This is a genomic window from Mycobacterium palustre, assembly GCF_002101785.1.
In the GTDB taxonomy this organism is placed as follows: Bacteria; Actinomycetota; Actinomycetes; order Mycobacteriales; family Mycobacteriaceae; genus Mycobacterium; species Mycobacterium palustre.
In genome coordinates, this window is the sequence record NZ_LQPJ01000135.1 from 1 (window position 1) to 56988 (window position 56988).

The window sequence follows — 56988 nt, forward strand, 5'->3', positions numbered from 1 at the left end:
GATCGACAACCAGGCCAAGGTGGTGTCCTGGTACGACAACGAATGGGGCTACTCCAACCGCCTCGTCGACCTCGTCGCACTAGTCGGTGAATCACTACACCACCGGTGACGCCCGTGGCATCCCTGGCGGCGCGGCACGACTGCTCGCTACTCGACCCCGACGGCACGCTGTTTCGCGGAGCACGCGCCATCGACGGCGCCACCGAAGCGCCTTCCCTGGCCACCACACGCAAGGCCTTTCTGACAAACAACGCCTCGCGCAGCGCAGCCGAGGTCGCACAACACCGTGCGAGATGGGATTTGAAGCGAACCCGCATGACGTCATCACCAGCGGTCGATGCACGGCGGCCCTGCTGGGTTCCGAATAGCCGCCGGGTTCCCCCGTGCTGGTCATGGGCTCCGACGCATTGATCGCCGAGGTCTACGACGCAGGCCTACAACCGGTCCGGCGATGGGCCGACGACCCGGTTGCGGTGGTACAGGGGTTCTCGCCGCACCTCGGCTGGCGCGATCTGGCCGAGGCGGCGCTCGCGATTGGCGCCGGAACGCCCTGGACGGCAACGAACCCCGACCTCACCCTGCCGTCCGAGCGCGCTCTGCTGCCCGGAAACGGTTCCCTGGTATCGGCGCTGCGCGCGGCGACCGGCGCCCGGCCTCGTGTGGTCGGCAAGCCGCACGGTTTCATGTTTCAAGAAGCGCTGGCCCGCGACAACTTTCAGCGACCGCTGGTGATCGGTGATCGGTTGGGCACCGACATCGCCGGGGCGAACTACGCGAGGCTACCCAGCCTCTTGGTGCTCAGCGGAGTGACTACCGCCGTCCATGCGATCCGCGCCCGGCCGGCGCACCGACCCAGGTATGTCGCTGCGGACCTGCGCGGAATCCATCACCCCGACCACGCAGATCTCAGCTATCACCGGCCACCCCCAGCCGACCACCCAATCGGGGGATGAACCGACACCGACCGGATCAGACGATGTCGGTAGGTATTTCGCTGCCCGCCGGAGGCCCCGCATGCTCACTCGCCACACCACGCTCGTCAAATTTCTCATCGAGGAACGTCGTCGCCACCCAGATGCCAGTGGGGAACTGAACAAGCTGATTCTCGACGTCGCGCTGGCGTGCAAGGCGATCTCGACGCGGGTGGCCCAGGGCGAACTTGGCGGAGTTTTAGGCGCCGCCGATGTGCTCAACGTGCAGGGCGAGGTGCAACAGAAACTCGACGTCTTGGCCAACGATTACTTCCTCCGCGCCAACGAATGGGGGGGTCAGGTGGCGGGGATGGCCTCCGAGGAACTCGCCGAGCCCTATCTGCTACCGACAAATTATCCACGCGGCAAGTACCTGTTGGTCTTCGATCCGCTCGACGGCTCGTCGAACATTGACGTCAATGTGTCTGTGGGAAGCATCTTTTCGATTCTTCGTGCGGCCCGCCCGGGTGAGGACCCCACGCCCGAAGACTTCCTGCAACCCGGTTCGCAGCAGGTGTGTGCCGGTTACGCGATCTATGGCCCGTCCACCATGCTGGTACTCACGGTGGGCACCGGTGTGCATGCCTTCACCCTGGACCCCGCGCTCGGCGAATTTGTGCTCACCCGCCCGTCGATCCGAATCCCCAGATCGACCAGCGAATTCGCCATCAACGCCTCCAATCGACGGTTCTGGGAACCCGCGGTCCAGCGCTACATCGACGAATGCCTGGCCGGCCGGACGGGTCCGCGCGGCAAGGACTTCAACATGCGCTGGGTTGCCTCACTGGTCGCCGAGACCCATCGCATCCTCAGCCGCGGCGGCGTGTTCCTTTACCCCCGCGGCGGCAAGGACCCGGAAAAGCCGGGGCGATTGCGGCTGTTGTACGAGGCCAGTCCGATCGCATTCTTGATCGAGCAGGCCGGCGGCGCGGCCAGCACCGGTCGCGGACGCCTGCTGGACGCCGTCCCGACCAGCCTCCATCAGCGGGTGCCGCTGATCTTCGGGGCGATCGATGAGGTCAAGCTCATCGAGGATTACCACTGCAAAGACTACGTAAGACCGTCCAAGTTACCGCTGTACGGCGTGCGAGGCCTGTACCGCATCGGTACCGGCTGACTCATCCGCCCGATCGTCGTTGGAGTGAACACATGTCGCGCTTGCACCCGATCATCTCGGTCACCGGCTCCTCCGGGGCGGGGACGACCTCCGTCATGCGGACGTTCGAGCAGATCTTCCGTCGTGAGGGCATCGATGTCGCGTTCGTCGAAGGCGACAGCTTCCACCGCTACGACCGAATCGCAATGAAAGCGGCGATCGCCGACGCCCACGCGCGCGGCGACCACTTTTTCAGCCATTTCGGTCCGGAGGCCAACCTGTTCCACGACCTGCAAAACCTCTTCGAGACATACGGCGAGACCGGTACTGGCAAGGTACGGCGCTACCTGCATGACGAAAAAGAGGCCGAGCCCTACGGGCAGGAACCAGGCACCTTCACGCCGTGGGAGGAGATCCCCGAGAACACGGACATGCTGTTCTACGAAGGGTTGCACGGCGCAATCGTCACAGACGAGGTGAACGTCGCGGCACATGCCGACCTGCGCATCGGCGTGGTGCCGGTGATCAACCTGGAATGGATTCAAAAGCTGCACCGCGACAAGGCAACTCGCGGATACACCTCCGAAGCCGTTACCGACACCATTCTGCGGCGTATGCCCGACTACGTGAACTACATGTGTACCCAGTTCTCGCACACCGACGTCAATTTCCAACGCGTGCCGGTCGTCGACACGTCCAACCCCTTCATCGCCAGGTCGATACCCACCGCAGATGAGTCGATGCTGGTCATCCGATTCCGTGATCCGCACGGAATCGACTTTCCCTATCTGCTTGCCATGCTGCACGATTCGTTTATGTCCCGTCCCAACACGATCGTGTGTCCTGGCGGCAAGATGGATCTGGCCATGCAGTTGATCTTCACCCCGATGGTCCTGCGGTTGTGGGAGCGCCGCAAGGTCGAGCTGGCGGCAAGGCGCTAATCTTTCGTGCCCCGGGCCAATTCGCTGACGCCATGTCCGGTGGCCGGATCGATCACGTCGAGCAGCGGTTTCGGGTACACCCCCACCGCGACGAGCATCGCCAATAACGGTACGACAACCGCCAGTTCGCGTGGTCGCAGGTCATGGAGTGTGGCGTCGTCCGCCTTGGCGGGTCCCGTCATCAGCCGTTGGTACAGCCACAGGACGTAGATAGCGGACAGAACCAGCGCACTGGCCGCGAGTACGGCCGCCGCCGGATATCGGACGAATGTTCCGATCAGCACCAAGAATTCGCTGATGAATGGGGCCAGTCCGGGTAGCGCCAGTGTGCCCAGGCCGGCGATCAAAAAGGTTCCGGCCAGGACCGGAGCGACCTGCTGGATTCCGCCGTAGTCCGCGATGACCCGGGAGCCCTTTCGCGACACCAGAAACCCGGCGAGCAAGAACAGTGCGGCGGTCGCCAGACCGTGATTGACCATGTACAGCGTGGCGCCCGACTGTCCCTCACCCGTCATCGCGAAAATCCCGAGGACGATGAGGCCGAAATGGCTGATGGACGTATAGGCGATTACCCGCATGATGTCCGTCTGCCCGATGGCGACCAGAGCGCCGTAGACGATCGCGATCACCGCCAGGGCGATGACCAATGGCCGGAACAGAATTGCACTGGTCGGGAACAACTGCAGGCAATAGCGAAGCATGCCGAAGGTTCCGATCTTGTCGACCACGGCCATCATCAACACCGCTACCACCGGTGTCGCCTCGGCGGCCACGCCGGGCAGCCAGGTGTGTAGCGGCCACAGCGGTGCCTTGATCGCGAAAGCCAGCATGAACCCGAGGAACAACACGTGCGGCACCGCCGGATTCACGCCGGCGGCGCCGGTAGACACGGTGGACACGGTGGCGGCAATGGCACGAAAGTCGAATGTTCCCCCCGCCGCCAGGTGGAGTCCGATCAGTGCGGCCAGCATGATCAGCCCGCCAAAAAGGCTGTACAGCAGGAACTTCAGCGCTGCCCGGGCAGCTCCCGGGCCACCGTATCGGCCGACGAGGAAAAACATCGGAATCAACATGGCTTCGAAGAACACGAAGAACAGCAGGACGTCCAGCGCCATCAGGGAGATCAGCATCATCGACTCGACGGCGAGCATCGACGACATGTACCCGCGGGGTCGTTCGGCGTCATTCCACCCGGCGAGCAGCAACAGCGGCATCAGTACCGCTGTGAGAGCTATGAGGACGAGAGCCACCCGGTCGACTCCAACAACATATCCCGCACCGAATGACCTGATCCAGCAATGGCTTTCGACGAACTGGTATTGTGGACCCGTTGGATCGAAGTGGAACAGCAACAGGGCGGCAAGCGCCAGAACGAGCAGCGAGATACCGACTGCGGTGTATTTCGCCGCGGGTCTGCGGGAGGCAGGCATCGCCACAACGAGGCACGCCCCCGCCAGTGGGGTCAGCCACAACACGCTGAGCAGCGGCAGTTGTGTCATGACAACCCTGCCACGAAGAGACCAGCCAGCAAGCCGGTGGTGCCGACAAAGAGGGTCAGCGCGTAGGACCGCGCGAAGCCGGTTTGCAGCCGTCGGGCATGCGTTGAGCCAGCGCCGATCAACCGGGCCACGCCTTCGACCGCGCCGTCGATCCGGCGCCGTTCGACGTTGACGAGCATGCGCGACAGTCGTCGGCCGGGCCGCATGAACGCCGCTTCGTTGAGGCTGTCGCCGAATAGATCGCGTCGAGCGGCGACGGCCGCGGTCGACACCCATTCGGAGGCAATCGTTTTCACTGGGCGGCGCGCGTACCTGTGATATCCGATCGCCACGCCGAGCGCGACGACCGTCAGGATCATGACCGTCAACACCCAGCCGGGCCAGCCAAGATGCGGCTCGGGCGAATCGGCCGGGTTGGTTACCGGTCGCAGCCAGTCCGCGAGGGTGTCGCCGATGGCAAGCACGGCGCCGGCACCCAGCGATCCGCACGCCAGCACGATCATCGGTGCCGTCATGACCCCGGGTGATTCGTGTGGGCGGGTGCCGGGCCTCCAGCGCGGTGCGCCGAAGAAGGTCATCACCATGACACGGGTCATGTAGAACGCGGTGATCCCGGCGCCCAGCAGTGTCACCGTGCCCAGTACCACTCCGCCCAAACCCCCTGTCGCGTAGGCGACTTCGATGATCGCATCCTTCGAGAAGAACCCCGCCAGCGGCGGAACCCCGATGATCGCCAGATAGCCCATCCCGAAGGTGGCGAAGGTGATCGGCATTGCGGTGCGCAGTCCGCCATAGCGCCGCATGTCGGTCTCGTCGTTCATGCCGTGCATCACCGATCCCGCACCCAGGAACAGGCCGGCTTTGAAGAAGCCGTGGGTGAGCAGATGCAGGATCGCCACCGAGTAGCCCGCCGGACCCAGGCCCGCGGCCAACACCATGTAACCGATCTGCGACATCGTGGATGCGGCCAAGGCTTTCTTGATGTCGTCCTTGGCGCAGCCGATGATCGCCCCGAACAACAGCGTGACGGCCCCGACGAGCAGCACCGCGGTGCGCGCGGCCGGGGCCGCATCAAAGACCGCGCCCGAACGCACAATCAAATACACCCCGGCCGTCACCATCGTCGCGGCGTGGATGAGTGCGCTGACCGGTGTCGGCCCTTCCATTGCGTCACCGAGCCACGACTGCAATGGCACCTGTGCGGACTTGCCGCAGGCGGCCAGCAACAACATTAAACCGATCAGGGTCAGCGTGTCCCGCGGGGCGGTCGGCGCCTTGGCGAACACCCCGGCGTAGGAGATGGTCCCGAAATGAACGAACATCAGCGCCAGCGCCAGCGCGAGGCCCACATCGCCGACGCGGTTGACGATGAACGCTTTTTTGGCCGCGGTAGCGGCGGCCGGCTTGTGCGACCAGAACCCGATGAGCAGGTAGGACGCCAAACCGACTCCCTCCCAGCCGAAGTACAGGCCGAGATAGTTGTCGGCCAATATCAACAACAGCATCGCCGCGACGAACAGATTGAGGTAACCGAAGAACCGCCGGCGTGCGGGATCGTCGCGCATATATCCGATCGAGTACAGGTGGATCAGCGCACCGACGCCGGTGATCAGCAGCACGAAGCACACACTCAGGGCGTCCAGTTGCAACCCGAAGTCGACCTTCAGCGAAGCCACCTTCACCCAGGTGCCCAGCGTTTCGTGCAGTACGCGCTCGGGCGCCGCGCGCGGTAGGAGGCCGGCGAACAACCAAACGCCGTAGCCAAACGAGACCAGCACCGTGGCGCATCCAACGAGGTGGCCCCACGAGTCGGCGCGCCTGCCGGCCAGCAGCAACACCACCGCCCCGGCCAACGGCAGCGCAATCAGGAGCCACAGCATCGGCGCCATGCCTCAGCGCCTGAGGTGGGTGCGGTCGAAAAACACGGTGATGGCCAACTCGACCAGGACCTCGCAGCCGGCCGCCAGTCCGACGACCGCCGCGACCATGAGCAGAAGGTGGGCATCCACGCCACTAGCCTGGTTGTGGACGTCACCCGGCTGAACCCCGAATCGGGGGAAAGGTCAGGTGATTCCGACCAGGCCCGGGTCGAAGGTCGCCCGGGCCGCCACCGATGCGGCGGCCGCCCTGACGATCACGCCGGCGTCGGCTTCATTGCCCTTGGGAAAGACGATCTCGGCGCTGTCGTCCCCGTCGCGGTGCGCCATCAACCAGTCGTAGAGCAACCAGTCCAGGGCGCACGTGACGGTGAGCGGGTCCGCATCGGCGCTGCGCGATCCCGCCATCACGGAGTTGAGCGCATCCAGGTGTTCGCGGCGAGCAGCATCCTTGTTGACACCGGAACTGTCGAACAACAACATCGACAGTGTCAGCGGAAACCGTCGCCCCGTCTCCGTGCGCACCACCCAGCGGCCGCCCATCCAGGGCCGCGCCGGATCCACTTGCTGCATCTCTCCGAAGCCGCCCACGACACCGAGGGTGGGTTGGTCGAGTTGACCGTCCAATGGCGCCGGGCCCAGCAACCCCAGCGGCCGGCGAGCGCAGATCGAGAACAATGCCGCCGTGCCGATGATCTTGCCGGCGCGCAGGTCCGGTGTGATCCCAACCGACGCGGCGGATTCGGCGTACTCGAGGCACAGCCGGTCCAGCACGCGATGCAGATCCAGCAGGTCGTCGCGCTCGGCCGCATCGGCGGGTCCGCGTCCACCGCCCAGTATTTCGCCGAATCGCCCGGCGGCAGCGATCAACGCGTCGTCGAGAGCTTCCAGGTGCGTGGCCACCAGGCGATCCGCCTCGTCGTCGTCGATCACCAATCGCTGCAGCGACGTCGGCACCCCGGCCGCGGTGGCCCAATAGAACCCGATCTGCCCATCGGCCTGGACGATCCGCGGCCTCATCGCCGCCGCCAGATGACGACGCGATTGTTCCCCGAGTCCGCAACGGCCAGGCGGTCCCCGCACAGCGACAGCCCGTAGGGCCAGCACAGGGTGTCGCGCTGCACCGACGTCCAGCGATTCTCCCCGTTGGCACCGAAATGCGGCTGGGCCAGCACATAGTCGGCCGGACGGCCCTGCGTCGGGACATTGTCCCACAACAGAATCCGGTTGTTTGCGGTATCGGCCACCGCCAGCCGATCGCCCGCCAGGCCGAGCGCATAGGGGAACCGGAATCGATCACCGGTGTGCGGACCGTACGGCCATTCCTGCGAACTACCGAAATCCGGCTGGCCGATCAACACGTCGGCGGGACCGTCGCCATCCGGAGGAGGCGACCAGCCCAGGATGCGATGGTTGCCCGCATCGGCGACCAACAGCAGGCCGTCGTGGCCGGCGATGTCGTGTGGCCAGCGAAAGCTCGCCGGCCCGGCGCTCTCGCCGCGGTTCTCCTCGCGGTGTGTGGCACTCGGTTGGCCGAGCACGATGTCCGCGGGTTGGCCGGGGCTGGGAATTCCATTGCGCCAGCCCAGGACACGGCGATTGCCGGTGTCGGCCACCCAGAACGCGTCACCGATCACCGCGATGCCGAACGGCCAGTAGAAGGATCCGGCCCAGCAGCCGGCGCCGCCGTTGGGCTCAACCGAGGACGCGTCCGGTTGTCCAAGGACGACGTCCGGTGCGACGTCGCTGTGCCGCGGGACGGTGTCCCAGATCAGAATGCGGTGATGCCACGCGTCGGCGACGACGAGCCGACCGTCATGCACCAGCACCCCGGTCGGCAGGTTCATTCCCCGTTCCGGTCCCCGACCACCGGCCGCGCGTCCTTCCGTCGCTCCGTGCGGTTGCCCCAGCACCACGTCGGCCGGTTGCTCGTCGGCCGTTGGGATGCCGTGCCACAGCAAGACTCGATGGTTGCCGGAGTCCGCGACGATCAGGTGCTCGGCGCCCAGGAACACGCCCCGCGGCGAATACATCCACGCCATCGTGGGTTTGGCCGGGGGCAGTGCGAGCCCACCCGGAGCCGGTGCGCCCAGCCAGACCTCCGGTGACCATCCGCCGGTGAGGTCGAGGTCGGCGACCGGGTCGACCCGTGGCGGCAGGGCGGCGATGTTGCGCCGGACGGTGTAGCGGCTCATCCGGCCACTCGGACCCAAACGTCTCCGTTGTCGACGCGCAGCGGCAACTGTTCGAGTTGCGCCCCGGGCGCACTCAGGCATTCCCCCGACGATGCGTCGTAGCAAAAACCGTGCCACGGGCAGATCAGGGTGCCGTTTTCGACGTCGAGTATCGCGTTGTCCAACGGCATTGCCTCGTGCGCACATTCGTTGCGGTAGGCGGACAACCGATGGTCGATGCTGACGATGATCACCTCGGCGCACTCTCCGGAGTCCGCGGTCAGGCTACGCGCGGTCACGTCGCCGTCAACCAGCCCCGCGGCGGGGCCGAGCTTGGCCCAACCGTCGCGGCTGGCGGCCGGACCGATGCGAAGGGCTTCGACGGGTATCAGGGTCGGCGACGGCTCGTTGGGCAGTACTTCGACGGCCGAGATCGCCGGCACGCCCTGCACCAACGCCTCTTCGACGAGATTGCGCAGGGTCACCGACGACATCGAACAACCGTTGCAGGACCCCTCCAGGCGCACGTAAGCGGTGCCGTCCTCGACGCGGACCAGGGCGACATCGCCGCCGTGGCTCTGCAATTGGGGCCGAACCGATTCCAGCACCCGGCCGGCGTGGGTGAGCGGGTCCGGCCGGATGATTCCGTGCAACGACAGCAGCAGATGCACCACCGGGTCGTCGACCAGCTCGAAGAGCACCGCGCGTGCGGCATCGTCCGCGCGCATGCGGCGCACCATGGTGGTCAGTCCGGCGCGGTGCACGGCCTCGAGGGCGTCCTTGAGTTCTTCGGCCACGGCGCGGGCCTTCGGGTCGAGCTCGGCCAACGCCGCGACCGCGTCGTCGACTCGCTTGGCCAGCTGGTCGAGGTGCGGCTCGGAAACCTTGGACACCGCCGTCATGTGGCGTCCTCGGACCGCAAAAGCGTCAGCTGCCTGGCGATCTCGTCCAGCACGCCGCGCACCGCCCGCACCGAGTCGTGGTCTTGTTGTTCCTCGAACAGGAAGCGCGCCTCGTAGAGCTTCGCCTTGGCCTGATCGAACATCCCGAGGTGGGCCAGGGCATTGCCCTGATTGGCCAGCACCCTGGCCCTGCCCAGCGGGTCGGTCGCGCGGTCGCGGACGGCGAGCACGGCCTCGTAGAGTTCGACCGCCTCGACCAGGTTGTCGGCCTGGTGTTTGGACGGCGTGTACACCAACGAATTCGCCAGGTTCAGCTGCACGCTCGCCCACTGTTCGGGGTAGCTCTCGGCGGTGTACACCTTCAGCGCGGAACGCAGCGACTGCGCCGCCACTCCGAGGCGCAGCTGCCCGGACGCCTCCACCATCGGCATCGTCAGGTAGGCGGTCGCCAGGTTCGCGTGCGCCGAGGCCCACAGCAGCGGCGCTTCGTCCCGTAACACCAGCTGCAGCGCGGAGTGATAATGCGGTATCGCCTGAGCCAGCAACCCCGGATTGTCTTGGGCGCGTTCGTGTATGAGCCCGGCGACGGTGAGGTGCAGTTCCGCCCGGGCGATGCGGAGCCCGTCGGCGCCGTCCAGTAGGCGCAACGCCCGTTCCAGGTACGGCTGAGCCGACGGCTCATCGATGTCGCGGCAGATCGATCCGGCGGCCCCGATCAGCATGCCTTCCAGACAGGGCGACACTTCGGCGCCGTGCCGGGCAGCGCGCTCGAGCAACGCGACCGCCCCCGCCGAATCCCCTTGCGCAAGCGCATGACTGGCCTGTGCGGACAGTGCGACAGCGGCGAGCTCGCCGGTGCTGGATCCGGCCTCGGGCGGAGTGTCGCGCCGCCCGGTCGTGAACAGCACGAGGTCGACCAGCACGCCGAATTCACCCAGTTCGGCGCGCAGCGTGTCGGTGTCGACGCCCTCGGGCGCCAGCACGAACCGGTTATAGCGGGTCACCGGATCATCGGCGGTCAACTGCTGCAATGCCGCCTCGACGTCGCCGCAATGAGCCAGCTGCAGTGCCCGCAGGCCGTCCGGCCAGACGGTGGGTTCGTTGCCGTCCAACAAGGCCGCGCGCACCGCGTCGTGGCCGGTGCCCGAGGGGATCAGCAGATAACCCAACGGCAACGGGAAAGCGCCGAGTGCCTGCGGTCTGGCAGCCAGGGCGGCGGGCGGGGCGACTTCAGCGGTGGTGGTCATGGCGTTCATCCATTGAGCGGTCCTCGGATATTGCGTTCGGCGGCACGCTTGATCAGGCCGGCCGACAACTCGGCTCGGCGTTTGGTGGGGTGTCCATCGATCCGCTTTCGCACCACACCGTCGGCGAACACGACGATGATCTCGACGAACCAGCGGCCGCATTCCTCGACGACGACGGTCTGCACGTCCAGTGCTTCGTCGGCGGAGCTGCCGGTGCGGACCTCCGTCGGCGGGCGTTTTGGCTCTCCGCCGTCCGTCGGCCGCTCAGCCATCAGGATCACCCCGGCGGCTCCCGCCGGCCCGGTAGCGGGATGCGCAGCGACTTGGTTGCATCGTCCCAGAATGCACCAGCAACGCCCGATATCGCGCGGTCGGCGATCACTTCACGGATAAGCAGCGATCGGTCACCCGCGGGGTTGCGTTGCTTGAGTAGCAGTCCCCCGCTGCGCGGACCGCGCAACGGGATCAGCCACAGGTCGTCGTCGCGAACCAGCGCCGTCACCGCGTCGGACGGAAATCGACTGGCCGCCAACGCGGCATCCAGCCGCAAGTAACCGTCGGCGGTGAATTCGACGGTGACCTCGGGAGCGGCGGCCGGCCGAAGGGCGGCCAGGTGGTCGGCCTCGATGCGGTCGATGACCAGCTCCATCGCCGCCTGCACCGGCGCGGACAGGCCCGCGCCGAGCTCCACACCTTGCACCTCGACGAGATAGACGGTGATGTCGGTGGGGCAGTCCTCGCCAAGTGCCCAGCGGGCGAATGCGACGGCATGGTCCCAGCGGAAGGAGTGGGTGTGCAGACCCTGCAGCGGCGGCAGGTCCACCAGCTCCGTGGCCGGCACCTTGAAGATGGTGCCCGGCGCCGAGCCCGTGGCCGCCGCATCGATGATCACCACCCGTTCGGCGCCGCGCATCTGAAACGCGACGTCCATGCCAGCGGTACCGCCGTCGACCAGGCGGGCCCCGCGGGGGACCCCGCGTTCCCAAAGGTGACGGACCAGAACCGGTCCGACACCGTCGTCACCGCGCAACAGATTGCCGCAACCCACCACCAACACCGCACACCCGGGGGCTTCCAAGTGTTGCGCGTCGCCGGTGGCGGCGGTGCCCATGCCGCAATCCGAAGCAGTCAGATCACACCATCCCGTTGATCACGAACTGGGACAACTCTTTACCCGTCTTGCCGTCGTAGGCGTGCACCGTGCACACCAGGCAGGAGTCGAAGCTGCGGGCCACGTGACCCAGCTCGACCGGGTCTTCGGCGTCCACGATGGGCGAACCGACCAGCGCGCTCTCGATCGGGCCGAGCACCGCTCCGCTGTCCCGCGGGCCGATGTTCCACGCAGTGGGCGTGACCACCTGATAGTTCTTGATCTTGTTGTCCTCGATCACAATCCAGTCCGACAGCGCGCCGCGGGCCGCCTCGGTGGACCCGAATCCCATGCCTTCGGCGTGTTCGGTCGGCTTGGAATAGAAGCTCTCCTTGAGGTCGAGCTGGTCCAGCCATTGGCGGGTCCACTTGTAGTACTTCGGCCCCTCGTGCATGCGGGCCAGCTGGCGGACCATCACGCTGGGCCCGATCTCGTTCATGATGTCCACGAACAGCGGGTCGTTGTCCTGATGCGCGGCGGCGTTGGGACCGCCCGCGGCCATCCGGCGGGCCAGCGGGCCGGCTTCCAGCGGGATGTTACCCAGGTCGCCCACGGCGTACCGCGGCGATTTGGCCCAGCTGTACTTGCCCTCTTTGCGCCCCTGCTCGGGATCGATCGGGATCGTCTCGCCCTCGAACGGGTGCAGCGGGCGGCTGCCCTCGTAGAACGAATGGGTGACGTCCTCGCGGACGTTGGCCTGGTCGAACTCGTACCACTGGCCCTTGGCGTAGACCCCGGAGCGTCCGATCAGCGCGGCGTTGCGCCCGGCGATGGTCGGGTTCTCATACAACGTCGGGTCGAAGTAGGTGCCGGTCGAGATGTAGTTGCCGACGCCGGCGCCGTACTTGTCCAGGCCGACGTCCAGGCAGTAGCGGATGAAAAAGCCGCAGTCGCTGTTGTATTGGGATTCGTTCTCGTCCACCCAGGCGAGCACGTCTGCCCAGCTCTTGTTCTCCAGCCAGCGGTCGATGGTGCACCCCAGCCAGCGCGCTTCCAGCCAGTTGTCCTTCCAGTGCTCGAGGATCGCGATCGAACGCGTGACGTCCGACAGCGTCGGTGCGCACATCACCCCGCCGGGCACCATGAAACTCGAGTGCGGCCACTGCCCGCCGAAGATCGCGTAAACCTCGACCGGCTTCGCCGAAAGCACCACGCCCGGTTGATAACTCGTGCCGACGTAGGGGGCGAACCGGCGCACCGCTTCGTCATAGAGCTTGGACTTCGCGTAGTTCTTGTTGGTCAGGTCGATCGCGAACAGCGCATAAAAGTAGCGCGGGATCGACTGCAACGTCTCGCAGGCCTGGCAGATGTTACGCACCAGGGTGGCGTTGGGCGGCATGTGCGTTCGCCACGCGGTATCCAAGGCGTACGCCGACTTGTAGAGGTGACTGCCCCCGCAGATGCCGCAGATCCGCGGGCACACGATGAGGCCGGCCTGAGGATCTTTACCCCGCAGGATGATTTCGAAGCCCCGGAACATCGCGGCCTCGGTCCAGGCCGACGTGACGACGCCGTCCTCAACGGTGACGCGAACGTCGAGGTCTCCCTCGACGCGTCCCAATGGGCTGACATAGAGGTCGAGCGCGGTCATGGATAGTCCTCCTGAAAGTTGTTGCAATACCTGGGCTGTGGGTGTGCGGAGTCGTCAGACCACGAACATGTCTTCCTTGGACCATTGCGGGGCGGCGATCCGGGCCGCCGCGGCGTGGGCCATGTAGGTCAGGTGATCCGAGCCCTCCGGAACCTCCCTTGGGATCATGCCGCTGACCTTCTGCGTCTTGAACACGGTTCCCGGCGCCAGGTCGAAGTGCGGAAACTCCGGTTCGGTGCAGCCCAGGCACGGCATGCCGGCGCGGGTCTTCGACGACTGGCGGTTCCACAAGATCCGGTTGCACGGGGAGTGGGTCATCGGCCCCCGACAGCCGAATTCGTAGAACAGGCAGCCGGTGCGGGTGCCCTCACCGAAAGACATCGTCGACTGCTTGTATTCGAAGAATTGCACTCGGGTACAACCGGTTTGGGTAAACGTCTTGAAGAACGTCTCCGGCCGGTGCAACTCGTCGAGGGTGATGTCGCCGGCCCGCCCGGTAGCCAAGGCGACAAGGATTTGGGTGATCCAGTCGGGGTGTGCCGGACAACCGGGGATGTTGATCACCGGCAGGCCCATCTTGGACCGGAAGTCGGGGCCCAAAAACCCGCCCTTGTCGCGTTTGTGGAATTGCAGGCCGGTCGACGCCGACGGGTTGGGCTCCATGGCCGGGATGCCGCCGAAGCACGCACAGTCGCCGATGGCTACCACGATCTGCGCCGCGGCCGCGAGGTCGGTGACCCAGTCCTTCATCGCGCGGTCGGCGAACATGTCCATGCGGCCGGTGCCGTTGGGCGCCTCGATCACCGTGCCCTCGAATACGAAGATATCCAGCGGCCGATCGCCGTTGGCGCAATCCCAGAAAACCTTTTGCGCATTTTTCCCGAGCTCCAGCCCCAATGACGGATGCCACAATAAATCGAGCCCGAAGTCGACAATCAGATCGACGACATTTGGCTCCTCGGCATTGAGAAATGACATGGTATTTCCGCTGCATGCCCCGCCTTGAAACCATAAAACGGAAGCCATAGGAACTCCTCTCGGAATAACGGTCGAGGGCGCGACCGCGCGTGATAATCGTGGGCGAAAAGTTGGTTACTGCGGGAGACGCTTGCCGAACGCACGGGCAACCTGCACCAGGTAGCCTAGGCCGCGGTTGACGTCCTTGTCCCTGGTCACCCGCCAGAGTCCGAACAGCCCCTTGGGGCCACCGGGGTCCGCCGCGGCGGCGGCCTTGCCTTCGACGAGGGCCTGACCCAGCTCGGCCACCACGTCGGCCGCCCGCGGATCGACCAGAGGCGACTGCAGGATCTCGGTCAACGCCGGCGTCGCCGTCACGAGCGCCGCCGCCAGCGACGCCAGGCTCGCGGCGAGCGCCTGCATGTCCACCGACCGCAGCTCGGACGCCACACCGTCGAAACTGGGCAGGTTGGCGCTCGACGCCTCGCGTGCTCCCGTCCGCAGCTCGTCGACCGTGGACGCCAGTGTGTCGGTGATCTCGTCACCGCGGCGGACGAAGCCGTCTAGGCCGGTCAGCAGGATCGCCAGCAGATCGGCGTGGTCGAGCAAGTCGTTCAGCGACGCGGCGACGGCGGGGTCGTCGAGTCGGTCGCGCAGTTGGTCGGCCGGCGATATCGCGACGTGACCGTTTGCCGACATGGCACCTCCTTGAGGGATCGGGCGGGCTGTCCCGATTCCGAGTGAACCGCAGCGGGCTGTGGCCTCAATCACAAGCTAGCGGCCAGTCTGCCCCGTGCCTATCGTTTTCACGCAGCTGCTGTCAGGATTGCGAAGAGTTAGGCGCGTTGGCGCGCGCTGGGCCAACAGGAGACTTGCATGATCGCCACAGATTATTTAAGGAACGCCTCATCTTTCGATGACGCGTCCGCACGCCCCCGAGCAGGTGATTCGCGGTGTCGCGGCTGACGCGTCTGGGCTACATCGACATCCGCCGGACGGCGAATCCGGTGCGGCGCAAGGTGCGCTCGCGCGGGGTCCCGCCCGCCCTGGCCGACAACGAGATCTTCTACACCGAGAACCCGACCGAGGCCGGGCGGTTGATGGCCAAGGCGTTGGCGCCGTTGTCGTTGCAGGTCGGACCCGAAGACGCTGCGGGGTTTGCTGCGACGATGAACGGCGTACGGCTGCGCAACGTGAGCATGCTCTACCTCGACGTGCACGTCGCGGCCACCATCGACATTCCGGTACTCGGCCAGTACTTCGGCGTGCACATGCCGATGAACGGGCGCGCGCTGGTCGAGCACCGCGGCCGCAGCTTCGAAGCCAACACGATCCGGGCACTGGTGACGAGCCCCGGCGAGGCGCTGCAGATCCAGTTCGACCACGACTCCCCGCAACTGTTGATCAGGATCGAACAGCGCGCCATGGCGGCCCACCTGACCCGACTGCTGGGCAAAAGCCTGTCCAAGCCGCTGGTATTCGAGCCGGAGTTCGACCTGGCCACCGAGGCCGCGATGCGGTGGCACACCGCCGTGCAACTCATCCACACCGAGGTGTTCCACCCGGGATCGCTGATCCAGCGGGGCCAGGGCATCGGCGCAATCGAGGAATTGGTCATGAGCACGCTGCTGCAGCTGCAACCGTCCAATTACCACGCGGAGTTTCTGCAGCCGGCCCAGCCGGACCCGCGCCGGGCCGTGGTCCATGACGCGATGAACTACATCGACGATCACCTCGCCGAGCGCATCACCATGGACGATCTCGCCAAGGCGGTGCACATGAGTGTCCGCTCGGTCCAGCAGGGTTTCCGCGAGGAGTTGAACATGACACCGATGACCTACGTTCGCGAGCGCCGGCTGGAACGGGTGCACGAGGAACTCATGGACGCCATGCCCACCGATGGGATCACCGTCACCGCCGTCGCCGAGCGTTGGGGTTTCCACCACCTCGGCAGTTTCGCGGTGGAGTACCGCAAGCGGTGGGGTGAGGCGCCGTCCGACACGCTGCGGCGCTAGCGCCGCCGCTACACCGCCTACGACGCGCGGCGCACGGCGCCGACCTGCCGCCAGCCGAGTTCGGGGTGCGAGACCAGATGCCGGATCAGCAGCTCGGTGGCCATCGGCGGGGTGCGCTGGCTGACGACGTACCAGGGCCGCTTGATCGGGGTGCCCGCGACGGGCAGCTCGACCAGCGCGCCGGCCTCGAGCTCGCGCTGCACCGCCTGGCGCGAGACCAGCGTGACGCCTAGCCCCGCGACCGCCGCCGCCACCACGGCGCCGTGTGACCCCAGGACCAGCTGCGGGGGCGCCACGTCGAGCTCCTCGAGCAACGTCATCAGCGTCGAGCGGGTCCCCGAACCCTGCTCGCGCAACAACCAGGTGGCCGTCGCCGGCGCAAAGCCCTCGGCGAGGTCCGGCCGGCCGACGACGATCAGCGTGTTCGGGCTGGTCGCGCGCACCCGGACCTTCGAACGCAGCTCCTCGGGCGGGCGACCGGCGAAGACCAGGTCGACTTCGTGTCGCGACAGCATCGGCCACAGCGCGCCGCGTGCGGCCACCTCGACGTGCAGCACCACGCGGGGGTGTTGCTCACGAAACGACGCCAGCGCCGCGGGGATCAACAGCTCCCCCGCCGATGTCACCGCGGCCAGCCGAATCGAACCGGTTTCCGGATCTGCTTCGCCGCGCGCGGCCAGGATCGCTTCGTCGTGCAGGCCGAGGATCCGGCGTGCGTACTCCACGTAGCGCAGCCCCGCCGGCGTCAGGCGCACGCCCCGACCGTGGCGGTCGACCAGGGTGATCCCGATGTCGCTGCTGAGTGCCCGCAGCGCCGACGAGATCGAGGACTCGGTGACGACCAGACGTTCGGCGGCGCCGCGCACCGAACCGGTATCGGCCACCTCGACCAGCGCCCGCAGCCGCGCGTTTGTCGTCATACCGCGACTGTCCTCCGCCCTGCGTCGGCGTCGAACACCCGACTGGCCAGCAGATCCACCGCTTCGATCGTGGTCAGTTCGGGCAGCCCCACCGGCGTGTCGGTTTGTTCCAGCAATCGCCGCGCGTGCCGCAGCCGGGCGCGCTCCAGGGCGTTGCGCACGCTGCGGGCGTTGGCGAACCATGGCTGGTCGCGGCGGCGATGCAGGTATTGCCGCAGCACGGCGCGCGCGTCGTCGGAAAACCGGTAACCCAGGCCGGTGATCATCAACCCGGCGATGTCCTCGAGCTCGCCGACCGTGTAGTCCGGGAAGGTGATGTGGTGGGCGATGCGGCTCTGCATGCCCGGGTTGGCGGAGAAGAACTGGTCCATTTTGTCTGCGTAGCCGGCCAATATCACCACCAGGTCGTCGCGGTTGTTCTCCATCACCTGCAGCAGGATTTCGATGGCTTCGCCGCCGTAGTCCCGCTCGTTCTCGATCTTGTAGAGGTAATAGGCCTCGTCGATGAACAACACTCCACCCATCGCCCGCTTGATGACGTCCTTGGTTTTGGGAGCGGTGTGTCCGACGTACTCGCCGACCAGATCGTCGCGGGTGACGCTGACCAGATGGCCGCGGCGCAGATAGCCCAGTCTGTGCAACAGGTCGGCCATCCGCATCGCCACCGTGGTCTTGCCGGTGCCGGGATTGCCGGTGAAGGACATGTGCAGCGTGGGCTGCGGGGCGCTGACGCCGAAGCGCTCCCGCATCCGGTCGACCAGCAGCAGCGCCGCGATCTCGGCGATGCGTGTTTTCACCGGTTCCAGACCCACCAGCTCGCGGTCCAGCGCGGACAGCACCTCGTCGACGCCCGAGACCGCCCGCGCCGCCGCCAGGTCGACGACGGCGTCCGGGCCGAGCACCTCCGGTTCGCTGGCATTGATCGGGTCCGGGCCAGCGTCGCCGGGCCGGAAACCAAACGCGGTCATGGCGATTCGTACCGCTGCCCGACCGGCCGGGCCGTCGCGTATGCGTAGGTCGTGTAACCGATCTGCCGGTTGGCCCGCTCGGCGCGCTCCAGCCGGAACCCGGGCTCTTCGGCGGGCCGGTTGACGATGAACGAGAACGCCGTGGTCTGCCGGCCCAGGCTGGCGTCGTAGGCGTTGAGGCGGACGTAGCTGTTTGGGTTCGCCGCCCGGCAGGCGTTCACCTCGAGCAGCACCCCGGCCGCGTCTTTGAGATCGAACATCGGCAGCCCCCACATCTCCCAGTAGGTGTTGCGTGGATGAGGGTCGTCGGTGAACTCCACCGACAACGGCCAGCCGTGTTCGAGCGCATAGGTGATTTGTGCGGTGATTTCCTGGTCGGTGAAGTCGGGCAAATAGGAGAACGTGCCCTGTGTGATTCGCATGTGGTGAACCTTTCGGATGAGTCAGACCCGGGTTGGCGTCGCAGTGACGTCGGGGGTGTCGGTGGATTCGTAGTTGAAGGTGATGTCGCCCCAGGTGGCCAGCGCGGTGTCGAGCGCGCGGTTGCGCGCCGCCGCCTTCTTGAGGATCTCGGGGCCTTCCTTGTAGTAGTCGCGGCCCTCGTTGCGGGCCTTGATCATGGCCTCCAACGCGACGCGGTTGGCCTCGGCGCCCGCGGCGATGCCCATCGGGTGCCCGATGGTGCCGCCGCCGAACTGCAGCACCACGTCCTCACCCAGGTAGTGGATGAGCTGGTGCATCTGGCCGGCGTGGATGCCGCCCGACGCGACGGGCATGACGCCCGGCATCGACGCCCACTCCTGGTCGAAATACAGTCCTTTGACCGGATCGGCGGCGACGCTGTCCAGTCGCAACGTGTCGTAGAAGCCGGCGATCGTGTTGGGATCGCCTTCGAGCTTGCCGACCACGGTTCCGGCGTGAATGTGGTCGACGCCCGCGAGCCGCATCCACTTCGAGATGACTCGGAAGCTCACGCCATGGCTTTTCTGCCGGGTGTAGGTCCCGTGCCCGGCGCGATGCAGGTGCAGGATGACGCTGTTGTCGCGGGCCCACTTGGCCATCGACTGGATGGCGGTGTAGCCGATCGTCAGGTCGATCATGACGATCACCGAGCCCAACTCGGCGGCAAACTCGGCCCGCTCGTACATCTCCTCCATCGTTCCGGCGGTGACGTTGAGGTAGTGGCCCTTGATCTCGCCGGTGGCGGCCTGAGCCCGGTTCACCGCCTCCATGCAGAACAGGAAGCGGTCCCGCCACCGCATGAACGGCTGAGAGTTGATGTTCTCGTCGTCCTTGGTGAAATCCAGTCCGCCGCGCAGCGCCTCGTACACGACGCGGCCGTAGTTGCGCGCGGAAAGCCCGAGCTTTGGCTTTGTGGTCGCACCCAACAGGGGTCGCCCGAACTTGTTGAGGTGTTCGCGCTCGGTGACGATCCCGTGGGCGGGGCCCTGGAACGTCTTCACGTAGTGGGTCGGGATCCGCATATCTTCCAGGCGCAGCGCCTTGAGCGGTTTGAACCCGAACACGTTGCCGATGATCGAACTGGTCAGGTTGGCGACGGAGCCCTCCTCGAACAGGTCGAGATCGTAGGCGATCCAAGCGATCCACTGTCCGGGCACGTTAGGTACCGCGTCGACTCGATAGCACTTGGCCTGGTAGTGCTCGAAGGCGGTCAGCCGGTCGGTCCAGACCACCGTCCATGTCGCGGTGCTCGACTCCCCTGCGACGGCGGCGCCCGCCTCCTCCGGCGGCACCCCCTCCTGCGGGGTGATCCGGAAGGCGCACAGGACGTCGGTGTCCTTCGGTTCGTAATCCGGCTGCCAGTAACCCATCTCCGCGTACGGGATCACTCCCGCGTTCCATCTATCAGTCATGGCTCGAATCGTGTCAGCGCAACAATCAACCTGTCTATCGATAATAGAGCGCTAACACTTAGGCAAATAGTTAAGTAACGCCTTCACCCCCATCGCTTCCACCATTCGGGTGACGCCGTGTCATCGCTGCTGCTCTTACCGTGTGCGCACGCCGAGAGACAGGAGCTTCGATGAGCACATGCGCACAGACCGCCCAGGCCATGCTGGCGCCAGGCAAGGGCATCCTCGCCGCCGACGAGAGCATCGCGACAATGTCCGCGCGGCTGGAACAGGCGGGCGTTACCGCGACCGCGGACAGCCGGCGCACCTACCGCGAGATCCTGGCCACCACACCGGGCCTGGCCGACGGGGTTTCCGGGATCATCTTCTGCGAGGAAACCCTGGGGCAAGTGCTCAGCGACGGGCGCCCGTTCCCTCAGGCCGTCCGCGACCTCGGCATGCTGCCCGGCATCAAGGTGGACACCGGTGCCAAGCCCGGTCCGGGCCTGCCCGGTGAAACGGTGACCGAGGGGTTGGACGGGTTACCCGACCGCCTGGCCCGCTACGCCGAGATGGGCGCGGCGTTCGCCAAGTGGCGTGCGGTGTTCGTCATCGACGCCGCGACGCCCAGCCGGGGGGCCGTGGTCAGCAACGCCAACGCGCTGGCGCGCTACGCGGCCGCTTGCCAGGAGGCGGGCCTCGTGCCGATCGTCGAACCCGAGGTGCTGATGACCGGATCGCACAGCATCGAGCGCTGCGCCGAGGTGACCGGCAGCGTGCACGCCGCCGTGCGCCAGCAATTGAACCTGTTGCGCGTGGACCTGTCCGGCATCGTGCTCAAGCCCAACATGGTCATCGAGGGCGAAGAGAACCCGGTGCAGGCGACGCCGGAACAGGTCGCCGAGGCAACGATCTCGGTCCTGCGCGGCTGGCCGGCGAAATTGGCTGGCGTCGCGTTTCTCTCGGGAGGGCAGCCGCCGAGCCGTGCGACCGCGAACCTGGCAGCGATGCAAGCACACCGCACGCCATGGCCGCTGACGTTCTCCTTCGGCCGAGCGCTGGTGTCGCCGGCACTGGCGGCCTGGGGTGGCGACGAGACGAGGGTGGCCGCGGCGCAGCAGGCGCTCTCCGAGCACGTGGCGGCGAACTCTTCCGCGCTGCGCCTGCGCGCGTCGCTTCAGTCGGCCTGATCGGCGCGCCGGGCGTCGCCCAACGGAACGGTCACCGTCACCGTTGTGCCGGATCGGGGGCCGGAACTCACCGACCGCACGGTCAACCGGCCGCCGACCAGCTCCGCGCGCTCGGTCATGGACAACATGCCGTAACTGGTCAAGGCCCGGGTGGGTGCGGAATCGAGCGCGTCCAAGCCGCGGATGCCTATGCCGTCGTCGGCGACTTCCAGTCGAGCAACTCCCGCCTCGACCGCGAAGCGCACGCGCGCCGTCAGCGCGCGGGAATGCTTGACGACGTTCTGCAGGCACTCCTGCGCGATGCGGTACAGCGCCACCTCGACGTGTTCGGGCAAGCGTTCGTCGGCCAGCTGCAGGTCGAGGTCCACCTCGGGGATGGTCGACGCGAGGCTGGCCAACCCACCGGCCAGACCCAGGTCGTCCAGCACCGGCGGACGCAGCCCGCCGATCGCCGACCGCGCTTCGGCCAGCGTGAGATCGACCAAGTCGCGGGCCTTTTCGAGTTGTTTAGAAGCCTCGGCGGTGTCGTCGGTCTCGACCGCATGCGCCGCGGCGTCGAGTCGGTAGCTCAGGCTCACCAGCCGTTGCGAGATCCCGTCATGGATGTCGCCGGCCAATCGCCTGCGCTCGGACTCTTGCGCGGCGATCACCTGTTCGGCGAAGCTGCCGTGCACGCGTTCCCGGGCGGCCAGCTGCCGGTGCATGCGCGCTTGATCCAGCGCGCCGGCGGTCAGCCGGCCGATCGCCAGCAACAGCTGGATGTCGCGGTCGGTGAACTCGCGCCGCGCAACAGTGTGCACATTGAGCACACCGACGAGTCCGCCCAACCCGGTTTCCATCGGGACCGACGCCATCGAAGTGAAGTCCGACCCCCGCAATGCCGGGATCGGGACGTAGCGCGGGTCTTCTTCCTTTCCGCTGGTGATGACGACGGGGTCGCGGTTTTGAGCCACCCAACCGGAGACGCCTTCGCCCAAGCGCAGCTGAACCTGGCCGATGCATTCGTCGAACGGCGGCGTGGCGCCGGCCAGCGTGAGCGACTCCCCCGAGTCGTCGAGCACGTGCACGAAGCACACATCGGATGCGGTGGCCGCGGTGATCAGCCGGGCGACGGCCGCGGCCACCGGCTCGACCGCCGGGCCGCTACCCGTGGCGGCCACGATGTCGAGCAGCAGCGCCACCTCGCGGTCCGCGTCCACCAGGCCCCGAACCGATCCGGTCACTGGTAGATGCCTTCCCGCAGGGCCACCGCCACCGCCGCGGTGCGATCGCCGACGCCCAGCTTTCGGTAGATGGAGCGCAGGTGGCTCTTGACCGTTTCGTCGCCGATGACGAGTTTGCTGGCGATGCCCCGGTTGGACAGGCCGGCCACGACGAACGACAGGATCTCGCTCTCCCGCTGGCTCAGGCCGTGGCGGGCGCCCGGCCAGAATTCGTCGCGCTGCAGTCGCGCGGCCGTGTCGGCGGCGCGGGCGGCCAGGCCGGCGTCGATGGCGGTCGAACCGCCCTGGACATATTCCAGCTGGCGCACCAACTCGTCGCTGCTGATGCCCTTGAGCAGATAGCCGGACGCCCCCACCCGCAGCGCCTGGAACAGATACTGCTCGTCCTCGTAGACCGATAGCAGGATCACCTTGCTGGCAGGGGTGCGCTCTCGGATGTCGCGGCACAGGTCCAGTCCGCTGGCGCCCTGCATCCTGACGTCGCACAGCACGATGTCGGGTTGCAGGCTCGCGATCACCTGGAGCGCGTTGTCGGCGCCGACCGACTCCCCGACGACCCGCACCCGGTTTTTGAAAGCGGCCAGCATTGCCTTGAGCCCCTCGATGACCATTTCGTGGTCATCGACCAATACCACCCGAACGGGCGCCGTAATCGGCGCTGCGGTAATCGGCATCATTCGAACACGATAAGGGCGAAAGCCAATACCGTCATCCGCTTTTCAGATCGGCCCGTCACCCCCCGGATTTCCCCGCGTTGGGGGATCCGGAATTTGGACCCGTCGCCCTAACCTGTCGGCAACGACTTGGGAGGGAGGAGCCGCATGACGACCCCGGTTTTGGTGGCGTCGGTGCTGCCGGCCGACTTCGCCGAGCTCGGCCGCGACGTCACGGCCATCGAGCAGGCGACCGTCGATCGCGTTCAGTGGGATGTCATGGACGGCCGGTTCGTCCCGAATCTGACCTTCGGACCCGACGTGATCGCCGCCTGCCGCGACCGGGTCACGATCGGCTTCGAGGCGCACCTGATGGTCGAGGATCCGGACCCGATGCTGCCGCGGTGGGTTGAGGCCGGCTGCGAGATCGTCATAGTTCATGCCGAGGCGTGCCGACACCTGCACCGCACCCTGTCGAGGATTCGCGAACTCGGTGCCCGCGCCGGTGTGGCACTCAATCCGGCCACTCCGCTGGACGAGGTCGTCAACGTGCTCGACATCACCGACCTGCTCCTGATCATGACGGTCAACCCCGGATTCGGCGGTCAGGACTATCTGGCCAGTATGGAGTTCAAGATCGCGGCCGCCCGGGCCGAAATCGACAGGCGCGGACTGGAAATCGAACTCGAAGTGGACGGCGGCATCGGACCGCACACCATCGCCGGCGCCGCGGCGGCCGGAGCCGACGTGTTCTGCGCCGGTTCGGCGTTGTTCGCCGGACCGAACATGACCGACCGGGCGAACGCATTGCGCGCGGCCGCCCGTCAGACCAACGGAAGGCTGGTACCGCGGTGAGCACGGCACCGAAAGCGACCCTCGTGCCCGAGGCGTCCGAAACACCCCATCGCACAGACGATTTAGACCAGCTGGCGATCAACACGCTGCGGTTCCTGGCGGCCGACGGGGTGCAGGCCGCCAACAGCGGACACCCCGGCCTGCCGTTGGGCACCAGCGCCATCGCCTGGACGTTGTGGTCACGGCACCTGCGTCACGACCCCGCCGACCCACACTGGCCGGACCGCGACCGCTTCGTGCTGTCGGCCGGCCACGGTTCGATGTTGCTGTATGGCCTGCTGCACATCTTCGGTTACGACCTCCCGATCAACGAGCTGCGACGGTTCCGTCAACTCGGATCGCTGACGCCCGGACATCCCGAGCACGGTCACACCCCCGGCGTCGAAACCACTACGGGCCCCTTGGGACAAGGCCTCGCCAATGCGGTCGGGATGGCACTTGCCGAGCGCATGTTGGCCGCACGATGCAATACCGGCGAGCACACCGTCGTCGACCACCACACCTGGGTTCTGGCCGGCGACGGCGACCTGATGGAGGGCATCAGCCACGAGGCCGCGTCGCTGGCCGGCCGGCTGCGGCTCGGCAAGTTGATCGTGATCTTCGACGACAACGACATCACCATCGACGGGCCGGCATCCCAGAGTTGCGCCGACGACGTCGAGGCGCGGTTCGCCGCGTACGGCTGGCGAGTGCTCAGCGTGGCCGACGGCAACGACGTGCCCGCCCTCGATCACGCCTTCACCGAAGCGGCCCGCGGCGACGGGCGGCCGACGTTCATCCGGGTGAGCACCACCATCGGCTTCGGGGCGCCCGGTATCGAAGGCACGCCGAAAGCCCATGGCAGCCCGCTGGGTTCGGCGGTGCTTGCCGCCATGCGCGCCCGTCTGGACTGGCCCGACGAGCACTTCCACGTCCCCCTCGCGGTCCGCGCCAGCGCCGCCGCCGCGGCCGCACGCGGGGCCGCCGCCCATGCGCTCTGGGCCCAGACGCACGCCGCGTGGCAGGTTGACAATCCGCGCTTGGCGGCGAGCTTCCCGCTCGACACGGTGCCCGCTCCCGATGACCTGTCGGTGCTGGCATCGCTGGCCGACGGTCTGGCATCGGGGGGAAAGTCTGCCACCCGCAAGGCATCCGGCGCGGCGCTTGCAGCGCTGGCAGCGGTGTATCCGGGACTGGTCGGCGGATCCGCCGACCTGGCCGCATCGACCAACACCGCGATTCCCGGTGGCGACGTGACACCGGACGACTATGCCGGCCGCACAATCCATTTCGGTATCCGCGAGCACGCGATGGCCGCGGTGATGAACGGCATCGCCCTGCACGGCGGGTTACGTCCGTTCGGCAGCACCTTCCTGGCCTTCGCCGACTACCTGCGCCCGGCGCTACGGCTGTCGGCACTGATGAAATTGCCGGTGGTGTATGTCTTCACGCATGACTCGATCCATGTCGGTGAGGACGGCCCCACGCATCAACCGGTCGAACAACTGGAATCGCTGCGACTGATTCCGGGCCTGACCGTGCTGCGTCCGGGCGATGCCGCCGAGACCGCGTTGGCCTGGCAGCTGGCCGCGGAGAACACCGAAGGCCCAACGGCTTTGGTGCTCAGCCGGCAGGACCTGCCGGTACTGGGCGGTGCCGGGCTGGACGACGTCCGCCATTACGGCATGCGGGTGGTGCGACCGGTCGCCGACACCGCCCATGTGATGCTGGCGGCCAGCGGCTCGGAGGTTGCCTTGGCCCTCGAGGCCGCCGATCTGTTGAGCGAACACGGGATCTCGGCAATCGTCATCTCGGTGATGTGGCGCGAACGCATCTCGGCCGCGCTACAGGCCGACGGAACCGCCTTACCCGACCTGCCGGTGGTGTGGATCGAAGCCGGCGTGACTACCGGCTGGCGAGCACTGGCCCGCCCCGGCGACACGGTCATCGGCATCGAACGCTTCGGCGAGAGCGGCCCCGGGCCCGAGGTGGCAGCGCACCTGGGCCTGACCGCGACGGCCGTCTTCGACGCCGCGCTGCGCAGCATTGCCGCGCGATCCGGATGACTCATCGCGCCGCGTCGAGCCCTCGGTCCGCCACATGGTCGGGCGGGGATAGCACGGGCCGCTGGTGGGCCGTTCCTAACAGATGCGCGGAAGTTGTTCGCCCAGTTGCCGTTCGATGACCTGTGTGGTGCCAAAGGGGGTCCTGCCCACCACCATCCCGGGGTGCTCATCAACCACCCGGCCGATGATCGCCGCGTTCGCGCCCTCGGGACGGCCCCGGATCGCGGCCAGCACCGCTTCGCTGTGACCCGGGTCGACGAACGCCACCATCTTGCCCTCGTTGGCCACCTGCAGGGGGTCCAGCCCGAGGAACGAGCAGGCCGACGAGACCGTCTCGGGAATCGGGATCTTCGCCTGATCGAGTTCGATACCCACCGCTGCCGCGCGGGCGATCTCGACGACCGCGGCGACAAGACCGCCCCGGGTGGGATCGCGCAGGGCGTGCACGTGGTTGCCGGCGGCGTCGAGCATGGCCGCGACCAGCAGGTGCAGTGCGGCGCTGTCGGTGGTGACGACGGTGCCGAAATCGATTCCCTCCCGCACGCTCATGATGGCGACGCCGTGCTCACCCAGGTTTCCCGACACGATGATGTGGTCACCGGCGCGGACCCGCTCGGGCCCGACGTGGATACCGGCCGGCACGACCCCGATTCCCGCGGTATTGACGAAGAGCTGGTCCGCAGCACCGCGCGCGACCACCTTGGTGTCACCGGTGACGATGCCGACGCCGGCGTCGGCGGCCGTCTTGCCCATCGTCTGGGCGACCGCGCCGAGCACATCCAGCTCGAGTCCCTCCTCCAAGATGAACCCGGCGGTCAACGCGACCGGTTGCGCTCCGCTGCAAGCCAAGTCGTTGATCGTCCCGTTGACCGCTAGGTCGCCGATGTTCCCGCCCGGAAAGAACAGCGGTTGCACCACATAGGAGTCGGTGGTCAGCGCGACCCGCCCGCCCGCCCCGCCCAATTTCAGGTCCAGCAACGCCGAATCGCGGGCGGGGCCCGCCGCGCCACCGAACGCCGGCAGGAACAGGTTTTCGATGAGTTCCTCGGAAAGCACGCCTCCGCCACCGTGGCCCAGCACGATGCGCTTCGTCTCGCGCAGCGGCAGCGGGCACACCCAGTCGGCCGGGTCGATGGCGACCCGAGACTCAGGCATGAGCGGCCGCCTCCAAACGCCGGAATTGGTAGTAGGCGGCGCACGCGCCCTCGCTGGACACCATGGTGGCGCCCAGCGGTGTGCGCGGCGTGCAGGATTTCCCGAATGCCGGGCACTCGTTCGGTTTCAGCAGACCCTGCAGCACTTCCCCACTGCGGCATTCCGTCGATTCGGACACCCGTAGCTCTGCGACCCCGAACTTCAATTCGGCGTCGAACTGCGCGTAGCGCGGCGACAGCGTCCATCCCGACTTCGGGATCATGCCGATGCCCCGCCACTGCCGATCGGTCGGCACGAATACGTCCGCCAGGGTCTGCTGCGCGACTGCGTTGCCCGCGGCGGTCACCGCCCGCGGATAGGCGTTGCGCAGCTGCGGTGTGCCCGCCTCCAGCAGATCGACGGCCTGACGGACGCCCTCGAGCAGGTCTAGTGGTTCGAAGCCGGTGACCACGATCGGAACCCCGAATTGGTCGACCAGCGGCCCGTATTCACCGGTGCCCATCACCGTGCAGACGTGCCCGGCGGCCAGAAACGCCTCGACCCGGTTGGTCGGCGAGCTCAGGATCGCCGTGATGGCCGGCGGCACCAGCACATGGGACACCAGCATGGAGAAATTCGTGAGCCCGAGCCGCTGCGCGTGCACCACGGCCATCGCGTTGGCCGGCGCCGTGGTCTCGAAGCCCACCCCGAAGAACACCACCTGCTTGTCGGGGTTGTCGGCGGCCACCCGCGTGGCGTCCAACGGCGAGTAGACGATTCGGACGTCGCCGCCCCGGGCACGCACACTGAACAGGTCCTGGCTGCTGCCCGGCACCCGGAGCATGTCGCCGAAGGAACAGAAGATCACGTCGTCGCGCGCCGCGATCTGGAGCGCCCGGTCGATGGTTTCGAGCGGTGTCACACAGACCGGGCAACCCGGGCCGTGAATGAATTCGACCGCGCCGTCCAGCAATTGGTCGATCCCGTTACGGATGATCGAATGCGTCTGCCCGCCACAGACTTCCATGATGGTCCAGGTCTTGGTCACGCGACGCTTGATGTCGCTGACCAAGGCGTGGGCGGCGACCGGATCGCGAAACTCGTCCAGATACTTCATGCCGGTTCCCTCCTGCCCTGGCCCTCGTCGCCGGCCAATTCTTCATCCAGCACGCCGAGGTCGTTGAACATCTGCAACGTTTCCCGTGCCGACGCCTCATCCAGCCGGGTGATCGCGAAACCGGCATGCACGATGGTGTATTCGCCGACCTGCATGTCCGGTAGGTAAGCCAGGCACACGGACTTGGTGGTGCCGCCGAAGTCGACGGTGCACATCCGCGTCCCCGCCTCATCCCAGGTATCGACGACCTTGCCGGGAATTCCGAGACACATGCGCTATGCCCCCCTTTCGTGCCGGCGTGCTGCGATCACTGCCTGGCCCAGCGCCAGACCACCGTCGTTGCACGGCAATACAGCATGAGTAAGCACCTCGAAGCCGTTACTCACCAACTCTTTACGGAGCCCGTCGCGCAGCAGCCGATTCACGAACACTCCGCCGGTCAGCCCGATGGTGCCGATGCCCGACGCCAGCCGGCACACCGCCTGTGCGGTGGCCCTGACGACCGCGTCGTGAAAGCCCGCGGCCAGGTCGGCCCTTGCCGTGCCGGCCCGCAGGCCACGCACCAGATCGGTGATCAACGGCGTCGGATCCAGTACGCCTGCGGTCACCTCGAAATCCATCGGTGCGGGTGCGCCACGGCGGGCCAGGTGCTCGAGTTCGACGGCCGCCTGCCCCTCGTAGGTCACCTCCTGGCACACGCCGAGCAGGCTGGCCACCGCATCGAACAGGCGACCCATGCTGGTCGTCTCGACGCATCCGATGCCGCGCGGAATCTGCTGTTCGAGAACGTGTCTCGCGTTCGCACTGAGGCTCCCGACCGCCGGGATGTCCGGTGTCCATTCGATTTCCGCGCGGTGCAGCAGGTCCAGGGCGATCCGGCCGGGGTGGCGTACCGCGCCGTCACCGCCGGGCAACGCGAACGCCTTGAGGTGTGCCACCCGGGTGAAGCTGGCCGGGTCGGTGACCATCAGAAGCTCGCCGCCCCAGATGGTGCCGTCGGTGCCGTAGCCGGTGCCATCGAACGCAACGGCGAGCATTGGCGAGCCGAGCCGGCCATGCTCGGCCATCAGCGACACCGCGTGGGCGTGGTGGTGCTGCACCTGCAGCACCGGCAGGTCTTGCCGCCTTGCCCAGTGGGTTGTGGCGTAGGCCGGGTGCAGATCGCAGACGACGAGCCGCGGCCGGCAGTCGGTCATGAAAGCCAGGTGATGTTCTGCCGATTCGAAGCAACTCTGGGTGCGCGGGTCGGCCATGTCACCGAGGTGCGGCGACATGTGGGCCCGCCCGTCGGACGACAGCAGGCAGAACGTGGTCTTGAGGTCGCCGCCGGTCGCCAGGATCACGCTCGCGTCCGACGGTGCAGGTGTTGCTACCGGAAGCGGCGCATAGCCTCGGGAACGCCGAATCGGCACCACGGCGCCCGCGCCGTCAACGGTCAAGACGGAGTCCTCACATGGCACATGGATGGGCCGGTCGTGGGTGAGCACCCCGTCCGCCAAGCCGTCGATCCAATTCAAGTCGCAATCGCGGAAGACGATCGGGGAACCCTTGTCGTTGGCGGAGGTCATTACCAGAGGCATCGCGCCCAGACGGTCGAAGAGCAGATGGTGCACGGGCGAATACGCCAGCATCACACCGATTTCCGACAGGGCCGGTGCCACGCCGGTCAACCCGGAGTCGTCACGGGCCGGCAGCAAGACGATCGGTGCGGCCGGTGACCGCAGCAGTTGCGCGCCGGCCGCGTCGACATGACACAGGTTTTGAGCCGCAGCAAGGTCGGCGACCATCACGGCGAAAGGTTTGGCGGGCCTGCCCTTTCGCAGGCGCAGTTCGGCAACGGTCGCGGGATTGTCAGCGCGGCAGGCGAGGTGGAATCCTCCGATGCCCTTGATCGCGACGATGTGGCCGTCCTCGATCGCCCGCGCGGCGGCCCCGAGCGGATCGCGGCCGCCGCCGGGGCCACGCCAGGACAGGGTCGGCCCGCAATCGTTGCAGGCGATCGTTTGGGCGTGGAAGCGACGGTCGGCGGGATCGTGGTATTCGGCTGAGCACGCCGCGCACATTGGAAACTGGGCCATCGTGGTCGAGGGCCGGTCGTACGGTAGGTCGGTGATCACCGTGTAGCGCGGGCCGCAGTTGGTGCAGGTGATGAACGGGTGCCCGTAGCGACGGTCGCGGGGGTCGCGCATCTCGCGTAAGCAGTCGGCACAGCTGGCGACGTCGGGCGGCACCAGGGTGCGGCGGTCGTCGTCTGTTCGACTAGCGACGATGCGGAATCCGGATTCGCCGTTGGGCCGCAGCCGGCGGGCTTCGATGGCATCGATGCGCGCCATCGGCGGGTGGTCGGCGCTCAGCGCCGATACCGCCGCTGCGACGGCGTCGGGAGCACCCTCGAACTCGCAGTGCACAGCCCCGGAGTCGTTGTACACGCAGCCGGCAAGCCCATGACGTGCAGCGATGCGTGCGACAGCGGGCCGAAATCCCACGCCCTGGACGACGCCCGCGATGTCGAGCCGCAACCGCACACTGGCAACCGCGCTACGCCGACTGCCCATCACGAACCTCCTGAGCAGCAAGGACCCCCGGTGCCGGGTGGGCTGTGGCACGGACGGTCGAGCTCAGGTTAGACCGCACCCCATGTGCCGACAATCACAATTTCGCAGACAAAGTCTGCGTTTTTCCGCACTTTGTTTTCGCGACACCGTTGAGTCCCGCGAGGCAGCATGGTGTAGTGCACGAGCTGTCGCTATGCCATGCCATCGCCGGCGTGGTGAAGCCCCACGCGCGGGGGCGCCACGTCGACGTGGTCCGGGTCCAGGTCGGCGTCCTGCGCCAGGTGGTTCCAGAATCCCTGGAATTCTGCTGGTCGTTGGTGTGTCAGCAGTTGGACGAGAACATGGTCGACACCGTGCTGGATCTCGAACTCGTGCCCGCCGAAGTGTTCTGCCGCGCCTGTGCACAGCGGGCGCAGATCACGTCCCGGTGGTCGGTGTGCTGCCCGGCGTGCCAGAGCACGGACGTTGACCTGTTGCGCGGCAACGAGTTTCTGGTCACGTCCGTCGATGTGTCCGAGGGCGTTACGCACGAAGCCGGCTCACGAAAGGTCAAATGAATGGGACGCTTTCACCGTCACGACGACGGCACCGTGCACAGCCACGATCACGACCACGACCTTCACGAGCACGGCGACCACAGCGGCTATGCCACCAGCTCGCAGCGCATCGACGTACTGGAGGCGATCTTCGCCGAGAACGACTCTCGCGCTGACATCAACCGGCGCGCGTTCGAGGACCACGGCGTGCGTGCCATGAACCTGATGAGCTCGCCGGGATCCGGCAAGACCACCATCCTGGCGGCAACACTGGACGCGCTGGCCGGCGAACTGGCCGTCGGCGTGATCGAGGGCGACATCGCCACCGACCTCGACGCCGCCAAACTCGCCGGGCGCGGCGCCCAGGTGTCACTGCTGAACACCAGCAACGGGTTCGGCGGCGAATGCCACCTGGACGCCCCGATGGTCAACCGCGCGCTGCAGGGACTGCGCCTGCCCGACCTGGACCTGGTCATCATCGAAAACGTCGGCAACCTGGTCTGTCCGGCTGAATTCGACGTCGGCGAGCACGCCAAGGCGATGGTCTACTCGGTCACCGAGGGCGAAGACAAGCCGCTGAAGTATCCGGTCATGTTCCGCTCGGTCGACGTCGTGCTGCTCAACAAGATCGACCTGGTCCCGCACCTCGACGCCGACATCGACAGCTACATCGACCATGTCCGACAGGTGAATTCGACGGCCACCATTCTTCCGCTGAGCGCGCGCACCGGCGACGGCATGTCGCGATGGTTTGATTGGCTGCGCCAGTTCGCCGCTGCCGGACGCGGGCCCCTGCCCTACAGCACGCCGGGGTGGCGAGTGGAATAGATTGAAAGCCAACGTCTCTCAACTTTCATCACCCGCCGGTGCTCGAGCACGAGCCAGACCAAACCAGCAACGATTGTCGGCAGTCCGATGACAACCAGCGTCAGTGTCCAGTCCTGGACGCGGTACGCCGCCGCGGTCACGCCGCCAACCAGGGCGGCCACGCCCAGGACTATCGCGATCAGTCCCGGCCAGCAAAGGCGATCTATGAAGAACTCGCCGGTATGCGGACACGTCGTACGGAAATGATCGGTCGGATCCGCGGTGTCGCCCATGGCTTCTCCTCAGTAGAGCTGAGCCGAAGCTACTTTCGACGACCCGATCAGCCATCCCCCTAATGGGTGATCCGCGATGGGATTCCGGCGTTAAGGCCACTGTGGCGGCGAGCTTTCCGGGTCGCCGCCCCCCTCAGTGTCCGCTCAGCGTCAGCGTGCCCTTCGTTTCAAGCACCCTGCTGGCAGTGATTTTCTCCGTCTTACGAGCCTCACGCTCCAGGTAGCGCTGCTTGGATTCGTCGAACTTGTCGGAGGCTTCCTCGAGCTCCTTGACCAACAGGGCGAGGTCGTCGCGCATCCTTGCGCCCTCGCCGGAAAAGTCTTCGCGTTCGAAGATGCGCCACTTCTTGAGCACGGGCATGACCACATCGTCGAGATGGATTCGCGGGTCGTAGATGCCGCCGACGGCGATGATCACCGCCTTGCGGCGAAACTCCGGCACCGTGAAGCCGGGCATCTTGAAGTTGCGCAGGATTCGATGCACCGACTTGATCGCTTGATTGGGCGCGATGTCCAGGCCTGCGGCGCTGACATCCCGGTAAAAAATCATGTGCAGGTTCTCGTCGTGCGACACCCTCGCCATCAATTGCTCTGCGATAGTGTCGTTGCTGGCTTTGCCCGTATTGCGGTGCGAAACGCGGGTAGCCAGTTCTTGAAACGAGACATACATGACCGAGTCGAAGAGGCTTTCAGCAAACAAATTTCCCTGCCGGTTCTGGCCGGGGCTGAAGCCGCGCGTAATTTGCTCGAGTCGGAGCTTTTCCAGCTGCACCGGATCGACGGAGCGGGTGACCACCAGGTAGTCGCGCAGCGCGACGCTGTGCCGGGTCTCTTCCGCGGTCCACCGATTCACCCATTGGCCCCACGGGCCGTCCATGCTGAAGTTCATCGCGATCTCACGGTGATAGGACGGTAAGTTGTCCTCGGTCAGCAGATTTTGGACCATCGCCACTCGGGCGACATCCGGAAGCTGGGTCTGCCCGGGCTCCCAATCTTGGCCGTCCAGCGCATAAAAGTTCCTACCGTCCGACCATGGCACGTAGTCGTGCGGGTTCCACTCCTTGAACATCGCGAGGTGCCGGTTGAGCAGCCGTTCGACTTCCGGTTCGAGTTCAGTGAGTAGCTGCACGTTGGTCAGTTCCTTGGACACGTAACCCTCCCAGTTACCTGCGGCGGTCGCCTTTCACCACGTATATGTGTCACGCGGTTACATTAAGATGACACGCGCGTGCACGGAGGAAATAGGGTCCAAAGTCCTCGCGCCCGCCGGGTGGATGAGCCCACCGGAATGCAACACCGCTGGATCGGCGTTCGCCGCTGCCGCTGCCGCTGCCGCACAGTGCATTTCGCCGTGAGTGGTGGTGTGACCGTCCAAAGCTACTCGAGCAGCGGGATCAACCACTAGCTGTCACCCCGACGTTCTGCACGACTTGTTGGCCACGTTCATCCACACCCTGATGGGGGGCGGAAGCTGACGCCCGGTGCGGGGTCGGTTACGGCAGCGCAGCGGCGAACGGACCCACTTTTGACTGGTCGATACGGTCGGAAACTTGCCACTGACCTGCGTCGGGCTGACCTGCTGTCGGGCTGACAGGATTTGAACCTGCGACCACTTGACCCCCAGTCAAGTGCGCTACCAAACTGCGCCACAGCCCGGTGCCGCCGGATCATCGGCAGCAGGTCGACAGCCTACCGCAGGCGAACGATCACCCGGTCATGGGCCACGCCGGGCGCGCCGCGGGTGCACACAAGCCCTCAGCGGCGCTTGGACCCCCGCTTTTCGCGCACCCGCACGTTGATCCGGATCGGGCTGCCCTCGAAACCGAAGGTCTCGCGCAGCCGCCGCTCCAGGAACCGCCGGTAGCCGGCCTCCAAAAAACCCGTGGTGAACAGCACAAACGTCGGTGGCCGGGCGGTGGCCTGGGTCGCGAACAGGATGCGCGGCTGCTTGCCGCCGCGCACCGGCGGCGGTGTGGCCGCCACCACCTCCTTGATCCAGGCGTTCAGGGGGCCGGTGGCGATCCGCGCGTCCCACGACTCGAGGGCTGTCTCCATCGCCGGCACCAGCTTCTGCACCGCGCGGCCGGTCTTGGCCGAGATGTTGACCCGCTGCGCCCAGCGCAGCTGCGCCAGCTCGCGGTCGATCTCGCGCTCGAGCAGCTCGCGGCGGTCCTCGTCGACCAGGTCCCACTTGTTGAAGGCCAGCACCAGCGCCCGGCCGGCCTCGACGACCATCGACAGCACCCGCTGGTCCTGTTCGGTCAGCGGCTGCGACGCGTCGATCAGCACGATCACCACCTCGGCTGCGTCGATGGCCGAATGGGTGCGCACCGAGGCGTAGAACTCGTGGCCGCTGGCCTGACCGACCTTGCGCCGCAGCCCCGCGGTGTCGACGAACCGCCACACCTTCCCGCCCAGCTCGATAAGTGAGTCGACGGGGTCCACGGTGGTCCCGGCGACCTCGTGCACCACCGAACGCTGGTCTCCGGCAAGCTTGTTCAGCAACGAGCTCTTGCCCACGTTCGGCTTGCCGACCAGCGCCACGCGCCGCGGACCGCCGGGCGCGGGCGCCGTTTCGGACACCTCGGGCAGCACGGCGAGCACCTCGTCGAGCAGGTCGGCGACGCCCCGGCCGTGCATCGCGCTGATCGCGTACGGCTCACCGAGGCCCAGCGACCACAGCTCGGCGGCGTCCGCCTCGCCCTTTTCGCTGTCAACCTTGTTGGCGGCCAAGAACACTGGCTTACCCGAGCGCAGCAGGATGCGGGCCGCGGCTTCGTCGGCCGCCGTGGCGCCGACGGTGGCGTCGACGACGAGGATCACCGCGTCGGCGGTGCGCATGGCCACCGACGCCTGCTCGGCCACCAGCTGTTGCAGACCCTTGGCGTCGGGCTCCCATCCCCCGGTGTCCTGCACGACGAACCGGCGCCCGGTCCACAGCGCGTCGTAAGAGACCCGGTCGCGCGTCACGCCCGGAACGTCCTGCACCACCGCCTCGCGCCGGCCCAGGATCCGGTTGACCAGCGTCGACTTGCCGACGTTGGGCCGCCCGACGATGGCCACCACGGGCGCCGGGCCGGGCGCCTCGACGTCGTCCAGGCCGGAATCGCCCAGTTCCCAATCGCTTTCGTCGCTCCAGGTGCCGTCCTGGCTCACCGCACCGCCCCGCTTCGCTGCCTGACAAGCTCCAGTAGCCGGGCGATCACCTGCGACTCGGTCATGTCGCTGGTGTCGATGACCACCGCGTCGTCGGCCGCGCGCAGCGGCGACACCTGCCTGGTGGAGTCGAGGTGGTCGCGGCGGCGCACGTCGGCAAGCACCCCGTCGTAGTCGTCGGCCAGCCCGGCCGCGACGTTCTGGTCGTTGCGGCGCCGGGCCCGGGTTTCGGCCGACGCGGTCAAGAAGATCTTCAGCGGCGCGTCGGGCAGGACCACGGTTCCGATGTCGCGGCCCTCGACGACGACGTTGCCCGGGCCCCCGGCCATGGCGCGCTGCAGCTCCACCAGCCGGGTGCGCACGGCCGGAACCGATGACACCGCCGAAACGGCCCGGGTGACCTCCTCGCCGCGGATTTCGGCCGAAACGTCCTCGCCCTCAAGGTAAGAGCGATCGACGTCGGGATCGTAGTTGACCGACATCTGCACGTTCGACGCGATCGCCGCGACGGCCTCGGCGTCGCCCGGGTCGACCCCCGCGCGCAGCACGGCCAGCGTCACGATCCGGTACATCGCCCCGGTGTCGAGGTAGCGCGCCCCCAGCGCGCGTGCCAATCCCCTTGACACCGACGACTTTCCGGTGCCCGCCGGGCCGTCGACGGCGACCACGACGTCTCCGCTCACAGGAAGATGGTTCGCTTCGCTCCCGTCACTCACCGCGCTCGTTCCGCTCGTTCCGCTCACAGCCCGACCGCCTTGTAGAGCTGCCCGATCTCGCCGCGGCTCAACGCCCGGATGCTGCCGGGCCGCTGCTCGCCCAGCGACACCGCGCCGATGTCGGTGCGCACCAGCGCCTCCACCGGGTAGCCGACGGCGGCCAGCAGGCGGCGCACGATGCGATTGCGTCCCTCATGTAATGTCAAGCGCACCAACGTTTTTCCGGGGATGGCGTCCACCACGGCGAAATCGTCGACCCGCGCCGGCCCGTCGTCCAGCTCGATGCCGGCCCGCAGCTTCTTGCCCAGGCCGCGCGGCACCGATCCGGCGACCGTCGCCAGGTAGGTCTTGGGCACCTCGTGCGAGGGGTGCATCAACCGGTGTGCCAGCTCGCCGTCGTTGGTCAGCAGGATCAGCCCCTCGGTGTCGGCGTCCAGCCGCCCGACGTGAAACAGGTTCTTGTTGCCGCGCACCCGGCGCTCGATCAGGTCGCCGATGCACGGCCGGCCGCGTTCGTCGGACATGGTGGAGTGCATGCCGCGCGGCTTGTTCAGCGCCAGGTAGACCAGGGTGTCGTCGAGCATCACCCGCGCGCCGTCGACGCGGATCACCGACGTGTCGGGATCGACCCGGGTGCCCAGCTCCGTCACCACCTGCCCGTCGACCTCGACCCGGCCGTCGACGATCAGCTTCTCGGCGGCCCGCCGCGACGCGATGCCCGCCTGCGACAGTACCTTTTGCAGCCGGACGCCCTCGGTGTCGACCATCAATCGGTGTCCACGTCGAACGACAGCGCCTGCTCGGGCGTCGCGCCGCCCGAGAGTTTGACGAAACGCGGCTCGCTGTCCAGGGATTCGCTGAGGTCCTCGATCGTGTCGACGTCGGGCAGCAGCGGCGCGATGTCGGGCAGGTCGGCCAGCGACGTCAACCCGAGGCGCTCCAAGAACAGCTCGGTGGTCGCGAACGTCGTCGCGCCGGTGTCCTCGTCCACACCGGCCTCGGTGATCAGGCCGCGCGCCAACAGGGTGCGCATCACGGCGTCGCTGTTGACGCCGCGCACCGCGCTGACCCGCGCCCGCGTGACCGGCTGGCGGTAAGCGACCACCGCCAGAGTCTCCAGCGCGGCCCGCGTCAACTTGGAGCGCGTGCCGTCCAGCAGCAGCTTCTCCACGTAGGGCGCGAACCGGGCGCGGGTGTACATCCGCCAGCCCTCGCTGGTTTGCCGAAGGTCGATGCCGCTGTCGCGTTGGGTGAGTTCGTCGGCCATCTCCTGCAGCTTGGCGGCGATGCGGTAGGCCGGCTGCTGGGTGACCGCCCCCAGCGTCTCGACGGTGACCGGGGTGTCCACCACCAGCAGCAGCGCCTCGAGCACCGAGCCGAGCTCGGCGCCGTCCATCGGCGCCGCCTCGGCGATGTCGGGGATGCCCGCGTCGGGGTCGAACTCTTCAGTCATTGCTATTCGTCCCGCACTTCTACCAAGGCTTCGCTGGTCGGACGCTCACCGGTCCACGAAACTCGAAGCACGCCCAGCGGCTCCGACTGGTCGAATGCTACCGTCCGGCTCCGATACAGCTCGAGCAGCGCCAGGAAGCGCCCGACCACCTCCAGCGGCGCCTGGCAGTCGGCGACCAGCTCGGAAAACGTCGCCCACTGGCCGCTGCCCCGGGCCTCCAGGATCGCCAGCAGCTTTCCCGCCTGCTCGGGCACCGACACCAGCAGCTCGTGCAGGTGCCCGGTGGACACCGTCGGGACCGGCCGCGGCGTGAACGCGACGGCGGCGATCTCGGCGAACCGCTCGGCGTCCACGCCGATCATCACCTCGGGCAGCAGCTTGGTGTACCGCTCCTCCAGCGACACCGACCGCGGATAGCTGCGCAGCGCGGCGGCCTCCAGCTCGGCGAACATCTCGGCGACGTGCTTGAACGCGCGGTACTGCAGCAGCCGCGCGAACAGCAGGTCGCGCACCTCCAGCAGGGCCAGGTCCTCCTCGTCGTCGACCTGTCCGGCGGGCAACAGCCGGGCGGCCTTGAGGTCGAGCAGCGTCGCGGCGATCACCAGGAACGCGGTGGTCTCCTCCAGGCCCAGCTGCGAACCGATCTCGCGGGTGTAGGCGATGAAGTCGTCGGTGACCTGGTGCAGCGCGACCTCGGTGACGTCGAGCCGGTGCGCGAAGATCAGCTGCAGCAGCAGATCGAACGGCCCCTCGAAGTTGGTGAGCCGGACCTGAAAGCCGTTCCTGGATGGTGCCTCACCGTTCACCCCTCCAGTCTGAAGGCCGGTCACGCGCCGAATCGGTGGATGAACTCGCGGGCCAGCGCGCGGTAGGCGATGGCACCCTGCGACCGGGGCGCCCAGGTGGTGATGGGTTCGCCGGCCACGCTGGTCTCGGGGAAGCGGACGGTCCGGGTGATGACGGTGTCGAACACCAGGTCGCCGAACCGCTCCACGACGCGGGCCATCACCTCGCGCGCGTTGACGGTGCGCGGGTCGTAGCGGGTCAGCAGGATGCCGCTGATCTCGAGCTTGGGGTTGAGCCGGTCGCGGACCTTGTCGACGGTGTCGGTGAGCAGCGCGAGGCCGCGCAGCGAGAAGAACTCGCACTCGGTGGGGATGACGATTCCGTCGGCGCAGGCCAGACCGTTGACGGTGAGCAGCCCGAGCGACGGTTGGCAGTCGATGAGCACGTAGTCGTAGCGGTCCAGCACCGGGTGCAGCGCCCGGCCCAGGGTCTGCTCGCGGCCCACCTCGTTGACGAGCTGGATCTCGGCGGCCGACAGGTCGATGTTGCTGGGGACCAGGTCCATGTGCTTGACCCGGGTGGAGATCAGCACGTCGTCGACCGACACCCGCGGCTCGACCAGCACGTTGTGGATCGTCTTCTCCAGCTCGTAGTGCGGGACGCCCAGCCCGGCGGACAGCGCGCCCTGCGGGTCCATGTCGACCAGCAGCACCCGCCGGCCGTACTCGGCCAGCGCGGCGCCCAGGTTGATCGTCGACGTGGTCTTGCCGACGCCGCCCTTCTGGTTGCACATCGCCACGACCTTGGCCGGGCCGTGGGAAGTGCGCGGCTCCGGCTCCGGGATCGCCCGCGGGGGGCGGCCCGTCAAGCCGATTTCGACGCCGCTGTCCGGGTGCTCGGTCATGCCCGGCCTGTTCGGGAGGTGAACATCGCCGAAAGTCTAACGGCTTCGCGCGCCTGGGCCGGGCGACCCGCAGGCAATTTACCAGCCAATATGGACAAAAGTCGCTGCTAGGCCGCGGGGTCGCCCAACAAGTTAACTTCAGTCACACCGGCACCATTCGGGCGGGCGCGGGTGGGCCGCGCCCGGACTATCGTGGGCGTCTGTGGACCTCAGGCGACGGGTGCCCATGCTGCGGTGGTCGGTGTGGCGGATGGCCGCCGCGACGCGCAACATGGTCACCACCGGCCAGGTCGGCGACGGGCGCGAGGCGGCCGCCGTCGAATACGTCCTGGCCAACGCCCGGGCCGGCGACGTCGCCGACGTGCTGGCCACCATCGACAAGTTCGCCTACGAAAAGTCGATCCGGATCAACGTCGGCGACGAGAAGGGCCAGCTGCTCGACGCCGCGGTGCGCCGCGCCAGCCCCCGGCTCGCCCTCGAGCTCGGCACCTACTGCGGCTACGGCGCGCTGCGGATCGCCCGCGCCGCCCCCGACGCCAGGGTCTACTCGGTCGAACTCGCCGAGGCCAACGCGCACAACGCGCGGCGGATCTGGCAGCACGCCGGGGTGGCCGATCGGGTGACGTGTGTCGTCGGCACCATCGGCGACGGCGGGCGCACCCTGGACCGGCTGGCGTCGGAGTATGGATTTTCCGACGGCACAATCGATTTCGTGTTCATCGACCACGATAAGGACGCCTACCTCGACGACCTGCAGAGCATCCTGGACCGCGGCTGGCTGCATCCGGGCGCGATCGTGGTCGCCGACAACGTGCGGATCCCGGGCGCGCCGAAGTACCGCGAACACATGCGCCGGCAGCAGGGCAAGCTGTGGAACACCGTCGAGCACAAGGCGCACCTGGAATACCAGTCCTTGCTGTCGGATTTGGTGCTGGAGTCCGAATACCTGGGCTGAGTCACTGCGCGCGGGGATGGGCGCCGGCCCACACCTCGCGCAACGCGTGCACCGTGACCAGCGTGTAGATCTGCGTCGTGGTCACCGAGGCGTGACCGAGCAACTCCTGCACGACGCGGACGTCGGCGCCGCCCTCGAGCAGGTGGGTGGCGAAGGAATGCCTCAGCATGTGCGGCGATACCCCCGACGTGATGCCGGCGCGCTCGGCGGCGTCCTGCAGCACCTGCCACGCGCTTTGCCGCGACAGCCGGCCGCCGCGCGCGTTGAGGAAAATGGCCGGGGTGCCGCGGCCGCGGCGCGCCAGATCGGGGCGCCCGCGCACCAGGTAGGCGTCCAGCGCCTGCACGGCCGGGCGCCCCACCGGCACCAGCCGCTGCTTGCCGCCCTTGCCGCGCAGCAGGACCGAGCGCGCCTGGGTATCGATGTCGTCGACGTCGAGGCCCACCGCCTCCGAAATCCGAGACCCGGTGGAATACAACAACTCCAGCAGCGCCCGGTTGCGCAGCGTCAGCGGGCCGTCGCTGGGGCTGTCGCCGCCGGCGCCCTCCAGCAGGGCCAACACCTGGTCGATGGTCAGGCTCTTGGGAAGCCGACGCCCCGGCGTCGGCGGCCGGACGGCCCGCGCCACGTCCAGTTCCGCGAGGCCCTCGGCGGCGGCGAACCGGTGCAACCCGCGCACCGCGATCAGCGCCCGCGCCGCCGACACCGCCGACAGCGCCGCCGTCCCGGAGTCCGGATCGCCGCGGCGCAGCGCCACCAAGAATTCGCTGACGTCGTCTTCGCCGACCTTGGCCAAATCAAAGATCCCGCGGTCGGACAGGTGCTTGGTGTAGCGGCGCAGGTCGCGGCGATACGAGCTGAGCGTGTTCTTGGCGACGCCGCGCTCGATGGTCAGGTGGTCGAGGTAGCCCTGCAGTTGGCTCTCCAGCGCCACCGTCGTCATCGACCGGCCTTTCGCGCGGCGAACGCGGTCGGCTTGTCGATCCAGGGGCTGTCCGCCGCGCGCGGCTGTGCGATCCCGGCGCGCACCGCATGGGCGGCCAGAATCCCCGCCACCGCAATGGCATTGACGATTTCGCCGCCGAGCACCTTGCGGGTGGCCTCCGCGAGCGGATACCACTGCAGCGTCATGTCGGCTTCTTCGTCGTGGGCCTCGGGCCGGTCCACCTGGGTGAGCCCGGTGGCCAGGTAGACGCGCACCGATTCGTCGCTGAAGCCGGGCGTGGAATCGAGGTCGACGAGCACCCGCCAGGTGTCGGCCTTCAGCCCCGCCTCCTCGTGCAGTTCCCGGGCGGCGGTCTGCAGGGCGGGCTCGCCGTCGACATCGAGCAGCCCGGCGGGCAGTTCCCACAGCCGGCGGCCGAACGCGTGGCGGTACTGGTAGACCATCGGGATGTTGCCGTCGTCGTCCATGGCCACCACGGCCACCGCGCCGAAGTGCTCGACGACCTCTCGGGTGACGAGCTTGCCGCCGGGCATCCGGACCTGATCGCGGCGCAGCGCGAAAATCTTTCCGGTGTGCAGCGTTTCGGATGACGCCGTCTCGAAGTTGTGCTCAGCCACGGGCCGCGGGCTCGGGTAGCGGCCGCTGAACGCTGTCTCGGTGCTGGCTGTTGCCGTTGGACGCGTGCTCGGGGATCTCCACCGGCAACTGTTCGCCCGCCTGGTAATCCAGGGCCGCCCGGACGAACGCGACGAACAGCGGGTGCGGGCGGGTGGGTCGGCTCTTCAGCTCGGGGTGGGCCTGGGTGCCGACGAGGAACGGGTGCACGTCCGGCGAGTATTCCACGAACTCCACCAGGTGGCCGTCGGGCGAGGTCCCGGAGAATCGCAGCCCGCTTTCGGCGATCTTCGCCCGGTAGGCGTTGTTGACCTCGTAGCGGTGCCGGTGCCGCTCGGACACCTCGGTGGTCCCATAGGCTTGGGCCACAATCGAATCCGGATCCAGCACCGCGGGGTAGGCGCCCAGCCGCATGGTGCCGCCGAGATCGGCCTCGCCGGCGACGATGTGCTCCTGGTCGGCCATCGTCGAGATCACGGGATCCGGTGTGCCAGGCTCGAATTCGGCCGAGTTGGCCTCGGCGAGTCCGACCGAGCGGGCGGCTTCGATGACGATGCACTGCAGGCCCAGGCACAGGCCCAGCACCGGCAGCCCGCGCGCCCGGGCGTGGCGGATGGCGCCGATCTTGCCCTCGATCCCGCGGATGCCGAACCCGCCGGGGATCAGCACGCCGTGGACGTCGCCCAGGGCGCCCGCGGCGTCGCCCGGGGTGGAACAGTCGTCGGAGGGCACCCAGACCATCTCCACCTTGGCGTGGTGCTTGAACCCGCCGGCACGCAGCGCCTCGGTGACCGACAGGTAGGCGTCGGACAGCTCGACGTACTTGCCCACCAACGCGATCCGCACCGTCTCGTGCGGTTCGTGAACCCGGCGCAACAGGTCGTCCCACTCGGTCCAGTCCACGTCGCGGAACGGCAAATTGAGCCGGCGCACCACGAACGCGTCGAGTTCCTCGCGGTGCAACACCTTGGGAATGTCGTAGATTGACGGCGCGTCGGGGGTGGAGATGACGCCGTCGATGTCGACGTCACACATCAGCGCGATCTTGTTCTTCAACGCTTCGGGGACCTCGCGGTCGCTGCGCAGGATCAACGCGTCGGGCGTGATACCGATGCTGCGCAGCGCGGCCACCGAGTGCTGGGTGGGCTTGGTCTTGAGTTCACCGGACGGGGCCAGGTAGGGCACCAGCGACACGTGCAGGAAGAACACGTTTTCCCGGCCGAGGTCGTGGCGCACCTGCCGCGCCGCCTCCAGGAAGGGCTGCGACTCGATATCGCCCACGGTGCCGCCGATTTCGGTGATGACGACGTCGGGGCGGTTGCCGTCGGCGTCGGGTTCGGCCATGGCCAGGATGCGCCGCTTGATCTCGTCGGTGATGTGCGGGATCACCTGCACGGTGTCGCCGAGGTATTCGCCGCGCCGCTCCTTGGCGATGACGGTCGAATAGACTTGTCCCGTAGTAACATTCGCCGAGCCCGACAGGTCGCGATCCAGGAACCGCTCGTAGTGGCCCACGTCGAGGTCGGTCTCGGCGCCGTCCTCGGTGACGAAGACCTCGCCGTGCTGGAACGGGTTCATCGTGCCCGGGTCGACGTTGAGGTAGGGGTCGAGCTTTTGCATCGTCACGTGCAGGCCCCGGGCGGTCAGCAGCTGCCCGAGGCTGCTGGCGGTCAGCCCTTTGCCCAGCGAGGAGGCGACGCCACCGCTGACGAAGAGGTGCTTGGTGGCGGTTTGCGGGTGCTTTCGCACAGGCGACCTCCGTGAAGACGGGCAGGGCTTGAGATTTAACGCGCTGGGCCTGCCGACCCACGGAAACCCACCCTAACACCCGGCACGCGGCGCCGTCGCGAACACGCCCGAGCGCGGCCCCGGCCTTTACTGGGGCACGGTGATCGAGGTGGCGCCGTGGCCGGTGCCGTACTGCCCGACGTGGCCGCCGTTGATGAGGTCGTGCAGGCCCAGCACCGCGGTGAGGCGCCCGGGCGCGGTGTCGACGTCGTCGACGGTGCTGATCACCGAGGCCATGCCGGAGTCGGCGCGGGTCACCGCGACCGCGGCGCCCCCCGTCGCCGACCCGTCGCGCCCGGCCAACAGGGCTCCCGAGCCGTGCGGCGCGAGCGCGGCCGAGAACCGGGCCACGCTGACGCCCTGGTTGCCGGCGTCCTGCGGGATGCCACCGCCGGTGACCACCAGCGCGGCGTTGGCCGCCCCGAGGTGCTCGGTGGGCTGATAGGTGATGAACCCGGTGTCGCGCAGCGACGCCAGCACGGTGTCGCGCTGGGCCTCGTCGACGGGCGGCACCGCGGGGTTGGTGTTGGTCAGCAGGGCGATGCCCAACAGGTCGCCGGCCTGCGAGCCCTGGTCGACGAGCTTGGTGCTCAGCTGCTGCCCGGCCGGCAGGACCGACGAGTTGACCACGGTGCGCAGCTTCTCCGCGGAGTTGGCGTCGACGAACTCCTGGGTCAGCGACACGGTTCCGCTGACCGTGCCGCCGGCCTGGCCGATGAACTTGGTGACCGCGGCGACGTCGTCGTCCTTGGCGTCCGGGGTCCGAAAGACGATCACCGACTTGCCGCCCAGCGCGTCGTGCACGATCCGGCCGGCCAGCTGGTTGTCGAAATTGTTTGTCGCGGCGAGCTTTTCGTTCAGGACGTTTTTCTGGTCGTTGAGCCCGTTGATCTGCGAGTAGAGGTCGCGCTTCTCGTCACGCAGGCTGGACAGCAGGGTGTCGGACAAAAAACCCGAACCCAGCACCACCCCGACGGCCAGGGCCAGGAAGACGGCCGCCAGCGAAAGGGCATGTTGGCGTAGCGAGATCATTAACGCACCATCCTCGAACGGATTAGGTGACCAAGTGCTGCACCCAAAGGGAGAAGCGGTCCCAGTATTGGACGATCCAGTGCAGCACCACGCCGTCGGTGCGCGACACCCACAGGGCGACGATGACGGCGATCAGCATGGTCAGCGCCAGCAGCGCGATCGCGCCGCCCGAAATGTGGTTGCGGTACAACGTCGCAACGGCCTTGGCGTCCACCACCTTCTCCCCCACCCGGAGCCGGGTCAGGAAGGTCGAGGGGTTGCTCTGCGCGCGCGTGCGGTCGAAGAACGTCTCGATGTTGGCGGTGTGGCCGGCCGTGACGAGCAGCGCGGCGCCGTGGTGGTCGGCGAGCAGCAGGGCCAGGTCGACGGCCGACCCGGCGGCGGGGAAGGTCATCGCCCCGACGCCGAGGTCCTGGATGCGTTCCAGGCCGGGCGCGTGCCCGTCGGCGTCGGCCGGCAACACCACCTGGGCGCCGCACTTGAGGGCCTCGGTGCTGATCTGGTCGGGGTCGCCGACGATGATCTGGGGGCGATAGCCGGCCTTGCGCAACACGTCGGCGCCGGCGCCGACGCCGACGAGCACCGGCTGGTACTCCTTGATGAACGGCTTGAGGGACTTCAAATCGTCCTCGGCGCTGGGCTCGTCGGCGACGATCACCACATGGCGGCGGCGCAGGTCGACGTCGATGTCCGGGATGCCGATGCCGTCTATCAAAAGAGGGCTCTCGCTCTTGATGAACTCGATGGTGTTGCCCGCGAACGCCTCCAAGTGGGCGGCCAGGCCGCTCTTCGCCTCGCGCATCAGGTCGGCGATGTCGTGGTCGGTGCGCTCGGTGCCGCGGGCCAGGCGCCGGTCGCCGGAGTACACGCCGCCCTCGTGCAGGCGAATCTTGGCGCCGTCCTTGACCTTCTTGAAGACCTCGGGCCCGGTCTCGTCGATGAGGGTGACGCCGTTGTTGACCAGCACCTCGGGGCCGAGGTTGGGGTAGCGCCCCGAGACCGAGGGTGAGGCGTTGACGACGGCGGCGATGTCTGCTTCGACCAGCGCGTCCGCGGTGATGCGGTCCAGGTCCAGGACGTCGAGCACCACGATGTCGCCGGGGCAGACCCTGCGCAGCAAGCGGTCGATGTTGCGGTCCACCCGGGCGGTGCCGATCAGGCCCGGCCGGGTGGTGTTACGCGATAGCAGCCCTGACATCTTCATGGGGGCGATTCTGTCGGTGAAGCGAGGACGAGGCGGGGAGGCGCGCCGTAACATCCGCCCCAGAAGTTATCTAGAGCCACACCTGTCACAAGCCGGTTACGGCTTGATCGCCGCGAGGGTGCGCAGATGTACTGAAGTTGCGGCGTGTCGTCGTACAAACACGCACGCTCGCGCGACGTGACCGCTACGTCTTCTTACGTCTTCTCGCTTTGCGCGGTCTCGAGCAGCTCGCGGGCGTGGGCGCGGCCGCTGTCGGATTCGCCGAGGCCGGCCAGCATGCGGGCCAGCTCGGCCACCCGGTCGTCGCCGGTCACCCGCCGCACCACGCTGGTGCCCTTGGGCCCGGCGCTGTGCACCACCAGGTGCACGTCGGCGTAGGCGGCGACCTGCGCCAGGTGGGTGACCACGATGACCTGGTGGGTGCGGGCCAGCCGGGCCAGCCGCCGCCCGATCTGCACCGCGGCCCGGCCGCCGACGCCGGCGTCCACCTCATCGAACACCATGGTGGTGCCCGCCGAGACCTTGCGCGACGTCGCCAGCACGACCTCCAGGGCCAGCATCACCCGGGACAGCTCGCCGCCCGAGGCGCTCTTGGCCAGCGGCAGCACCGTCATGCCGCGGTGGGCGGCGAAGCCGAACTCGACCTGGTCGATGCCGTCGGCGCCGGCGCGGGCCAGCTCGCCCGACGGCAGCGTCAGGGCCGCGGGGTCGTCGTCGGCGGCCGGGTCGGTGGTCACGTCGATGGTGAACACGGCGTCGGCCATCGCGAGTCCGGACAGCTCCGCGGTCACCTCCTTCGACAGCCGTTTGGCGGCCTTGCGCCGGACCTCGCCGAGTTCGGTTGCCACGTCGCACAATTCGCGGGCCAGCTCGTCGACCCGTCGTTGCAGGGCGGTCACCGCCTCCTCGGAGACGTCGAGTTGGGTCAATCGTTCCCGGGATTCGGCCGCCCACCGCAGCACCCCGTCGACGTCGGCGGCGTACTTGCGCGTCAGCGTGCGCAGCTGGGCCTGACGGGCCAGCTTGGATTCCAGCGCGCTGGCATCGACCGGCAGGTCGTCGAGGAAGCCGCCGAGTTCGCGGGCCGCGTCGGCGACCACGGTCAGCGCCTCCCCGATCTGGCCGGCCAGCGCCCGCAGCGTGGCGTCGTCGGTGGATTCCAGTGCGGCCCTTGCCTTTCCGAGCGTGTCGGTGGCGCTGCGGCCGAGGTCGTCGGGGTCGTCGGCCGACAGCGCCGCGCGGGCGGTGGCGGCGGCTTCGCGCAGCGTGTCGAGTTCGGAGAGCCGCAGGATGTCGGCGACCAGCGCGTCCTCTTCCCCGGGCTGCGGATCGACGGTGTCGATCTCGTTGAGCGCGAACTTCAGCCGGTCGGCCTCCTGGGCCAGTTCGCGGGCGCGGTCGCGGCGTTCGATGAGGTCGCGGCGGGCCGTGAGCCAGGCATCGCGCAGCTTGCGGTAGCGCTCCAGCGCCGGACCCGCCCCGGCGAACCGGTCCAGCGCGCCACGCTGCTCCTCGGGCCGCATCAGCCGCAGCTGGTCGTTTTGTCCGTGCAGGGTCAGCAGCCCGGCGGTGAAGTCGCCCAGCGACTTGGCGGGCACGCTGCGCCCGCCCAGGGACGCCCGCGACGGTCCGTCGCGGCTGACCGAGCGCAGCGCGATGACGCTGCCGTCCTCGTCGCGCTCGGCCCCCACCGATTCCAGCATCCCGTCGAGCTGCGCCACGGTTTCCTCGTCGAGATCGGTTGTGGTGAACCGGCCTTCGACGACCGCGCGCTCGGCACCCGACCGGACGCGGTTGGGGTCGGCGCGCGCACCCCCGAGCAGGTGCAGCCCGGTGACCACCATGGTCTTGCCGGTGCCGGTCTCGCCGGTCAGCACGGTGAGGCCGCGGCCGAACTCGCCCACCGCGGCGCTGATCGCGCCCAGCGACTCGATGCGGATTTCGGTCAGCATTCGGTCAGCCCCCGCGCCTGCGCCGTTAGTTGCCGCGCCAGCCGGTCACCGGCAACCGGAACTTGCGCACCAGGCGGTCGGTGAACGGCGCGCTGTCCAGCCGCGCCCATCGCACCGGCGTGTCACAACTGGTCACCTCGAGCCGCCCACCGGCCGGTACCAGCATCTCGCGGCGCCCGTCGCAGAACACCAGGGCGTCGTGGCCGTCGGCCTCGATCTCGATCGCGACGGTGGCTTCGGGGCTGATGACCATCGGCCGGGCGAACAGCGCGTGAGCGTTGTTGGGCACCACCAGGATTGCCTCCAGGTCCGGCCACAGCACCGGGCCGCCGGCCGAGAACGCGTAGGCGGTGGAGCCGGTCGGCGTCGAGACCAGCACCCCGTCGCAGCCGAACGTCGACACCGGCCGCCCGTCGATCTCGACGACCACACCCAGAACGCCCAACCGCGGCCCCTTTTCCAGGCTCGCCTCATTGAGCGCCCAACCGTGGTTGATGACGCGGCCGCCGTGGCGCACCACGATGTCCAGCGTCAGCCGGTTCTCAACCCGGTAGTCGCGCGCGACGACGTGGTCGAGCACCTGGTCGATGTGCTCGGCCTCGGCCTCGGCCAAAAAGCCGATGCGGCCCAGGTTCACGCCGAGCACCGGGATGCCGGCGTTGCGGGCCAGTTCGGCCGCGCGCAGGAAGGTGCCGTCGCCGCCGAGCACCAATACCAGTTCGCAGCCGTCGGCGGCGTGCGGGTCGGCGTCGACGACCTCGATCTCGACGCCCATGGCGCGCATGTCGTCGGGCGATAGGTGCAGCGACCCCCGGTCGACGGCCTCGGCGGACAGCAATCGAAGCGCAATCCCGTTGTCGCTCAACACCTTCTGCACGCGGCGTGCGGTCTCGGTGGCTTCGTCGCGCCCGGTGTGGACCACCAGCAGGACGCTGCGGTGCTCGCTCATCGCGGGCCCTCCTCGACGGCGCGACGCACCGCATGGACCAGCGCGTCACCGGCCAGGGCCCGGTCGGTTTGGGCGCGCAGCCACAGGAAGTATTCGACGTTGCCCGACGGACCCGGCAGCGGGCTGGCGGTGACGTCGACGGTGTGCCAGCCCATCTCGCGCGCGCGGCGCGCCACGGCCAGCACGGCTCCGGCGCGCAGGCCGGGGTCGTGGACCACGCCGCCGGCGCCGACCTGGCCCTTGCCCACCTCAAACTGCGGCTTCACCATTGGAACGATATCCGCGCCGGGCCGGGCGCAGCCAATCAGCGCGGGCAACACGGTGGCCAGCGAGATGAAGGACAGGTCGGCCACCACCAGGTCGACCGGTCCGCCGATGGCCTCCGGCGTCAGGTCGCGAACGTTGGTCCGCTCCACGACCACCACCCGCGGGTCGCCGCGCAACGACCAGGCCAGCTGCCCGTACCCCACGTCGGCGGCCACCACCGCGGCGGCCCCGCGATCCAGCAGCACCTCGGTGAACCCGCCCGTCGACGCGCCGGCGTCCAGGCAGCGCCGACCGGCGACGGCGATGCCGAAGGCGTCCAGCGCCCCGATCAGCTTGTGCGCGCCGCGCGAAACCCAGCTGCGCCGGCTGTCGTCGGCGACGGTCAGGGCCGCGGTGACGTCGACGGCGGTAGCGGGCTTGCGCGCCGGCATGCCGTCGATGCGGACCTTGCCGGCGCCGATCAGCTCGGCGGCCTGCTGGCGGGATCGCGCCAGCCCGCGGCGGACGAGCTCGGCGTCGACGCGGGCACGTCGGGCCACCGCCTCAGCCCTTCTCCGCCGACTCCAGCGCCCGCAGCAGCACGTCGTGCGCCTCGGAGAGGCGGCGGGCTATCTCTTCGAGCTCGGCGAGAGACGGCCCGTTTTCGCCGTCGGCGTCGTCGGGCAGCTGGGCGAGCAAGGCCTCAATTTCAGCGCGAAGCTGATCGGGATCGACAGTCATTGCGCTTCTACGCTAGTCACCCCTTGGCCGTTGGCAACCGGCGTAGCCCCCGGCGAGTCGTTCGGCGGTACCGCCACATGCACCACAGGAATCGGCGCACCGCGGCGGGCCGCACGTCTAGTCCGCCAGAGACCAGCGGCGCAGCGCGTCGCGCGCGCGGTCGTCGCCGGCCGCGATGCGCACCGCCGGACCGTCCGAGCCGGCGCCCCACACCGCGGCGGCGACGGCGCGCACGATCGAGAGCCCGTCGCCCTCGTCGGCGCCGTCGGCGCTGACCGTCATCGCGTCCTCGCCGGCGTCGACATGCCAGCCCGGCTGCGGCCCGATCGCGAGCCGCTCGGCGTCGGCGTGCAGCGAGCGCAGGTCGTGGCCGATGTAGGTGGGCCGCAGCGCGGGGGCGGCGAACACCGCGTCGCGGGCGGTGCTCACGCCGGTGAGGACCATCAGGCTGGGCAGCCCGGCGGCGTTGGCGCCCTCGATGTCGGTGTCCAGCCGGTCGCCGACGACCAGCGGCGCGCGGAAGTCGCCGCGGGCCACCGCGTCCTGCAGCAGCCGCGGCGCCGGCTTGCCGGCGACCCGCGGTTTTGCGCCGGTGGCCGCCCGCAGCGCGGCGACGAACGATCCGTTGCCGGGCAGCAGGCCGCGCTCGGTGGGCAGGGTGGGGTCGACGTTGGCGGCCACCCACAGCGCGCCGGCCCGGATGGCCAGGGCGGCCTCGGCGAGGTCGGGCCAGCCGATGGTGGTCGAGAGCCCCTGCACGACCGCGACCGGGTCGTCGTCGAAGCGGCGCACGGGGCGCAGCCCGACGGCGACGATCTCGTCGGCCAGGGCATCGGTGCCGACGATGAGCACCCGCGACCGCGGGTCCAGCTCGTCGGCCAGCAGCCGGGCCGCGCTCTGGGCGCTGGTGACGACGTCCGCCCCGGTGGCGCTGAAGCCGAGATCGCGCAGGTGCGAGGCGACTTGGTCGGCGCTGCGGGAGGCGTTGTTGGTGACGAAGAGCTTGCGGCCGGTCGCCTCGTCCAGCGACCGCACCGCGCCGTCGGTGGGCGAATGGCCGCGGAACACCGTCCCGTCGAGGTCGATCAGCAGGCAATCGTATTCCTGCGCAATGGTTTTCATGGCCGACCCGTCGCGTCAGCCCAGCTCGCTGACGCGTTCTTCGGCGTCGGTGACGCCATCGACGTCGGCGGCGGCCGACCGCAGAAACCATTGCAGCGCCTCGTTGTTGCGGCCGAGCGCGAGCAGCGTGTCGGCGTAGGCGTAGAACAGCCGCGCCGCCGTGGTGCCCGTGCGGGCCGGGTCGAGCTGCGGCGTCGAGAGGACCGTCAGCGCCTGTTCCAGCTGCCCGAGATCGGCACGGGCGCCGGCGGCGACGATGCGCAACTCGTCGGCGTCGTCACCGGACAGCTCGGCCGCCTCGGGTCCGCGCGCCAGCTCGATCGCCCGCGCCGGACGGCCAAGCCCGCGTTCGCAATCGGCGATCAGCGCCAGCAGGGACGACTTGCTGCCCATCCGGCGGGCGGCGCGCAACTCCGCCAGCGCCTGCGCCCAATCGCCGCAGCGGTAGGCGGCGATCCCGACGGCCTCGCGGACGCCGGCGATCCGGCTGGCGCGGGCCCGGGCGGCGCGGGCGTGGCTCAGCGCGGCCTGCGGGTCCTCGTCGATCAGCTCGCCGGCGGCCACCAGGTGGCGCGCCACCGCGTCGGCCGTGGCCCGGTCCAGGGTGCTCAGCTCGCGCCGGACTTCGGGCGCCAGCTGTCTTGCCTCCACGCCGGGCGGGATCGGGGGCGCGTCGGGGCGGGCGCGGTGGCCGTCGGCGTTCTCGGGCTGGACCGCGCGCGCCCGGCCGGGTCCCGACCAGCCGCCCGCCCCCGAACGCGGTCGCCGTCCCCCGCCGTGCCTTCGCCTGTCGTCGACCACTCTCGAAAGAATACGGGCCGCGCGGATCAGCCGACCCTCTCGATCCCGGCGATGTTGCGTTTGCCGCGGCGCAGCACCAGCCACCGGCCGTGCAGGAAGTCCGAGGGCTGTGGCGCCCACGCCTCGCTGTCGATGCGCGCGTTGTTGACCGAGACGCCGCCCTCGCCGATGGTGCGCCGCGCGGCTCCCTTGCTTGCCGACAACCCGCTGGCCACCAGGAGGTCGACGATGCTGTCCGGGGCGCCGGGCTTGAGCTCGGCGACGGACGCCTCACGCAGGGCGGCGGCCAGCGTCGCCTCGTCCAGGCGGTCCAGCTCGCCCTGCCCGAACAGCGCCCGGCTGGCGTGCTCGACGGCCTCGGCGGCCGCCTCGCCGTGCACCAGCACCGTCAGCTCGCGGGCCAGGCGACGCTGCGCGGCGCGCTGCTGCGGGCGCTCGGCGGTCGCCTGTTCCAGCTCGGCCAGCTCGCCCGCCGACAGGAAGGTGAACCAGCGCAGGTAGCGGATCACGTCGGCGTCGGCGGTGTTGATGAAGTACTGGTACCACGCGTAGGGGCTGGTCATCTGGGGGTCGAGCCACAGGCTGCCGCCGCCGGTGGACTTGCCGAACTTGGTGCCGTCGGCGGCGGTCACCAGCGGGACCGTCAGCGCGTGCACGGCCACGCCGAGCTTCTGGCGGACCAGGCGCACGCCGGCGATGATGTTGCCCCACTGGTCCGAGCCGCCGATCTGCAGCGTGCAGCCGTGGCGCTGGTGCAGCTCGACGTAGTCGTTGGCCTGCAGCAGCATGTAGCTGAACTCGGTGTAGGAGATGCCCTCGCCCTCGAGCCGACGGCGGACGGTGTCGCGGTCGAGCATCACGTTGACCGAGAAGTGCTTGCCGACGTCACGCAGGAACGCGATTGCCGACATCGGGCCCGTCCAGTCCAGGTTGTTGACGACGAGGGCGCCGGTCGGTGAGGCGTCGAAGTCGACGAAGCGTTCCAGCTGCCCGCGGATGCGCTGGGTCCACTCGGCGACGGTGTCGGCGCCGTGCAGGCTGCGCTCGCCGACGTCGCGCGGGTCGCCGATCATGCCGGTCGCGCCGCCGGCGAGCACGATCGGGCGGTGCCCGGCGCGCTGAAACCGGCGCAGCGCCAGCAGCGGCACCAAATGCCCGGCGTGCAGGCTGGGCGCGGTCGGGTCGAAGCCGGCGTAGACGGTCAGCGGCCCGCTTGCCGCTGCGGCGGCCAGCGCGTCGAGGTCGGTGGACTGCGCGATCAGCCCGCGCCAGCCCAGTTCGTCGAGGATCCCGGAAGACATCGCCGCCGACTTTAGTCGCTGGTCCCGGGGGCGGGCGCCCGCGGACTTCGCCGGTAGGCCGACACCTCCGGCCGGCCCGCCAGCCACAACCGCCAGGGCCGGTCGGCGGCCTGGCTGACCCCGACGCGCGGGCCCGCCACGGCGCTCAGCGGCTCGTGCAGTTCGAGGGCGACCGGGCTTTCGCCGTCGAACAGGTCGATCCCGTTGTCGTCCATCGTGATTCCCAGCGCCGAGCACAGGTTGCCCGGGCCGCGCGCCAGCGCCGCCGTGCGTACCAGCTCGCCGCGGCGGGCGCGCGCGACGTCGGTGCCGTCCTCGATGGCCGCGGCGCGCAGCAGCACGGCGGCCGCGGTGCCGTCCGGCCCGCAGGAGACGTTGGCGCAGACGTGGATGCCGTGGCTGCGGTAGGTGTAGAGCCGCCCCGGCGGCCCGAACATCACCGCGTTGCGGCCGCTGATTCCGCGGTAGGAGTGGGCCGCCGCGTCCGGCCAGGGGCCGTCGGGAACCCCGCCGTAGGCCTCGACCTCGACCACGATGGCGCGCACGCCGCGCCCGGTGAGGGTGGCGCCGAGGAGCCGATGGGCGGCCGCGACGGGGTCGACCACCAGCTCGTCCGCAGCCACCCTCCGAACCTACCGGGGCCGAACGCATGGCAGTATCCCGGTTGCTCGGGTGGCGAAGGAGCCCAAAACAATGCATGCGATCGACCCCGCGGCCACCGCGTGGCTGCTGGCCAGCACCGCGTTGGTGCTGCTGATGACCCCCGGCCTGGCCATCTTCTACGGCGGCATGGTCCGCACCACCGGCGTGCTCAACATGATCATGATGAGCTTCATCTCCATCCCGCTGGTCACGGTGGCGTGGCTGCTGGCCGGCTATACCATCGCGTTCTCCGACGACGGCGCGCGCGGGCTGGTCGGCAACCTTCGCTACCTCGGGATGCTCGGCATCGGCCCCGACACCCTGCACGGCGCCGTCCCCGAATTGCTGTTCGCCACCTTCGAATTGATGTTCGCGATCATCACGGCCGCCCTGGTCAGCGGCGCGATCGCCGACCGCGCCAAGTTCGCGGCCTGGGTGGTTTTCGTGCCGGTGTGGGCGATCGCGGTGTATTCGGTTGTCGCGCACTGGGTCTGGGGGCCGGGCGGCTGGCTGGCCAAGATGGGCGTGCTCGACTATGCGGGCGGGCTGGTCGTCGAGATCGTTTCCGGCGCCTCGGCCCTTGCCTTGGCGCTGGTGCTCGGGCCGCGCATCGGGTTCAAGAAGGAAGCCATGCGGCCGCACAACCTGCCGTTCGTCCTGCTGGGCGTCGGACTGCTGTGGTTCGGCTGGTTCGGTTTCAACGCCGGTTCGGCGTTGGCCGCCAACGGCGCCGCCGCGGCGATCTTTTTGAACACGCTCGTCGCCGGCTGCCTGGGCATGCTCGGCTGGCTCTCGGTGGAGCAGGTCCGCGACGGCAAGCCGACCACGTTCGGCGCCGCCTCCGGTGTGGTGGCCGGGCTGGTCGCCATCACCCCGTCGTGCGGGACCGTCGACACCCTGGGGTCGGCGGTCGTCGGCCTCGCGGCGGGCGTCGTGTGCTCGTTCGCGGTGGCCGCGAAATTCCGCTTCAATTACGACGATTCGCTCGATGTGGTCGGCGTGCACTTCGTCGGCGGCGTGGTCGGGGTGTCGTCGATCGGGCTGCTCGCGACGGCGGTGATGACGGCGGGCCCGCGGGGCCTGTTCTACGGCGGCGGCTTCGCCCAACTGGGCAAGCAGGCGCTCGGGATCGCCGTCGTCGCGCTGTATGCGTTCGCCGTGTCGTTCGTCATCGCCAAGGTGGTCGACCGCGCCATCGGCTTCCGGGTCAGTCCCGAGGACGAGACCACCGGCGTCGACCTGACCCAGCACGCCGAGACGGCGTATGCCGAAGGCGTGCACGGGCATCTGCCGCAGCGCCGCCCCGGATCCGACGGGCGCTGAGCGGCTCAGCCCGTCGGCAGCCTGAGCACGAGACCCTCGGCGTCGTCGCCCTGCCAGAACGGGACCGGTGAACGGCAGCGCGAACGGCCGTTCCCGGTCCGCCGTCACCTGATCGTATTGCTGTTGATGGTTGTTCGAGATGCCGCCTGCGACGAACATGATCGCGGGCATCGCTACGAACATGACCACGGCGATGGCGACGCCATACATCCGCAAGCCTGCGTTCGGACCGGGCCAATGGCGCCACCCCCGGGGTCGGGACGCCGCTGCCGTCGGCCCTGGCCCGGTCTTCCAGTTGCGGCGCCAGGCCGAGCTTTTCGACGAGCGTCAGCCAATCCGCCGCCGAGACCACGAACGCCGGCTCCCCTTCCCGGGGCACCGGGCCGCGCCACGCGAACCGATAGCTGAGCTTGGTCTTGCCGCTCCAGCTGACCCCTGGGAGGCCGGCGCATTCGGGCACCCCAGGGTCAGCGGTTGCGAATTGGCTACGCGCACAACCAGACCGCCGTCGTCATGGAGCCCGTGTACGGAGACGAGCGGATGCTGGCGGCCGGCGTCACCCGCACCTGCGCGGGCGACGCCGAGGCGATGCGGGCGGGCCGATTGCGAAATCCTTGCGCACACGTGGGTGGCATGTCGTCGTTTGCGGCTCACGCGGGTCGCTTGGGGCTACAGTTTTTTCGATGGAAGCCCCCGTCTGCCAGCGGCGGCGCCGGAGCCGACTCCCCCGGTGCCTGCCGGTCACTGTGCGCCCACGGGTCGGCGTAAACCGTAGGCAGAAATCCCTATTCTTGGCCGGCTGCTGCCCTGCCGGCGGGCGGTAACCGATGGAGGACTTGCTGGAACGCGAGGCCGCGTTGGCAGAGCTGGCCAGATTGGCCCGGTCGGCCGCCCGCGGCTCGGGACGGATGGTGTTGTTGCGCGGTGAGGCCGGGATCGGCAAGACCGCGGTGATCACCCGGTTCACCAGTGGTCTGCGCGGATCGTGGCGGCTCCTGCGGGGCTGGTGCGATCCGCTGGTCACGCCGCGACCGCTGGGCCCGCTCGTCGACGCGCTCACCGACCTCCGCGGCGAACGCGCGGCCCGGGTACGCGCGGCCATCGATGCCGGTGCCACCGAGTCCATCTATGCCGGGCTCATCGGCATGCTGGGCGATCGCCGGCCGTCGGTCTGGGTGATCGAGGACGTGCACTGGGCCGACGGTGCCACCCTGGACCTGCTGCGCTTCCTGGCGCGCCGCGTCGAGGGGCTGCCCGCCCTGCTGGTCGTGTCGTTCCGGGACGACGAGATCGACGACAAGCACCCGTTGGCGGTGCTCCTGGGCGATCTGGTCGGCTGCGCGGCGGTGACGCGCCTCGCGCTGAATCCGCTCAGCGAAGCGGCGGTGGCCAGCCTGGCCGTCGGCAGTGGTGTCAACGCCGACGCGCTGTATCGACTGACCGGCGGCAACCCGTTCTACGTCACCGAGGTGTTGGCCGGCGGCCCCGACGTGCTCACGCGGGAAGCGTTGCCGCGCAGCGTGTCCGAAGCGGTGTGGGGGCGGTTAGCCCGGCTGTCGAGCGCGGGACGCCGGCTGGCACAGGCGGCGGCCGTGTGCGGGCCGCGGGTCGGCCCGGCGCTGCTGGAGAAGCTGTGCCCGGGCTCGGCGGCGGCGCTGGCCGAATGCCTGGGGGCGGGGGTGCTGCTGGCCGAGGCGGACTCGGTGGGGTTTCGCCATGAGATGGCCCGGCGCGCGACCGCCGACCAGATCCCCGACCACCAGCGCCGCCAGCTGCACAAGCGGATA

Annotated in this window: 56 protein-coding genes and 1 tRNA gene (1 of these 57 only partly in view); 14 read left to right on the top strand and 43 right to left on the bottom strand. The window is 68.4% G+C overall.

Annotated elements, in window-relative coordinates; translation table 11 throughout:
• From AWC19_RS30875 to AWC19_RS22850, 5 genes are all read left to right on the top strand, one after another.
• Positions 1–109 (top strand): hypothetical protein (locus tag AWC19_RS30875; RefSeq protein ID WP_245849267.1); only part of this gene is annotated, 109 nt, incomplete at its 5' end.
• A gap of 5 nt (positions 110–114) precedes the next feature.
• The gene (locus AWC19_RS31690; protein ID WP_372508586.1) at positions 115–411 is read left to right on the top strand and encodes a hypothetical protein; all 297 of its coding nucleotides are present in this window, start codon (positions 115–117) and stop codon (positions 409–411) included.
• Entirely contained in the window at positions 393–953 is a 561-nt protein-coding gene (locus AWC19_RS22840; protein WP_158090928.1) for an HAD-IIA family hydrolase, read from the top strand. The genes AWC19_RS31690 and AWC19_RS22840 overlap by 19 nt, the downstream gene beginning before the upstream one ends.
• A gap of 61 nt (positions 954–1014) precedes the next feature.
• Positions 1015–2088: a class 1 fructose-bisphosphatase gene (locus AWC19_RS22845; RefSeq protein WP_085080384.1), complete on the top strand. Its 1074-nt coding sequence runs from the start codon at positions 1015–1017 to the stop codon at positions 2086–2088.
• A 32-nt stretch (positions 2089–2120) separates the two neighbouring features.
• Entirely contained in the window at positions 2121–3008 is an 888-nt protein-coding gene (locus tag AWC19_RS22850) for a phosphoribulokinase (protein WP_085080385.1), read from the top strand.
• Here AWC19_RS22850 and AWC19_RS22855 read toward each other — a convergent pair.
• From AWC19_RS22855 to AWC19_RS22905, 11 genes are all read right to left on the bottom strand, one after another.
• Positions 3005–4507 (bottom strand): NADH-quinone oxidoreductase subunit M, encoded by a 1503-nt coding sequence (locus AWC19_RS22855; protein WP_085080386.1) that lies wholly within the window; start codon positions 4505–4507, stop codon positions 3005–3007. The genes AWC19_RS22850 and AWC19_RS22855 overlap by 4 nt on opposite strands.
• Entirely contained in the window at positions 4504–6396 is a 1893-nt protein-coding gene (gene nuoL, locus AWC19_RS22860) for an NADH-quinone oxidoreductase subunit L (RefSeq protein ID WP_085080387.1), read from the bottom strand. The genes AWC19_RS22855 and nuoL overlap by 4 nt, the downstream gene beginning before the upstream one ends.
• A 174-nt stretch (positions 6397–6570) precedes the next feature.
• Positions 6571–7404: a hypothetical protein gene (locus AWC19_RS22865; protein ID WP_085080388.1), complete on the bottom strand. Its 834-nt coding sequence runs from the start codon at positions 7402–7404 to the stop codon at positions 6571–6573.
• Positions 7401–8579, bottom strand: a complete 1179-nt coding sequence (locus tag AWC19_RS22870; RefSeq protein ID WP_085080389.1) for an NHL repeat-containing protein — start codon at positions 8577–8579, stop codon at positions 7401–7403. The genes AWC19_RS22865 and AWC19_RS22870 overlap by 4 nt, the downstream gene beginning before the upstream one ends.
• The gene (locus AWC19_RS22875; RefSeq protein ID WP_085080390.1) at positions 8576–9460 is read right to left on the bottom strand and encodes a NifU family protein; all 885 of its coding nucleotides are present in this window, start codon (positions 9458–9460) and stop codon (positions 8576–8578) included. The genes AWC19_RS22870 and AWC19_RS22875 overlap by 4 nt, the downstream gene beginning before the upstream one ends.
• On the bottom strand, positions 9457–10707 hold the full coding sequence (locus AWC19_RS22880) for a tetratricopeptide repeat protein (protein ID WP_085080445.1): 1251 nt from the start codon (positions 10705–10707) through the stop codon (positions 9457–9459). Before AWC19_RS22880 ends, AWC19_RS22875 begins: the two co-directional genes overlap by 4 nt.
• Before the next feature lie 5 nt (positions 10708–10712).
• Complete coding sequence (locus tag AWC19_RS22885) at positions 10713–10979, bottom strand: hypothetical protein (RefSeq protein WP_142281364.1); 267 nt, start codon at positions 10977–10979, stop codon at positions 10713–10715.
• Between the two features lie 5 nt (positions 10980–10984).
• Positions 10985–11818 carry a hydrogenase maturation protease gene (locus AWC19_RS22890; protein WP_245849262.1) on the bottom strand — a complete coding sequence of 278 codons (834 nt, stop codon included), beginning with the start codon at positions 11816–11818 and terminating at the stop codon, positions 10985–10987.
• A 22-nt stretch (positions 11819–11840) separates the two neighbouring features.
• Positions 11841–13448: a nickel-dependent hydrogenase large subunit gene (locus AWC19_RS22895; RefSeq protein WP_085080391.1), complete on the bottom strand. Its 1608-nt coding sequence runs from the start codon at positions 13446–13448 to the stop codon at positions 11841–11843.
• 54 nt (positions 13449–13502) lie between these two features.
• Positions 13503–14474, bottom strand: coding sequence for an NADH-quinone oxidoreductase subunit B family protein (locus tag AWC19_RS22900; RefSeq protein ID WP_085080392.1), 972 nt, complete (start codon positions 14472–14474; stop codon positions 13503–13505).
• Between the two features lie 66 nt (positions 14475–14540).
• Positions 14541–15104 carry a DUF1641 domain-containing protein gene (locus AWC19_RS22905; RefSeq protein ID WP_085080393.1) on the bottom strand — a complete coding sequence of 188 codons (564 nt, stop codon included), beginning with the start codon at positions 15102–15104 and terminating at the stop codon, positions 14541–14543.
• A gap of 254 nt (positions 15105–15358) precedes the next feature.
• On the opposite strand from AWC19_RS22905, the gene AWC19_RS22910 reads away from it, so the two are divergent.
• Positions 15359–16420, top strand: a complete 1062-nt coding sequence (locus AWC19_RS22910; protein WP_085080394.1) for an AraC family transcriptional regulator — start codon at positions 15359–15361, stop codon at positions 16418–16420.
• Positions 16421–16437: 17 nt separating this feature from the next.
• On the opposite strand, the gene AWC19_RS22915 is transcribed toward AWC19_RS22910, so the two are convergent.
• Genes AWC19_RS22915 through AWC19_RS22930 form a run of 4 tightly spaced genes read right to left on the bottom strand, consistent with a single transcriptional unit; the run spans position 16438 to position 20182 of the window.
• A complete protein-coding gene (locus AWC19_RS22915; protein ID WP_085080395.1) occupies positions 16438–17340 on the bottom strand; it encodes a LysR family transcriptional regulator in 903 nt (300 codons plus the stop codon).
• Positions 17337–18308 (bottom strand): CbbX protein, encoded by a 972-nt coding sequence (gene cbbX / locus AWC19_RS22920; protein ID WP_085080396.1) that lies wholly within the window; start codon positions 18306–18308, stop codon positions 17337–17339. Before cbbX ends, AWC19_RS22915 begins: the two co-directional genes overlap by 4 nt.
• Positions 18305–18730: a ribulose bisphosphate carboxylase small subunit gene (locus AWC19_RS22925; RefSeq protein WP_085080397.1), complete on the bottom strand. Its 426-nt coding sequence runs from the start codon at positions 18728–18730 to the stop codon at positions 18305–18307. The genes cbbX and AWC19_RS22925 overlap by 4 nt, the downstream gene beginning before the upstream one ends.
• A 21-nt stretch (positions 18731–18751) precedes the next feature.
• Positions 18752–20182: a form I ribulose bisphosphate carboxylase large subunit gene (locus AWC19_RS22930; protein WP_085080398.1), complete on the bottom strand. Its 1431-nt coding sequence runs from the start codon at positions 20180–20182 to the stop codon at positions 18752–18754.
• Positions 20183–20352: 170 nt separating this feature from the next.
• Between AWC19_RS22930 and AWC19_RS22935 the strand changes: the two genes are divergently transcribed.
• Positions 20353–21351 carry a class I fructose-bisphosphate aldolase gene (locus AWC19_RS22935; RefSeq protein ID WP_085080399.1) on the top strand — a complete coding sequence of 333 codons (999 nt, stop codon included), beginning with the start codon at positions 20353–20355 and terminating at the stop codon, positions 21349–21351.
• Here AWC19_RS22935 and AWC19_RS22940 read toward each other — a convergent pair.
• Both AWC19_RS22940 and AWC19_RS22945 read right to left on the bottom strand, forming a co-directional pair.
• Entirely contained in the window at positions 21339–22574 is a 1236-nt protein-coding gene (locus tag AWC19_RS22940; protein WP_085080400.1) for a GAF domain-containing sensor histidine kinase, read from the bottom strand. The two genes, AWC19_RS22935 and AWC19_RS22940, sit on opposite strands and share 13 nt — an antisense overlap.
• Positions 22571–23248, bottom strand: coding sequence for a response regulator (locus tag AWC19_RS22945; protein ID WP_372508589.1), 678 nt, complete (start codon positions 23246–23248; stop codon positions 22571–22573). The genes AWC19_RS22940 and AWC19_RS22945 overlap by 4 nt, the downstream gene beginning before the upstream one ends.
• 147 nt (positions 23249–23395) lie before the next feature.
• On the opposite strand from AWC19_RS22945, the gene rpe reads away from it, so the two are divergent.
• Positions 23396–24082 carry a ribulose-phosphate 3-epimerase gene (rpe, locus tag AWC19_RS22950; protein ID WP_085080402.1) on the top strand — a complete coding sequence of 229 codons (687 nt, stop codon included), beginning with the start codon at positions 23396–23398 and terminating at the stop codon, positions 24080–24082.
• Positions 24079–26127, top strand: a complete 2049-nt coding sequence (gene tkt, locus AWC19_RS22955; RefSeq protein WP_085080403.1) for a transketolase — start codon at positions 24079–24081, stop codon at positions 26125–26127. The genes rpe and tkt overlap by 4 nt, the downstream gene beginning before the upstream one ends.
• Before the next feature lie 75 nt (positions 26128–26202).
• Here tkt and hypE read toward each other — a convergent pair whose 3' ends face one another.
• The 4 genes from hypE to hypF are packed head-to-tail and all read right to left on the bottom strand — an operon-like array spanning position 26203 to position 30933.
• Positions 26203–27282 (bottom strand): hydrogenase expression/formation protein HypE, encoded by a 1080-nt coding sequence (gene hypE, locus AWC19_RS22960; protein ID WP_085080404.1) that lies wholly within the window; start codon positions 27280–27282, stop codon positions 26203–26205.
• Positions 27275–28378 carry a hydrogenase formation protein HypD gene (gene hypD / locus AWC19_RS22965; RefSeq protein WP_085080405.1) on the bottom strand — a complete coding sequence of 368 codons (1104 nt, stop codon included), beginning with the start codon at positions 28376–28378 and terminating at the stop codon, positions 27275–27277. Before hypD ends, hypE begins: the two co-directional genes overlap by 8 nt.
• A complete protein-coding gene (locus tag AWC19_RS22970; RefSeq protein WP_085080406.1) occupies positions 28375–28650 on the bottom strand; it encodes a HypC/HybG/HupF family hydrogenase formation chaperone in 276 nt (91 codons plus the stop codon). Before AWC19_RS22970 ends, hypD begins: the two co-directional genes overlap by 4 nt.
• 3 nt (positions 28651–28653) lie before the next feature.
• Positions 28654–30933 (bottom strand): carbamoyltransferase HypF, encoded by a 2280-nt coding sequence (gene hypF / locus AWC19_RS22975; protein ID WP_085080407.1) that lies wholly within the window; start codon positions 30931–30933, stop codon positions 28654–28656.
• Between the two features lie 176 nt (positions 30934–31109).
• Between hypF and AWC19_RS22980 the strand changes: the two genes are divergently transcribed.
• Complete coding sequence (locus AWC19_RS22980) at positions 31110–31490, top strand: hydrogenase maturation nickel metallochaperone HypA (protein ID WP_085080408.1); 381 nt, start codon at positions 31110–31112, stop codon at positions 31488–31490.
• Positions 31491–32297, top strand: coding sequence for a hydrogenase nickel incorporation protein HypB (gene hypB, locus AWC19_RS22985; RefSeq protein ID WP_085080409.1), 807 nt, complete (start codon positions 31491–31493; stop codon positions 32295–32297).
• Here hypB and usfY read toward each other — a convergent pair.
• From usfY to AWC19_RS23030, 9 genes are all read right to left on the bottom strand, one after another.
• The gene (usfY, locus tag AWC19_RS22990) at positions 32267–32569 is read right to left on the bottom strand and encodes a protein UsfY (protein WP_085080410.1); all 303 of its coding nucleotides are present in this window, start codon (positions 32567–32569) and stop codon (positions 32267–32269) included. The genes hypB and usfY overlap by 31 nt on opposite strands.
• Before the next feature lie 133 nt (positions 32570–32702).
• A complete protein-coding gene (locus tag AWC19_RS22995; RefSeq protein WP_085080411.1) occupies positions 32703–33719 on the bottom strand; it encodes an acyl-ACP desaturase in 1017 nt (338 codons plus the stop codon).
• Between the two features lie 432 nt (positions 33720–34151).
• A tRNA-Pro gene (locus tag AWC19_RS23000) sits at positions 34152–34225 on the bottom strand.
• A gap of 99 nt (positions 34226–34324) precedes the next feature.
• Positions 34325–35725 carry a ribosome biogenesis GTPase Der gene (gene der, locus AWC19_RS23005; RefSeq protein ID WP_085080412.1) on the bottom strand — a complete coding sequence of 467 codons (1401 nt, stop codon included), beginning with the start codon at positions 35723–35725 and terminating at the stop codon, positions 34325–34327.
• A complete protein-coding gene (cmk, locus tag AWC19_RS23010) occupies positions 35722–36408 on the bottom strand; it encodes a (d)CMP kinase (RefSeq protein ID WP_085080413.1) in 687 nt (228 codons plus the stop codon). Before cmk ends, der begins: the two co-directional genes overlap by 4 nt.
• 56 nt (positions 36409–36464) lie before the next feature.
• Positions 36465–37208 carry a pseudouridine synthase gene (locus AWC19_RS23015; RefSeq protein WP_085080414.1) on the bottom strand — a complete coding sequence of 248 codons (744 nt, stop codon included), beginning with the start codon at positions 37206–37208 and terminating at the stop codon, positions 36465–36467.
• Positions 37208–37894 carry an SMC-Scp complex subunit ScpB gene (gene scpB / locus AWC19_RS23020; protein WP_085080415.1) on the bottom strand — a complete coding sequence of 229 codons (687 nt, stop codon included), beginning with the start codon at positions 37892–37894 and terminating at the stop codon, positions 37208–37210. Before scpB ends, AWC19_RS23015 begins: the two co-directional genes overlap by 1 nt.
• Positions 37895–37896: 2 nt before the next feature.
• Entirely contained in the window at positions 37897–38724 is an 828-nt protein-coding gene (locus AWC19_RS23025) for a segregation/condensation protein A (RefSeq protein WP_245849265.1), read from the bottom strand.
• Positions 38721–39584: a ParA family protein gene (locus tag AWC19_RS23030; protein WP_085080417.1), complete on the bottom strand. Its 864-nt coding sequence runs from the start codon at positions 39582–39584 to the stop codon at positions 38721–38723. Before AWC19_RS23030 ends, AWC19_RS23025 begins: the two co-directional genes overlap by 4 nt.
• Positions 39585–39810: 226 nt before the next feature.
• Here AWC19_RS23030 and AWC19_RS23035 point away from each other — a divergent pair, with 226 nt between their 5' ends.
• Positions 39811–40539 carry an O-methyltransferase gene (locus AWC19_RS23035; RefSeq protein WP_142281370.1) on the top strand — a complete coding sequence of 243 codons (729 nt, stop codon included), beginning with the start codon at positions 39811–39813 and terminating at the stop codon, positions 40537–40539.
• A 1-nt stretch (position 40540) separates the two neighbouring features.
• Here the strand turns inward: AWC19_RS23035 and xerD are convergent, their stop codons facing one another.
• From xerD to AWC19_RS23095, 13 genes are all read right to left on the bottom strand, one after another.
• Entirely contained in the window at positions 40541–41482 is a 942-nt protein-coding gene (xerD, locus tag AWC19_RS23040) for a site-specific tyrosine recombinase XerD (protein ID WP_085080419.1), read from the bottom strand.
• Positions 41479–42102, bottom strand: coding sequence for an NUDIX domain-containing protein (locus tag AWC19_RS23045; protein ID WP_085080420.1), 624 nt, complete (start codon positions 42100–42102; stop codon positions 41479–41481). Before AWC19_RS23045 ends, xerD begins: the two co-directional genes overlap by 4 nt.
• The gene (locus AWC19_RS23050) at positions 42095–43849 is read right to left on the bottom strand and encodes a CTP synthase (protein WP_085080421.1); all 1755 of its coding nucleotides are present in this window, start codon (positions 43847–43849) and stop codon (positions 42095–42097) included. Before AWC19_RS23050 ends, AWC19_RS23045 begins: the two co-directional genes overlap by 8 nt.
• Positions 43850–43975: 126 nt before the next feature.
• Positions 43976–44920: a copper transporter gene (locus AWC19_RS23055; protein ID WP_085080422.1), complete on the bottom strand. Its 945-nt coding sequence runs from the start codon at positions 44918–44920 to the stop codon at positions 43976–43978.
• Positions 44921–44942: 22 nt separating this feature from the next.
• The gene (gene steA / locus AWC19_RS23060) at positions 44943–46124 is read right to left on the bottom strand and encodes a putative cytokinetic ring protein SteA (protein WP_085080423.1); all 1182 of its coding nucleotides are present in this window, start codon (positions 46122–46124) and stop codon (positions 44943–44945) included.
• 194 nt (positions 46125–46318) lie between these two features.
• On the bottom strand, positions 46319–48076 hold the full coding sequence (gene recN, locus AWC19_RS23065) for a DNA repair protein RecN (RefSeq protein WP_085080424.1): 1758 nt from the start codon (positions 48074–48076) through the stop codon (positions 46319–46321).
• 25 nt (positions 48077–48101) lie between these two features.
• Complete coding sequence (locus AWC19_RS23070; protein ID WP_085080425.1) at positions 48102–49025, bottom strand: NAD kinase; 924 nt, start codon at positions 49023–49025, stop codon at positions 48102–48104.
• Positions 49022–49831 (bottom strand): TlyA family RNA methyltransferase, encoded by an 810-nt coding sequence (locus AWC19_RS23075; protein ID WP_085080426.1) that lies wholly within the window; start codon positions 49829–49831, stop codon positions 49022–49024. Before AWC19_RS23075 ends, AWC19_RS23070 begins: the two co-directional genes overlap by 4 nt.
• Before the next feature lie 4 nt (positions 49832–49835).
• A complete protein-coding gene (locus AWC19_RS29395; RefSeq protein WP_142281365.1) occupies positions 49836–50012 on the bottom strand; it encodes a hypothetical protein in 177 nt (58 codons plus the stop codon).
• Between the two features lie 117 nt (positions 50013–50129).
• On the bottom strand, positions 50130–51134 hold the full coding sequence (locus AWC19_RS23080; RefSeq protein WP_085080427.1) for an HAD-IIA family hydrolase: 1005 nt from the start codon (positions 51132–51134) through the stop codon (positions 50130–50132).
• Between the two features lie 15 nt (positions 51135–51149).
• Entirely contained in the window at positions 51150–51935 is a 786-nt protein-coding gene (locus AWC19_RS23085; RefSeq protein ID WP_142281366.1) for a tetratricopeptide repeat protein, read from the bottom strand.
• A gap of 26 nt (positions 51936–51961) precedes the next feature.
• Positions 51962–53236 (bottom strand): tyrosine--tRNA ligase, encoded by a 1275-nt coding sequence (tyrS, locus tag AWC19_RS23090; RefSeq protein ID WP_085080428.1) that lies wholly within the window; start codon positions 53234–53236, stop codon positions 51962–51964.
• 11 nt (positions 53237–53247) lie between these two features.
• Complete coding sequence (locus tag AWC19_RS23095) at positions 53248–53859, bottom strand: DNA-3-methyladenine glycosylase (RefSeq protein WP_085080429.1); 612 nt, start codon at positions 53857–53859, stop codon at positions 53248–53250.
• Between the two features lie 70 nt (positions 53860–53929).
• On the opposite strand from AWC19_RS23095, the gene AWC19_RS23100 reads away from it, so the two are divergent.
• Together AWC19_RS23100 and AWC19_RS31285 are read left to right on the top strand one after the other, a co-directional pair.
• A complete protein-coding gene (locus AWC19_RS23100) occupies positions 53930–55201 on the top strand; it encodes an ammonium transporter (protein WP_085080430.1) in 1272 nt (423 codons plus the stop codon).
• Between the two features lie 827 nt (positions 55202–56028).
• Positions 56029–56988, top strand: the 5' end (the start) of a protein-coding gene (locus AWC19_RS31285; protein WP_085080431.1) for an ATP-binding protein. 1647 nt of this gene lie beyond the right edge of the window; the window shows 960 of its 2607 coding nt (coding positions 1–960); it begins with the start codon at positions 56029–56031; its stop codon lies off the right edge, out of view.

Bases quoted from the DNA above. Each gene is read 5' to 3' on its own strand.
- steA (WP_085080423.1), bottom strand. From the start codon at position 46,124: ATGAAGATGTCAGGGCTGCTATCGCGTAACACCACCCGGCCGGGCCTG.
- hypD (WP_085080405.1), bottom strand. From the start codon at position 28,378: ATGAAGTATCTGGACGAGTTTCGCGATCCGGTCGCCGCCCACGCCTTG.
- AWC19_RS22915 (WP_085080395.1), bottom strand. From the start codon at position 17,340: ATGACGACAAACGCGCGGCTGCGGGCGCTGGTCGAGGTGGCCGATACC.
- usfY (WP_085080410.1), bottom strand. From the start codon at position 32,569: ATGGGCGACACCGCGGATCCGACCGATCATTTCCGTACGACGTGTCCG.
- AWC19_RS23055 (WP_085080422.1), bottom strand. From the start codon at position 44,920: ATGATCTCGCTACGCCAACATGCCCTTTCGCTGGCGGCCGTCTTCCTG.
- AWC19_RS23100 (WP_085080430.1), top strand. From the start codon at position 53,930: ATGCATGCGATCGACCCCGCGGCCACCGCGTGGCTGCTGGCCAGCACC.
- AWC19_RS22840 (WP_158090928.1), top strand. From the start codon at position 393: ATGGGCTCCGACGCATTGATCGCCGAGGTCTACGACGCAGGCCTACAA.
- xerD (WP_085080419.1), bottom strand. From the start codon at position 41,482: ATGACGACGGTGGCGCTGGAGAGCCAACTGCAGGGCTACCTCGACCAC.
- AWC19_RS22925 (WP_085080397.1), bottom strand. From the start codon at position 18,730: ATGCGAATCACACAGGGCACGTTCTCCTATTTGCCCGACTTCACCGAC.
- hypF (WP_085080407.1), bottom strand. From the start codon at position 30,933: ATGGGCAGTCGGCGTAGCGCGGTTGCCAGTGTGCGGTTGCGGCTCGAC.
- AWC19_RS23080 (WP_085080427.1), bottom strand. From the start codon at position 51,134: ATGAAAACCATTGCGCAGGAATACGATTGCCTGCTGATCGACCTCGAC.
- AWC19_RS22895 (WP_085080391.1), bottom strand. From the start codon at position 13,448: ATGACCGCGCTCGACCTCTATGTCAGCCCATTGGGACGCGTCGAGGGA.
- rpe (WP_085080402.1), top strand. From the start codon at position 23,396: ATGACGACCCCGGTTTTGGTGGCGTCGGTGCTGCCGGCCGACTTCGCC.
- nuoL (WP_085080387.1), bottom strand. From the start codon at position 6,396: ATGGCGCCGATGCTGTGGCTCCTGATTGCGCTGCCGTTGGCCGGGGCG.
- AWC19_RS23015 (WP_085080414.1), bottom strand. From the start codon at position 37,208: ATGGTCGACACCGAGGGCGTCCGGCTGCAAAAGGTACTGTCGCAGGCG.
- AWC19_RS22845 (WP_085080384.1), top strand. From the start codon at position 1,015: ATGCTCACTCGCCACACCACGCTCGTCAAATTTCTCATCGAGGAACGT.
- scpB (WP_085080415.1), bottom strand. From the start codon at position 37,894: ATGACTGAAGAGTTCGACCCCGACGCGGGCATCCCCGACATCGCCGAG.
- AWC19_RS22905 (WP_085080393.1), bottom strand. From the start codon at position 15,104: ATGTCGGCAAACGGTCACGTCGCGATATCGCCGGCCGACCAACTGCGC.
- AWC19_RS23030 (WP_085080417.1), bottom strand. From the start codon at position 39,584: ATGACCGAGCACCCGGACAGCGGCGTCGAAATCGGCTTGACGGGCCGC.
- AWC19_RS22865 (WP_085080388.1), bottom strand. From the start codon at position 7,404: ATGAGGCCGCGGATCGTCCAGGCCGATGGGCAGATCGGGTTCTATTGG.
- recN (WP_085080424.1), bottom strand. From the start codon at position 48,076: ATGCTGACCGAAATCCGCATCGAGTCGCTGGGCGCGATCAGCGCCGCG.
- AWC19_RS22855 (WP_085080386.1), bottom strand. From the start codon at position 4,507: ATGACACAACTGCCGCTGCTCAGCGTGTTGTGGCTGACCCCACTGGCG.
- AWC19_RS22880 (WP_085080445.1), bottom strand. From the start codon at position 10,707: ATGACCACCACCGCTGAAGTCGCCCCGCCCGCCGCCCTGGCTGCCAGA.
- AWC19_RS22945 (WP_372508589.1), bottom strand. From the start codon at position 23,248: ATGCCGATTACCGCAGCGCCGATTACGGCGCCCGTTCGGGTGGTATTG.
- AWC19_RS23035 (WP_142281370.1), top strand. From the start codon at position 39,811: ATGCTGCGGTGGTCGGTGTGGCGGATGGCCGCCGCGACGCGCAACATG.
- hypB (WP_085080409.1), top strand. From the start codon at position 31,491: ATGGGACGCTTTCACCGTCACGACGACGGCACCGTGCACAGCCACGAT.
- AWC19_RS22850 (WP_085080385.1), top strand. From the start codon at position 2,121: ATGTCGCGCTTGCACCCGATCATCTCGGTCACCGGCTCCTCCGGGGCG.
- AWC19_RS22890 (WP_245849262.1), bottom strand. From the start codon at position 11,818: ATGGGCACCGCCGCCACCGGCGACGCGCAACACTTGGAAGCCCCCGGG.
- AWC19_RS22870 (WP_085080389.1), bottom strand. From the start codon at position 8,579: ATGAGCCGCTACACCGTCCGGCGCAACATCGCCGCCCTGCCGCCACGG.
- tyrS (WP_085080428.1), bottom strand. From the start codon at position 53,236: ATGTCTTCCGGGATCCTCGACGAACTGGGCTGGCGCGGGCTGATCGCG.
- hypE (WP_085080404.1), bottom strand. From the start codon at position 27,282: ATGCCTGAGTCTCGGGTCGCCATCGACCCGGCCGACTGGGTGTGCCCG.
- AWC19_RS22900 (WP_085080392.1), bottom strand. From the start codon at position 14,474: ATGGCTTCCGTTTTATGGTTTCAAGGCGGGGCATGCAGCGGAAATACC.
- AWC19_RS29395 (WP_142281365.1), bottom strand. From the start codon at position 50,012: ATGACTGTCGATCCCGATCAGCTTCGCGCTGAAATTGAGGCCTTGCTC.
- AWC19_RS22875 (WP_085080390.1), bottom strand. From the start codon at position 9,460: ATGACGGCGGTGTCCAAGGTTTCCGAGCCGCACCTCGACCAGCTGGCC.
- AWC19_RS22935 (WP_085080399.1), top strand. From the start codon at position 20,353: ATGAGCACATGCGCACAGACCGCCCAGGCCATGCTGGCGCCAGGCAAG.
- AWC19_RS22885 (WP_142281364.1), bottom strand. From the start codon at position 10,979: ATGGCTGAGCGGCCGACGGACGGCGGAGAGCCAAAACGCCCGCCGACG.
- AWC19_RS23070 (WP_085080425.1), bottom strand. From the start codon at position 49,025: ATGAGCGAGCACCGCAGCGTCCTGCTGGTGGTCCACACCGGGCGCGAC.
- cbbX (WP_085080396.1), bottom strand. From the start codon at position 18,308: ATGACCGCGTTTGGTTTCCGGCCCGGCGACGCTGGCCCGGACCCGATC.
- AWC19_RS22970 (WP_085080406.1), bottom strand. From the start codon at position 28,650: ATGTGTCTCGGAATTCCCGGCAAGGTCGTCGATACCTGGGATGAGGCG.
- AWC19_RS22930 (WP_085080398.1), bottom strand. From the start codon at position 20,182: ATGACTGATAGATGGAACGCGGGAGTGATCCCGTACGCGGAGATGGGT.